At 45.0% G+C, this 57671-nt stretch carries 44 protein-coding genes and 1 tRNA gene (1 of these 45 running past the window's edge); 21 read left to right on the plus strand and 24 right to left on the minus strand.

Annotated features, from left to right (window positions below):
• Window positions 1-168 precede the first annotated feature (168 nt).
• Both glnE and A142_RS03380 read right to left on the minus strand, forming a co-directional pair.
• Window positions 169-3018, minus strand: a complete 2850-nt coding sequence (glnE, locus tag A142_RS03375) for a bifunctional [glutamate--ammonia ligase]-adenylyl-L-tyrosine phosphorylase/[glutamate--ammonia-ligase] adenylyltransferase (protein WP_019826851.1) — start codon at window positions 3016-3018, stop codon at window positions 169-171.
• A 243-nt stretch (window positions 3019-3261) separates the two neighbouring features.
• Window positions 3262-4518: a methyl-accepting chemotaxis protein gene (locus A142_RS03380; RefSeq protein ID WP_019826853.1), complete on the minus strand. Its 1257-nt coding sequence runs from the start codon at window positions 4516-4518 to the stop codon at window positions 3262-3264.
• 97 nt (window positions 4519-4615) lie between these two features.
• Between A142_RS03380 and A142_RS03385 the strand changes: the two genes are divergently transcribed.
• A complete protein-coding gene (locus A142_RS03385; protein WP_019826855.1) occupies window positions 4616-5365 on the plus strand; it encodes a potassium channel family protein in 750 nt (249 codons plus the stop codon).
• A 51-nt stretch (window positions 5366-5416) separates the two neighbouring features.
• Here A142_RS03385 and A142_RS03390 read toward each other — a convergent pair whose 3' ends face one another.
• Complete coding sequence (locus tag A142_RS03390) at window positions 5417-6934, minus strand: inorganic triphosphatase (protein ID WP_017102953.1); 1518 nt, start codon at window positions 6932-6934, stop codon at window positions 5417-5419.
• A gap of 207 nt (window positions 6935-7141) precedes the next feature.
• On the opposite strand from A142_RS03390, the gene A142_RS03395 reads away from it, so the two are divergent.
• The 3 genes from A142_RS03395 (at window position 7142) to A142_RS03405 (ending at window position 10030) form a co-directional block, all read left to right on the plus strand.
• Window positions 7142-7822, plus strand: coding sequence for a TIGR00153 family protein (locus A142_RS03395; RefSeq protein WP_010434644.1), 681 nt, complete (start codon window positions 7142-7144; stop codon window positions 7820-7822).
• 128 nt (window positions 7823-7950) lie between these two features.
• Complete coding sequence (locus A142_RS03400; RefSeq protein ID WP_017061418.1) at window positions 7951-9213, plus strand: inorganic phosphate transporter; 1263 nt, start codon at window positions 7951-7953, stop codon at window positions 9211-9213.
• Between the two features lie 205 nt (window positions 9214-9418).
• Window positions 9419-10030, plus strand: coding sequence for a TIGR04211 family SH3 domain-containing protein (locus tag A142_RS03405; RefSeq protein WP_019826861.1), 612 nt, complete (start codon window positions 9419-9421; stop codon window positions 10028-10030).
• 105 nt (window positions 10031-10135) lie between these two features.
• On the opposite strand, the gene A142_RS03410 is transcribed toward A142_RS03405, so the two are convergent.
• Window positions 10136-11083 carry a general secretion pathway protein GspB gene (locus A142_RS03410; RefSeq protein ID WP_019826863.1) on the minus strand — a complete coding sequence of 316 codons (948 nt, stop codon included), beginning with the start codon at window positions 11081-11083 and terminating at the stop codon, window positions 10136-10138.
• Window positions 11083-12753, minus strand: a complete 1671-nt coding sequence (locus A142_RS03415) for an ExeA family protein (RefSeq protein WP_019826865.1) — start codon at window positions 12751-12753, stop codon at window positions 11083-11085. Before A142_RS03415 ends, A142_RS03410 begins: the two co-directional genes overlap by 1 nt.
• Before the next feature lie 36 nt (window positions 12754-12789).
• Here A142_RS03415 and A142_RS03420 point away from each other — a divergent pair, with 36 nt between their 5' ends.
• On the plus strand, window positions 12790-14106 hold the full coding sequence (locus A142_RS03420) for a multifunctional CCA addition/repair protein (protein ID WP_019826867.1): 1317 nt from the start codon (window positions 12790-12792) through the stop codon (window positions 14104-14106).
• Window positions 14107-14206: 100 nt separating this feature from the next.
• Here the strand turns inward: A142_RS03420 and A142_RS03425 are convergent, their stop codons facing one another.
• The 3 genes from A142_RS03425 to folB are packed head-to-tail and all read right to left on the minus strand — an operon-like array spanning window position 14207 to window position 15864.
• Window positions 14207-15010: an undecaprenyl-diphosphate phosphatase gene (locus A142_RS03425; protein ID WP_019826869.1), complete on the minus strand. Its 804-nt coding sequence runs from the start codon at window positions 15008-15010 to the stop codon at window positions 14207-14209.
• A 15-nt stretch (window positions 15011-15025) separates the two neighbouring features.
• Window positions 15026-15508 carry a 2-amino-4-hydroxy-6-hydroxymethyldihydropteridine diphosphokinase gene (folK, locus tag A142_RS03430; protein ID WP_019826871.1) on the minus strand — a complete coding sequence of 161 codons (483 nt, stop codon included), beginning with the start codon at window positions 15506-15508 and terminating at the stop codon, window positions 15026-15028.
• Window positions 15505-15864, minus strand: a complete 360-nt coding sequence (gene folB / locus A142_RS03435) for a dihydroneopterin aldolase (protein ID WP_004735969.1) — start codon at window positions 15862-15864, stop codon at window positions 15505-15507. Before folB ends, folK begins: the two co-directional genes overlap by 4 nt.
• Window positions 15865-16002: 138 nt before the next feature.
• Between folB and plsY the strand changes: the two genes are divergently transcribed.
• Window positions 16003-16599 (plus strand): glycerol-3-phosphate 1-O-acyltransferase PlsY, encoded by a 597-nt coding sequence (plsY, locus tag A142_RS03440; RefSeq protein WP_009847793.1) that lies wholly within the window; start codon window positions 16003-16005, stop codon window positions 16597-16599.
• Between the two features lie 60 nt (window positions 16600-16659).
• Here plsY and A142_RS03445 read toward each other — a convergent pair whose 3' ends face one another.
• Together A142_RS03445 and tsaD are read right to left on the minus strand one after the other, a co-directional pair.
• On the minus strand, window positions 16660-17475 hold the full coding sequence (locus A142_RS03445) for an alpha/beta fold hydrolase (RefSeq protein WP_019826874.1): 816 nt from the start codon (window positions 17473-17475) through the stop codon (window positions 16660-16662).
• Window positions 17476-17581: 106 nt separating this feature from the next.
• Complete coding sequence (gene tsaD, locus A142_RS03450) at window positions 17582-18598, minus strand: tRNA (adenosine(37)-N6)-threonylcarbamoyltransferase complex transferase subunit TsaD (RefSeq protein ID WP_019826876.1); 1017 nt, start codon at window positions 18596-18598, stop codon at window positions 17582-17584.
• A 258-nt stretch (window positions 18599-18856) separates the two neighbouring features.
• Between tsaD and rpsU the strand changes: the two genes are divergently transcribed.
• The 6 genes from rpsU (at window position 18857) to A142_RS03480 (ending at window position 25068) form a co-directional block, all read left to right on the plus strand.
• Window positions 18857-19072 carry a 30S ribosomal protein S21 gene (gene rpsU, locus A142_RS03455; RefSeq protein ID WP_004396009.1) on the plus strand — a complete coding sequence of 72 codons (216 nt, stop codon included), beginning with the start codon at window positions 18857-18859 and terminating at the stop codon, window positions 19070-19072.
• A 25-nt stretch (window positions 19073-19097) separates the two neighbouring features.
• Complete coding sequence (locus A142_RS03460; protein WP_017069475.1) at window positions 19098-19541, plus strand: GatB/YqeY domain-containing protein; 444 nt, start codon at window positions 19098-19100, stop codon at window positions 19539-19541.
• A 119-nt stretch (window positions 19542-19660) separates the two neighbouring features.
• Window positions 19661-21412 carry a DNA primase gene (gene dnaG / locus A142_RS03465; RefSeq protein ID WP_019826880.1) on the plus strand — a complete coding sequence of 584 codons (1752 nt, stop codon included), beginning with the start codon at window positions 19661-19663 and terminating at the stop codon, window positions 21410-21412.
• A gap of 99 nt (window positions 21413-21511) precedes the next feature.
• Window positions 21512-23356, plus strand: coding sequence for an RNA polymerase sigma factor RpoD (rpoD, locus tag A142_RS03470; protein ID WP_017061407.1), 1845 nt, complete (start codon window positions 21512-21514; stop codon window positions 23354-23356).
• A gap of 163 nt (window positions 23357-23519) precedes the next feature.
• Window positions 23520-23595: transfer RNA gene (locus tag A142_RS03475), tRNA-Ile, on the plus strand.
• A 204-nt stretch (window positions 23596-23799) separates the two neighbouring features.
• A complete protein-coding gene (locus A142_RS03480) occupies window positions 23800-25068 on the plus strand; it encodes an O-acetylhomoserine aminocarboxypropyltransferase/cysteine synthase family protein (RefSeq protein WP_019826881.1) in 1269 nt (422 codons plus the stop codon).
• Between the two features lie 85 nt (window positions 25069-25153).
• On the opposite strand, the gene glmS is transcribed toward A142_RS03480, so the two are convergent.
• Both glmS and A142_RS03490 read right to left on the minus strand, forming a co-directional pair.
• A complete protein-coding gene (gene glmS / locus A142_RS03485) occupies window positions 25154-26986 on the minus strand; it encodes a glutamine--fructose-6-phosphate transaminase (isomerizing) (protein WP_019826882.1) in 1833 nt (610 codons plus the stop codon).
• A 105-nt stretch (window positions 26987-27091) separates the two neighbouring features.
• Window positions 27092-27862, minus strand: coding sequence for a DeoR/GlpR family DNA-binding transcription regulator (locus tag A142_RS03490; protein ID WP_019826883.1), 771 nt, complete (start codon window positions 27860-27862; stop codon window positions 27092-27094).
• 429 nt (window positions 27863-28291) lie between these two features.
• Between A142_RS03490 and pykF the strand changes: the two genes are divergently transcribed.
• A complete protein-coding gene (pykF, locus tag A142_RS03495; RefSeq protein WP_019826884.1) occupies window positions 28292-29704 on the plus strand; it encodes a pyruvate kinase PykF in 1413 nt (470 codons plus the stop codon).
• A gap of 176 nt (window positions 29705-29880) precedes the next feature.
• Window positions 29881-30552, plus strand: coding sequence for a GntR family transcriptional regulator (locus tag A142_RS03500; RefSeq protein ID WP_019826885.1), 672 nt, complete (start codon window positions 29881-29883; stop codon window positions 30550-30552).
• A gap of 583 nt (window positions 30553-31135) precedes the next feature.
• Here the strand turns inward: A142_RS03500 and A142_RS03505 are convergent.
• The 10 genes from A142_RS03505 to A142_RS03550 form a co-directional block, all read right to left on the minus strand.
• A complete protein-coding gene (locus A142_RS03505) occupies window positions 31136-33019 on the minus strand; it encodes a sensor domain-containing diguanylate cyclase (RefSeq protein ID WP_019826886.1) in 1884 nt (627 codons plus the stop codon).
• Window positions 33020-33132: 113 nt separating this feature from the next.
• On the minus strand, window positions 33133-33627 hold the full coding sequence (gene ilvN, locus A142_RS03510; protein WP_008219984.1) for an acetolactate synthase small subunit: 495 nt from the start codon (window positions 33625-33627) through the stop codon (window positions 33133-33135).
• 1 nt (window position 33628) lies between these two features.
• Window positions 33629-35386 carry an acetolactate synthase 3 large subunit gene (locus tag A142_RS03515; protein ID WP_019826887.1) on the minus strand — a complete coding sequence of 586 codons (1758 nt, stop codon included), beginning with the start codon at window positions 35384-35386 and terminating at the stop codon, window positions 33629-33631.
• Window positions 35387-35846: 460 nt separating this feature from the next.
• Window positions 35847-37655 (minus strand): AMP-dependent synthetase/ligase, encoded by a 1809-nt coding sequence (locus A142_RS03520; protein WP_019826888.1) that lies wholly within the window; start codon window positions 37653-37655, stop codon window positions 35847-35849.
• A gap of 201 nt (window positions 37656-37856) precedes the next feature.
• Window positions 37857-38816, minus strand: coding sequence for a transcriptional regulator LeuO (gene leuO, locus A142_RS03525; protein WP_019826889.1), 960 nt, complete (start codon window positions 38814-38816; stop codon window positions 37857-37859).
• A gap of 346 nt (window positions 38817-39162) precedes the next feature.
• Entirely contained in the window at window positions 39163-40218 is a 1056-nt protein-coding gene (locus A142_RS03530) for an MJ1255/VC2487 family glycosyltransferase (protein ID WP_019826890.1), read from the minus strand.
• 54 nt (window positions 40219-40272) lie between these two features.
• Window positions 40273-40797 (minus strand): phosphatase PAP2 family protein, encoded by a 525-nt coding sequence (locus A142_RS03535; RefSeq protein WP_017068816.1) that lies wholly within the window; start codon window positions 40795-40797, stop codon window positions 40273-40275.
• Window positions 40798-41090: 293 nt separating this feature from the next.
• Window positions 41091-44198, minus strand: coding sequence for an efflux RND transporter permease subunit (locus A142_RS03540; protein ID WP_019826896.1), 3108 nt, complete (start codon window positions 44196-44198; stop codon window positions 41091-41093).
• The gene (locus tag A142_RS03545; RefSeq protein WP_019826898.1) at window positions 44195-45532 is read right to left on the minus strand and encodes an efflux RND transporter periplasmic adaptor subunit; all 1338 of its coding nucleotides are present in this window, start codon (window positions 45530-45532) and stop codon (window positions 44195-44197) included. The genes A142_RS03540 and A142_RS03545 overlap by 4 nt, the downstream gene beginning before the upstream one ends.
• Entirely contained in the window at window positions 45532-46191 is a 660-nt protein-coding gene (locus tag A142_RS03550; RefSeq protein ID WP_019826900.1) for a TetR/AcrR family transcriptional regulator, read from the minus strand. Before A142_RS03550 ends, A142_RS03545 begins: the two co-directional genes overlap by 1 nt.
• 568 nt (window positions 46192-46759) lie before the next feature.
• Here A142_RS03550 and leuA point away from each other — a divergent pair.
• The 5 genes from leuA (at window position 46760) to A142_RS03575 (ending at window position 52582) form a co-directional block, all read left to right on the plus strand.
• The gene (gene leuA / locus A142_RS03555) at window positions 46760-48307 is read left to right on the plus strand and encodes a 2-isopropylmalate synthase (protein ID WP_019826902.1); all 1548 of its coding nucleotides are present in this window, start codon (window positions 46760-46762) and stop codon (window positions 48305-48307) included.
• Between the two features lie 97 nt (window positions 48308-48404).
• Window positions 48405-49496, plus strand: coding sequence for a 3-isopropylmalate dehydrogenase (gene leuB, locus A142_RS03560; RefSeq protein WP_019826903.1), 1092 nt, complete (start codon window positions 48405-48407; stop codon window positions 49494-49496).
• Between the two features lie 117 nt (window positions 49497-49613).
• Entirely contained in the window at window positions 49614-51026 is a 1413-nt protein-coding gene (leuC, locus tag A142_RS03565) for a 3-isopropylmalate dehydratase large subunit (protein ID WP_019826905.1), read from the plus strand.
• Window positions 51027-51040: 14 nt separating this feature from the next.
• Entirely contained in the window at window positions 51041-51643 is a 603-nt protein-coding gene (gene leuD / locus A142_RS03570) for a 3-isopropylmalate dehydratase small subunit (RefSeq protein ID WP_017061388.1), read from the plus strand.
• A 156-nt stretch (window positions 51644-51799) separates the two neighbouring features.
• Complete coding sequence (locus A142_RS03575; RefSeq protein WP_029405750.1) at window positions 51800-52582, plus strand: DUF547 domain-containing protein; 783 nt, start codon at window positions 51800-51802, stop codon at window positions 52580-52582.
• Between the two features lie 97 nt (window positions 52583-52679).
• Here A142_RS03575 and A142_RS03580 read toward each other — a convergent pair whose 3' ends face one another.
• Together A142_RS03580 and djlA are read right to left on the minus strand one after the other, a co-directional pair.
• Window positions 52680-53225 carry a DUF924 family protein gene (locus tag A142_RS03580; RefSeq protein WP_019826910.1) on the minus strand — a complete coding sequence of 182 codons (546 nt, stop codon included), beginning with the start codon at window positions 53223-53225 and terminating at the stop codon, window positions 52680-52682.
• A gap of 58 nt (window positions 53226-53283) precedes the next feature.
• The gene (gene djlA / locus A142_RS03585; protein WP_019826912.1) at window positions 53284-54138 is read right to left on the minus strand and encodes a co-chaperone DjlA; all 855 of its coding nucleotides are present in this window, start codon (window positions 54136-54138) and stop codon (window positions 53284-53286) included.
• Window positions 54139-54287: 149 nt separating this feature from the next.
• Between djlA and lptD the strand changes: the two genes are divergently transcribed.
• Together lptD and surA are read left to right on the plus strand one after the other, a co-directional pair.
• Entirely contained in the window at window positions 54288-56636 is a 2349-nt protein-coding gene (gene lptD, locus A142_RS03590; protein WP_019826914.1) for an LPS assembly protein LptD, read from the plus strand.
• Between the two features lie 43 nt (window positions 56637-56679).
• On the plus strand, window positions 56680-57671 hold the 5' portion of the coding sequence (gene surA / locus A142_RS03595; RefSeq protein WP_019826916.1) for a peptidylprolyl isomerase SurA. It continues 307 nt past the right edge of the window; only the first 992 of its 1299 coding nucleotides appear in the window; the start codon lies at window positions 56680-56682; its stop codon lies beyond the right edge, outside the window.

Here is a 57671-nt window from a genome sequence, read left to right on the forward strand (position 1 = left end):
ACAATAAGAACACCTGATTGGCTGTAGTCAGGTAGAATTGGTTTCATTGTTGAGCTCCAAAAATCGAATCTGGCTAGAGTCTAGCACACTGATTACAGTGGCTAAACTACAGATAAATGAGTAAAAGCCTATCAAGATAAACATAGCACTCGCTACGCTATGACTGAATTATGCTTCCATCCACTGCTTCCATGCCTGAACAACATGTTCTCTTTCCATTTCAAACTTTTCAATCGCCACATCCGCATCAAGGTTAAGTAGATTACGGTGGTGGATTTCATCCCTTAATGTGGTGTACGCATTGGTCAATGCCATACCTTGTTGCTCGTCCATTATCCCTTGCGACAACAAGCTTTCAAAGATTCTCACATTGTCACACCAACGAGTAAGCTTAGGTTTCTCGTTGCTGTATCTAAGTACTAAATATTGCGCCAAAAACTCAATATCAGTGATACCACCGGCATCTTGTTTCAGCATGAACCGGTCGACTTTTTTGCCACCTAAATGGTCGCGCATTTTTTCACGCATATCCACAACGGACTTTTTGAGTGTTGTCTCATCACGCGCTAGGCACAAAACCTCATGACGTGTTTTGTTAAATGCCGAAGCCAATAACTCATCACCATAAATCATACGAGCGCGAGTCAAGGCTTGGTGCTCCCATGTCCACGCGTCATTATGCTGATACTCGTCAAAGGCATCGGTTGGACTCACTAACAGGCCAGATGCACCAGAAGGGCGTAGACGAGTGTCGACTTCGTACAGAATGCCAGAAGCGGTTCTGGTCGAGAAAATATGAATAATACGCTGCGCTAATCTTAAGTAGAATTGGCGCCCATCGATCTCTTTCTTTCCATCAGTATAGATGTGTACCGGGCAGTCGTGCATGAACACGATATCGAGGTCGGAGTTATAACCAAGCTCCCAGCCGCCAACTTTGCCATAACCAACGACAGCAAAACCGCGGCCTTCACGGTCTTTAACATGAGTGGGCTCACCAAACTTAGCCGACACTTGTAACCAAGCTTGGTTAACACCGGCTTCAACAACCGCTTCTGCTAAGTAAGTCAGGTGATCACTCACCTTCATCACCGGCAGCACACCCGCTATATCCGCCGCAGCAATCCTTAGGATACAAGTCTGCTTAAACTGACGCAGACCTTCCATCTGCTGCTCCATGTCGTCTTCAGGAATACGGGCAAGGTAATCACGCAGCTCGGTCTTGTAAGACTCTAAAGGCACTGGATTGTAGAGTTGCTGAGGGTCGATAAGTTCATCTAACAGAATTGGATAACGACCCAACTGCTCCGAAATCATCGGGCTTGCCGTACATAAACGAACTAACTGAGTCAACGCTGCAGGGTGTTCATCTAGCAGCTCAAGGTAAGTGGTACGCGTAACGATTTTATGCAGTAGATGCAGTACTCGCGACAAACCAAACTCGGCATCCTTAGCTGTGTACAGTGCTTGAAAGACTTTTGGCATCAGTCGATTGAGGACTTCACGCCCACGTGGGCCAAGGGTCTTCTTAGCTAGATCAGCTTTAAATTGGATGATGGTTTTTGCCGCTTCTGGTGGGCTAGCGACCGCAATATCATGCTCCAGTACATGTTCAATCACGTCTGGTTTATGGGCCATATCCCACAGTTCGCTAAAATGACTCGCGATCGGATTAGCGTCATCTTCATCAACGCCAATTAGGTCTTCGAACACGGTATGTACATTCGCCATATGGGCGCGAGTTGCCACAATCAAGCTATCCCAATCGGAAAATTGCATGGCAACCGCAAGCTGCAGTTGTTCGAATTCGCCGTCAGGTAACGTTTGAGTTTGCTTGTCAGCCATTGCTTGTAACAGGTTCTCAAGGCGACGCAAAAACAGATAAGCCTCACGTAGGTGCCCTACCTCTTCTGATTCAAGCAAGTGCAATGACTCGATAGCCGTTAGGGTTTCCAGTAACCCTCGACCGCGTAAGCTAGGCTCGCGTCCACCACGAATCAATTGGAATACTTGCGCGATAAACTCAACCTCACGAATACCACCAGAGCCAAGCTTGATGTTGTTCGAGAGACCACGACGACGCACTTCGCTGCTGATCATCGATTTCATTCGGCGCAGAGATTGAATCGCACTAAAATCAATATAACGGCGGAACACAAACGGACGTAGCATTTGGCGAAGCTCTTGATACTCCGGATACATCTCGCTGCCCATCACGCGCGCTTTAACCATAGCGTAGCGTTCCCAATCGCGCCCTTGCTCTTGGTAATAGTCTTCAAGTGCGGCATAGCTCATCACAAGTGGACCACTCTCACCAAACGGGCGCAGACGCATGTCGACTCGATAACAGAACCCATCAAAGGTTTGCTGATCAAGCGCCTTGATAACACGTTGCCCTAGACGGGTAAAGAACTGCGCATTGGCAATGCTTCGTCTCGCACCTTGGGTTTCGCCATTCTCTGGGTAGGTGAAGATCAGATCGATATCGGAAGAGAAGTTAAGCTCACCGCCCCCTAGCTTGCCCATACCAATGATCAACATCGGCTGTGCTTCGCCTTGTTCATTACAAGGTGTGCCCCACTCTTTACAACAAATATCGTACTGCCATTGGTAGGTTTCGAAGATCATCGCCTCAGCCAACATCGATAGATGATTTAGGCTCTGCTCTAGCTCCCACGAACCCATGAAATCACGCCAAGCAATGTAGGTCATTTCTCGATTACGGAATTGACGCAGTACGCGCTGACCGCTCATTTCATCGGCGCAACCAGAAAGTAATTCAGCCAATCGTTCTCGGTACGCTTCAGCGCGTTCTTCGCATGCCAACATATCAGGTAAGTCAGCACATAAAACCGTATCACGCTGCAGGCAATCTCCAATAAAACAACTTAAACCGAGTACACGTTTAAGATCTTCAGTCAGTGGCTCAGACCAAGTACTGATGGCTTCACTTTGATGCTCTAATAATTGCTCAAAAGCAGACTGTGAGTGAGTGACGATTTGAGAAGGCAATGGCATGTTTCTTCCTTGTATAAGCTGCGCGCTGAACAATCGGTTCTGTTCTTTAGTAAATAGTTTTAACAGACGAGTTTAACAACGAGCTTTGATAACCCGTTTTAATATCTAGGGATAAGTTATACCAAAGTTCTGCCAATAAAAAACGCCCACATTAGCAATGTGGGCGTTTTATCAGTGAACTTATAGAGTTAGGCCTTTCTCTCTAGAAAACAGCCTCTATCAATAAGGGTTTAGAGAACAACACTAAACCTTAAATTGCTTAATCTTACCGTCGAGTTCTTGTGCGTTGCTTTCCATAAGCTGAGAGGTCTCCAACAGCTCACCAACGACCACTACAGAGGCTTCAACAAGCTCACGAACATTGGTTAGGTTAACACTCATCTCTTCAGCAACACTGCTCTGTTGGCCTGCAGCGGTCGCGATCTGGAAGTTCATATCATTGATTTGGTTGACTTGGCTTACGATGCCATCTAGCTCTGAACCAGCATTGGTTACCAGATCAACGCCTTCAGCCGCTTCTACAACACTCTTCTCCATCAACTCTACGGCTGAGTTAGCGCTGCTTTGTAGGTGACTGATCATATCTTGAATCTCGACTGTCGCTTGTTGAGTACGCTGCGCAAGGTTACGAACCTCATCGGCAACAACCGCAAAACCACGTCCCGCTTCACCTGCACGCGCGGCTTCAATCGCTGCGTTCAGTGCTAACAGGTTCGTTTGTTCTGAAATACCTTGGATAGTACCCACAACGCTACCAATTGAGTCAACGCGTTCTTCTACTTGGTTTACCGCAGCTGCAGATGCTGCGATATCTGAGGATAGCTCACTCATCTTAGACACTGACCCTTGAACGAACTTCTGACCAGTAAGAGCTTGGCCTGATGCTTGTTCAGTCAATGACGAAGCGCTTTGCGCATGCTCAGCGACAGTTTGTACCGTAGAGGTCATCTCACTCATTGCTGTTGCTAGCTGATCGATCTCGTTGAACTCTTCTTGCGCTGAATCTTTGGTTTCAGACATGCTGATGGTCATCACTTCCGTCAGAGCAAACAGCTCATCAGAAGAGGCTACCTGAGTTTTGATCATGTCGTTCAGTTGGACGCGAGTTTTTTCAAGTTCGCGTGCCACATCGCCGTATTCATCTTTACAGTCCATTTGAATCGGCACTGATAAGTTCTTGTCGGCCATGGTTTTAATGGCGTCATTAAGGTATTGAGTCTGACGCAGCATAACGCGCGCCGCTGCTAATAGAAGAACCACAAACACAATGATCATTAAGGCTGTTTGCCAAGCTACTTGAACAAGATAAGTCTCGTAATGCTGCTGTGCGACTTGTGCGTTATTGGTTACAGCAAGCAATGAATCGTAAAACGTACTTGCGTCCCAAAGCTGCTTCGAAATGATCAAGATAGTGCTGAATATCATCAGCATGACCATTTTTGGAACGAGACGAACGTCAGAGATTACCCTTTCCCACGGCTTGAATGACAGTTTAGTCATTGTCAGTTCTCCATTAACTCTTATATATTGATGGCTTCTATATCCGCGAGATGGCTATGTCAGTCAAAGTTCGCGATTTATTTTGAGCCTCGTATGAATGTTAAATAGTATCAAAGACACCACTAAGCCGATGAGCTTATTATCACTGATTCTCTCTTTCTTAGCGTTATTTGTGATCTCAGGCTTATTGTTTGCACCGATTGATAAAGAATCGAAACAAGTTCTTATCGGCCTGGACTTTATAATCTGTAGCGTTTTTCTTTTTCAGCTCACTATTGATCTATTCAGGTCACAAAACAAAAAAGAATATCTAAAAGTACACTGGATCGATTTCTTAGCAAGCATCCCAATGATCGAGCCACTTCGTTTCGCTCGCATTTTTCAGATCTTGCGCGTGATTCTGGTTTTGCGCTCGGGTAAACGCGTTTTCAGAGAGCTGTTTCGCAATAGAAAAGAGACCACTCTCGCTTCGATCATTCTGCTTCTGGTTATTCTCTTAACCATAGGTGCAGGAACAATACTTCTGTTAGAGCACAAAGACCCTAATGCCAACATTACCACTGGCCAAGATGCTTTATGGTGGGCTTTCGTTACCATCAGTACTGTGGGGTATGGCGACCACTACCCAGTGACGAGTTCAGGGAAATTAGTGGCTTCTTTGGTTATTATTTGTGGCGTGGGCGTTTTTGGTATGATTTCAGGCTTGATTACCTCTTTAATCACCTCTCCCACTCATCATGAGAATCAACGGGCGGAAAACAAAGAGAAGCACCTTGAGAAGATCATCGAGCAACAACAGAAGATCTTAGAACGACTCGAAAAGCTTGAGCAACAAACAAAAAAATAGGGCCGGAGCCCTATTTTCAAATTCATACTAATATTGATATAGATATTGAATCTAGTCTTGCCAGTATGGCTCAACCTCAACACTGATTTGGCGTGTCTGTTCCATCGCATGCAGAATGGACACTTCTTGACGAGCCAGCCAACGCTCTAGCTGAACCTTCTCATCGCCTTCCAACTTCTCAGTCAAAGGCTCTAATGTTTTAAGTGCCAGCAAGTCATCAATGCCTTGCACCATATCGGCCCAAGGTAAACGGAAACTGTTTCGCTCAGCGTCATCATACAAACTCGCGAAACCAACACCAGAATATAGGTTTCGCATCAAACGGTATTGCTGCTCAATATACGCTTGGCTAGTCATCACTCGCTCTGGTGGGAAAGCTTCCATCAAGTCTGCCCATGTGCGATCGAGTTGCTGCACGGAAAACCATTCAATACCACGACCCATTTGCTCACGCGCTTTCTCATCTAAGAAAGGCTGCCAGCCACGAGACAAGATCCAACGGCTCAGATCCAACAATAAACCGGTGTAACGAGCAGAGCTCAGCAAGGTAAGCAGATCTTCACGATCTGGCAGTTGCTCTTGCATCTCTTTAAGCTCAGCGACTAAGAACTTACGCGCATCGAGTTTACGTAGTACGTGTCCTTTATCTTCCAGCAAGTCTTCGAAGTGATCATAGCTTTTCAGCCAATCGAGCTCTTGCTCAAGCCACTTGAGCTCTTGGCGTAAAATAGCACTTGCACGTCTTGGGACAATACCACCATAGATAGTGAAGGTTTGACGAATAAAGCTAAGCGAGTGGCTGATCTCATGCAGTGCTTCAATAGATTGGCGCTCGGTGAAGATCTGCTCATGATAGTGCCAATGAGCGAGAGCGTGCTCTAAAGATTGAATGAAACACGATTCAACGGTATCACTTTTATCAGTATCAACTAAAGTCAAAGGAGTAACTTCATCTCCTTGATAACCTTGAGCAAGGCGGTAACCCTTAGCCGCTTTACTTAGGTTACCCAAACGCATGCCACCTTGCTCGCAGAATTGACGAGACAATGTAAATAGCGCATCCGTTTGACCGGATTTAAGCTCCAATTCGACTTCGCAAATCGGTTCTTGCAGGTCGCCTGATTCAACAAAGCCCTGGTCGAATGCGACCTCGACTTGGCTACCATCAGGCATACCAATCAACCACTGCTCACGCGTGAAGTTGGTAGAGAATAGAGGAGTCAGCTCAGCTTGCAGCGTTTCGATGTCTTTACCTGCTGGCCAGATATCCTCTGGGTGCAAGGCTAGCTTAGGTTCGTTGCTGTCGTGCTCTGCATTGTATTCAGGCCTTTGGTGCAGGCCAGCAACCACACGACCAGCAGTTTTTACGGTTTGTACAAATACGTCATCAAAGCGTCGAATGCGTAAGCCTGTATCGTGCTTACGTAGCCAGTTGTCAGCGGTGTCAAAGTAGATGTTACCTAGCTCACGACAACTGTGCTGAAGTACTTTAGTTTCAGCAATTTTATTGCGTAAAGTCTCTGAAAATTCAGGAGAAACAAAAAACTTCAGTTCTATCTCGGTTTCCATAGTTATACCTTTCTGTGAAGATAGGGACAGGATATTGCCAATTTGAAAAGTCGGCAAGTCAGAAATATCGCCCTTATGATGATCTAAAACAGTTTTAATGAGAGATTGATTAGGTTAACATGCGCGACTTTGTAGCCATCGCTTAACATTTCACCATGAATATGGTGTATGTTGTTTTAAGGTTATTATTTATTAGGTTGGATGACCATGCCAGTAAATACAATTATGGGGTTATTTGCAAAGTCCCCAATTAAACCTTTGCAGCGTCACGTAGTATGCGTGAACGAATGTTGTTCTCACCTAGTTAATTTCTTTGAAGTTTCTTCAAAAGGTGACTGGGAAAAAGCATCAGAAATTCGAGCTCAAATTTCTCACCTTGAGAAAGAAGCTGACGTACTAAAACGTGAAATTCGTCTTAAACTTCCTCGTGGTTTGTTTATGCCAGTTGATCGCACCGATATGTTGGAGCTATTAACGCAACAAGACAAACTCGCAAACCTAGCGAAAGACATTGCTGGCCGTGTATATGGTCGTCAACTTGTCATTCCTGCTCCAATGCAAGAAAACTTCATCGCTTACGTTAAACGTTGTCTAGATGCAGCGAACCAAGCACAAAACGTAATCAATGAATTAGACGAATTACTTGAAACTGGCTTTAAAGGCCGTGAAGTAACACTCGTTGCCGAAATGATTCATCAATTAGATGTAATTGAAGATGACACGGATGCGATGCAGATCGAACTACGCCAACAACTAATGGCAATTGAAGGCGATCTGAATCCAGTTGATATCATGTTCTTATACAAAATTCTTGAATGGGTTGGTGGTATTGCAGATCAAGCACAGCGTGTAGGCGCTCGTCTTGAAGTAATGCTTTCTCGATCTTAAATCATACGTTAACCATATAACGAAGAGCATTTTTTGAACAAACCACTTATGCGCTGAGTATTTCTCTCGCTGAGCGGTTTTTTGCGTCTAAATTTGTTCCGCTTGTTATCAAACAACTAGGTATTACGATGGATATCCTTGCTAACTACGGCACTGTCCTGATTATTGTTGCAGCAGCTTTCGGTTTCTTGATGGCTATTGGTATTGGTGCAAATGACGTTGCGAACGCAATGGGCACCTCAGTAGGCTCTAAAGCTCTAACCGTTAAACAAGCGATCATTATCGCAATGATCTTTGAATTCGCAGGTGCTTACCTTGCGGGCGGCGAAGTAACAGACACGATCCGTAAAGGTGTTATCGAAACGTCTCTATTCGCTCATCAACCTGATGTACTTGTGTACGGCATGATGTCAGCACTTCTTGCTGCTGGTACATGGCTACTTCTCGCTTCTTACATGGGCTGGCCTGTTTCTACGACTCACTCAATCATCGGTGCAATCATCGGTTTTGCGTGTATTTCTGTAGGTACTGAAGCGGTAGACTGGAACAGTGTTCAAGGTATTGTGGGCAGTTGGATTATCACACCCGTTATTTCCGGCTTCTTCGCTTACGTGATATTTGTAAGTGCTCAACGACTGATTTTTGATACAGAGAACCCGCTATTCAATGCGAAGCGCTTTGTACCGGTATACATGTTCATCACAACGATGGTGATTGCACTTGTAACCATCAAGAAAGGTCTTAAGCACGTTGGTCTTCACCTAAGCAACACTGAAGCATGGGTTTGGGCTGCTGGCGTTTCTGCGCTTGTTATGATCGGCGGTTACCTATACATCCAGAAGAAATTTGCTAACCGCGAAGAAGACCACGGCTTTGCCGGTGTTGAAGGCATCTTCTCGGTACTAATGGTTATCACAGCTTGTGCGATGGCATTTGCACACGGTTCAAACGACGTTGCGAACGCGATTGGTCCACTGTCTGCTGTTGTATCAACCGTTGAGCACATGGGTGAAATCACAGGTAAGAGTACTATCGCATGGTGGATTCTTCCTCTAGGTGGTTTCGGTATCGTTGTTGGTCTTGCAACAATGGGTCATAAAGTAATGGCAACCGTTGGTACTGGTATTACAGAATTAACACCAAGCCGTGGCTTTGCTGCACAACTTGCAACTGCATGTACGGTTGTACTAGCTTCAGGTACTGGCCTTCCAATCTCTACTACACAGACACTAGTTGGTGCAGTATTAGGTGTTGGTTTTGCTCGTGGTATCGCAGCACTAAACTTAGGCGTTGTACGTAATATCGTGGCTTCTTGGATTGTGACACTGCCTGCAGGTGCTCTACTTGCTGTTGTGTTCTTCTACGGAATTCAAGCTGCGTTTACTATGTAATCGCGACTGCGTTAGTGAATACTAGCGTCAGAATAGTGTGAGCTTCAGTAACGATATGTAAATGCCATGTCATTATTGACTCAAACGCACAGAAAGGGAGGCTTTGCCTCCCTTCTTTGTTGCACCGCATAAAGAAACTAAATATTATTTGCTGATTGAGGCTGACTCATACGCCTACCCAATTTGAATCGTTAAGGGATTTACTGTGAAAAAACTGATTAGCTTAGTTTTGTTCGCAATGCTTGCGGCTCCAGCTGCCTTTGCACAAGACCGTTATATTGCTGATAAACTATTTACTTATATGCATTCTGGCCCAAACAACACCTTCCGTATCATAGGTAGTGTTGATGCTGGTGAAAAGATTACATACCTACAAACTAACAAGAGTACAGGTTACACCCAAATTCAAGACAACCGTGGCCGTAAAGGTTGGGTTGAAAGCAAGTTTGTAAGCACAAAAGAAAGCATGGCACTGCGCATGCCTAAGCTAGAGAAAGAGCTGACAGAAGTTAAAGGCAAGCTAGCGAACGCTCGTCAGAGTGCTGACAGCGAAAAAGCTGGCCTAGCAAGCTCTCTAGATTCTCGTAACAAGCAGATTGCTGAACTAGAACAGAACTACAGTGAAATTAGCCAGCAGCTGACGAGCTCTCAAACAGAGAACCGTGAACTACGCGCTAAGCTAGACACTCAAAAAGACGACCTACTATTAAAGTACTTCATGTACGGTGGTGGTGTTGCGGGTATTGGTCTACTTCTTGGCCTTGTTCTGCCACACATCATGCCTCGTCGCAGAAAGTCACCAAACGGTTGGGCGTAGACTTAACGCTTGTATCAGGTACAGTAAATTCAGTATCGAATATCAAAAAGGAGCACCTAGGTGCTCCTTTTTATTTGTCTGTTATCTACATACTTATAGAACTCGCTAGCCTTTCCATTCGTACAGAGCTGGGATTTCTATCTTCTGCTGATTGAACTCTATGATTACCGATTGTGGCTTAATCTCCAGTAATTGAATGTCTTGTCCAATCCAATCTCCTTGCGCCACTTCTTGGCCGTTCACTTTTACCCAACGCTTGGTTTCGCTACTCGAGTACATATGGGTTTGTAGGTCTAACTTAGGAAGGACTCCTGATAAGCTATTGGTGTGCGTTTCCAACTCAATGACCTGAGAACCTCTTTGCCCTGCTGGTCTAGAGTCCATTGGTTCAGGAGCGCTTTGTTGCTCACCCATAATGGATTCAAGCTTCAATGCCAAATCAGGTGGCAACTCACTGAGGTCTAGCCCTTGCAGCAGATCGCTGTCTGATTGCTGATAATTGCCTTTATCGCTTACACCAGGTCCAACTTCAGGCTCAGCTAATAACAGCTCTGAATCATCTATCGTTCGCGTACTGCTCTCGGCTATGACTACCGGCACAGTAACTCCACTAGAGAGGTTAGTGCTGTCAAAATAAACCTGAGCATAAACCTCTTGCCGAGGTAACGACTTTAACGCCTTACTTGTCGGTGCTGAACGCACCACAAACAGAGGCCCATCTTCCATTTCTTCTTCCGCATTCAAGTCAGCCGTTTCGACATCCTTGAATTGAGCTAGCTGTGGTTCTGTGTTCGAAGTGGTGACAGCTTGGCTAGCCGTTTGCTGTTGATGGTAAGATTGATAAGCCAGAACGCCACCTACCAACAAAGAAGGAACCAAGATTAAAAGTAGCCCCATCGCTAACGATGAACCTCGCTTGTTGCTCATCCCTTTGGCAGAATTAGGAACATGATGATTCTGGTAGCCTTTGAAGCTTGGCTTGCTAAGAGAGTGCTGATTAATAGAAGACGCCTTGTGAGACGACTGTTTAAGTTCGTGCATAATACGTGACATTAGCTTTCGCCCCCTTCTAGTGACATCAGCTTAGGCGAATCGAGTTGAGCTAATCTCTGCAACCTTGCCAAGGTGCGCTTACCTGCAATGCCATCAACCGACATACCCTGCCAAGTTTGAAACGCTTCAACCTTCATTTTTAATTCGTAATCAAATACATCACTACCAGACACAACCTCTCCCAACACCTCAGAAAGCAACAAATCAAGCAAAGCCACAGCTTCACCTTGGTAACCCTCTTTCAGCGTCTCTCGCAACGGCTGTTTCCAAATCGCGACATAATCACCCTGCCAGATCTGCTCTAGAGATTGCTTCGGCATGACTAAGAGTTTTTCGTTAACCAGTAGTTCGACAGAATCTTGTGATACGCCATAAAGCACCGCAAACACAGATTCTTGTTCTATGTCTAAGTTCAACACCACAGGAACGCCTAACTCAAGTAAGTCATCCAAGCTAGATTGTTGCTGTTCACATACGAAAACACTTTGCGGCTCGCTTAGACATAAACCGTCTCGCAATGAAGACTGGTATCCCCAAAGGGTGTATAAATCCTTGATAGCCAGCGAGCGGTTAGTCCCTTGCCTCAAGTGTTGTTGAATATGTGGCGGCAGTGCAAACTTGTCTGTCTCAGGCTCAGCAACAACCTTAGGCGTATCTGCTACTAAGGAGCGCTGCATCTTAGCTGAGCTTACTGCTTGGACTTCATTTGAAGATTTGGATGTTAGCCATGAATCTATGTAGGTAGGGGCAAAATGAAAGGTTGCCATCGCAAGCGCGACGCTCAAGGTAGCCGCACCAGCGTATTTAGCTAGCTTTGGTAGCGCGCTCGCGGCGCGAGGTTTATCGACATGGTAAACCTCGGCTTGAAACGCCATGATCTGCTGGCACGCTTTGCTGACCGTATCATTACTTGGTGTTTGCTCTCCCTCATGAAAAGCTAACTGCAGCGCCTTATCACACACCAAGTTAATGAGCCTTGGAATGCCATGAGTATATTGAGCAATCAGCTTGACGGAACGATTCGAAAACAGCATCTGCTCGCCACCAGCCGTCTCTAGACGAAACGCGATGTACTTACCGGTTTCTTGAATATTGAGAGGCAACAAATGGTAACGCCCCGTAATACGCTGCGCTAGCTGGCGCAGTTGCGTGGTCTGCAAGTGTTGTTGTAATTCAGGTTGGCCAACCAACAGTACTTTTAACAGCTTGCGGCTGTCGGTTTCCAAGTTCGTCAGAAGGCGTAGCTGCTCCAACACATCGGCAGCTAAGTGTTGGGCTTCGTCTATCACCAATAAGGTTTGAATACCTTCCGCATGACTATCCAGTAAGAAGTAGTGAATCGCCTGACTCAGCTGCTTCAAGGATGCCTGTTCTGGGTACTCGACCTCAAACTCATCGCAGATAGCTTCAAGTAAATCCGTATTGGAAAACGTAGGGTTAAGTATAAGGCCAGCTTGAGTTTGGCTATCAAGAGAAGACAACATCGCCTTAGCGACCGTTGTTTTACCTGTTCCCACCTCACCAGTAAGCATTGCAAAGCCCCCACCCTCACCTAAACCGGCTTGTAGGTTCTGCATCGCCTCTTGGTGGCGCTGACTCAAAAACAAGTAGCGAGAATTTGGTACAATCGAAAATGGCATCTCAACGAAGCCAAAATATTCCTTATACATGTGCTGCCCTATAATTACGATTAATGGAAAGTACCATTGCTTGCCGTAAAGTCCAGCAGTGATAAAACATTTCGAGGTGATAAGTTGCAAATATACGATAGCCTACCAAAAGAGAATGGGCTACAGCGCTATCTAGTCGGTGGGGCGGTGCGCGATAAGCTACTCAATATTGATAGCTATGATAAAGATTGGGTCGTGGTCGGCAGTACCCCTCAACAGATGGAAAGCCTTGGCTTCACTGCTGTGGGTAAAGATTTCCCGGTATTCCTGCATCCAAAAACCAAGGAAGAGCACGCACTGGCTCGCACTGAGAGAAAATCAGGCTCTGGTTACACAGGCTTCGAATGTTACTTCGCGCCGGATGTTAGCCTGGAAGAAGATCTGATGCGCCGCGATCTAACGATCAACGCCATCGCACAAGATGATGAAGGCAATCTTCACGATCCTTACCATGGCCAGAGAGATCTCTCAGATCGTATCTTAAGACATGTTTCGGACGCTTTTGTTGAAGATCCATTGCGTGTGCTGCGTGTTGCTCGCTTCGCTGCCAAGCTTCACCACCTCGGTTTTAGCGTCGCACCTGAAACCATGACCATGATGGCGACAATCGTTCAATCAGGAGAACTTACTCACCTTACTGCTGAGCGAGTGTGGCAAGAGTGGCACAAATCACTCAGCACGCCACACCCAGAAGTGTTCCTTTCGGTGTTGAGAGAGTGCGGAGCATTAGGGGTTGTTTTGCCAGAGATTGACATTCTATTTGGTGTTCCTCAACCGGAAAAGTGGCACCCTGAGATCGACACGGGTATTCATACTCTGATGGTTGCTCAGCAAGCAGCGCTATTAAGCCCATCGCTACCCGTACGCTTTGCTGCTCAAGTGCATGACTTAGGTAAAGGAGTTACACCTGAAAGTGAGTGGCCAAGCCACAAAATGCACTGCCACACAGGTGTTAAGATCATCAAAAAGCTATGTGAGCGAGTCAGAGTACCTAATGAGTTCAGAGATCTTGCGCTGTTAGTGTGTGAGCAGCACTCAAACATTCATCGTGCCGGCGAGCTCAAGCCGACAACCTTCCTTAAGGTTCTCAACAAGTTCGATGTTTGGCGCAAACCAGATCGACTTAACGATATCTTGCTTTGCTGCCAAGCTGACCACGCTGGCCGTAAAGGGTTAGAAGCTCAGCCTTACCCTCAAAAAGCACGTTTTGAAGTCGCTTACCAAGCGGCGCTTCAAGTAGAAGTCAAAGCGATAATTGCTGATGGTTTTCAAGGCAAAGATATTAGAGAAGAACAAGAAAAGCGTAGAGCCATCGCAATTGAAAATGCCCTATCAGAAATCGCTGATAATTAATCGCCATAACGCTGATTACCATGCATAAAAAAACCCGCGACTAGGCGGGTTTTTCCGTTTCAATCTGTAGGACGAAACATTTGTCTACGTAAGTCGAGTGCTACTGCATCATCAAGAAAGCAAATAGACCAAAACCTAGAATCAGGCGGTAGATAACAAACGGTGTCATACCCATACGAGAGATAAGCTTCAAGAAGAAGTGAATACAGATATAAGCACTGATGAAAGAAACCACGATACCCGTTAGCAAGGTGCCAACATGGATTGGGTCACCGCTTGTCACCAACTTAAGACCTAAATAACCACCAGCCAGAGTGATGATTGGGATAGACATCAAGAAAGAGAATCGAGCCGCTGCTTCACGTGTGAAACCAAGGTAAAGCGCCGCGGTAATGGTTGCGCCAGAACGAGACGTACCCGGAATGATCGCCATTGCTTGAGCAAGACCAATAAACAGCGCCTTTTTCCAACCCGCTTGGTATTCGTCATCGCGCAGGCTTGAGTTCTTGTCCACCCACCATAGCAATAGACCAAAGATAATCGTTGTCGTCGCGATCACCCACGCACTGCGTAAGTAAAGCTCAACAATATCTTTCATCAGCAAGCCAAAGATACATGCAGGAATCGTCGCGAGAATGATCATCCACGCTAACTTCGCTTCTTTACTGCGATCGCCTTTAAACACTGAACCAAAGAATGCGCTCAACAGAGAGACCACTTCTTTACGGAAATAGATCACTACCGCGGCCAAAGTACCAACGTGGACAGCCACATCAAAAGCCAAGCCTTGATCTTCCCAACCTAAAACAGCAGAAGGAAGGATTAAGTGTGCAGAACTGGAAATAGGTAAAAACTCAGTAAAGCCTTGCACCAACGCCAATATAAACGCTTCAAAATAACTCATTACTTACCTTAAAAATTATAGTTTTATATCTACGACAGAGAGCGAGTCTAATTGCTGCATCTTCTGCCATATTTCACTGACGGTTCTTCCGTCTTGCGGGATCACTCTCGCAGGACAAAGATCATAAAGCGGTTGTGTTACAAAAGGATATTTGTAGATATCACTGCGTGGTAATTCTGGTTCACGCTCAGAAACCTCCTCTCCAAACAACACAATATCAAGATCGAGTTTTCGATCTTGTAGTTTGTGCGCATCTTGAGAGCGACCCCATTTAAACTCAATTTTACGCAGCTGCTGTGAAAATTCAGTCAATGAGAGTGACGTGTCAAGCTCTATCACAAAGTTATAAAACGGATGGCTATTAAAACCCACGGGCTCACAGTGATAGACTTTAGAGCATTTAAGGTTAGTCCCTAACGATTGAAGCTCTGTCCATGCCACCCTTGCATGCTTGTCGCGGTCTATGTTCGTGCCAACACCAACATAGGCTACTGTCATGCTTGGCCTCGCTCGATGATCACGCCAACAGCTTTTGCTTGTGGTACCGCGCCCGGTTTAGCCAATCGGATTTTGATCCAAGGCACAGAGAATTGAGTCATGATCAATTCAGCGACTTCTTCAGCCACACGCTCCACCAACAGAAATCGGCCATTCGCAATGTGGTCAAGCACGGCAGTACTCACTGTCGAGTAATCCAAAGCATCAACCACATCATCACTCTTACCTGCAGGGCGGTTGTCATGAGCCATTTCAATATCAAGCACAAGTTTTTGTTTAATCTCTTGTTCCCAATCGTAAACACCGATCGTTGTAATTACTTCTAGCTGTTCAATGAAAACTTTATCCAGTGCCATGACTTGTCCTTTTAGAGGTCGGATACCCATATTGGGGAAAAAAACGTATTATTTGCGTAATTCGAGATATGATATCAATTACTCTTGGATTGAGCATTATTTTCCCATCGTTAGGCTTATAACCGTTTAAGGAAAGACATGACCCCATTGGCACTAATCATGATCATTGCAGCCTATTTGCTAGGTTCAATCTCTAGTGCGGTCTTGATATGCCGAGTCTTAAGGCTTCCTGATCCAAGAACGGTGGGATCCAATAACCCTGGAGCCACTAATGTACTGCGCGTTGGCGGCAAAGGCGCAGCTGCTGCTGTCCTCCTATGTGACATGCTGAAAGGCACCATCCCGGTCTGGCTTGGTTACTACCTTAAGATCGACCCAATCATTTTAGGGGTTGTCGCAATTGCGGCGTGCCTTGGCCATATGTATCCGATCTTCTTCCACTTTAAAGGTGGTAAAGGTGTCGCAACGGCACTTGGCGCTATCGCCCCAATAGGATTCGATCTAACGGGAATGATCATGGCGACGTGGTTAGTGGTCGCGTTTTTATTTCGTTATTCTTCTTTAGCGGCGCTGGTTACCGTACTACTTGCACCTTTCTACGCTTGGTTAGTCAAACCGCAATACACACTGCCCGTGGCTATGTTGTGTTGTTTGATCGTGTTGCGTCACCATCAGAATATCCGCCGATTACTTGATGGCAGTGAACCAAAACTCGGACAAAAAAAATCGGCTTAACCTTATATATCCGTTTGAATATAAAGATTTAAGCCGATAAGTTTTAGCTGTCGAGAGTGCTTATAGCAGATGTTTATCTAAAAACGTCTTCAACATTGTGTTCACAAACTCTGGCTGCTCTAACGAGCTAATATGACCTGCGCCAGGAATCACCACTAATTCACTGCCTGTAATACAATCGTGCATAAGATATGACTCAAGTACCGGACGTGGTTTGTCTTCTTGTCCAACAGCAATCAAAACAGGCAGAGCGAAGTTCTCTACCGATTCAATCATATCTCGACGTCCAAAGACTATTCGACCAATTCGTGCTACTTCTTCCGCGTTTTCGCCTTCAAGAGCTGATAACTGCTGAGTAAAACCTTCCACCAAATCTGGCGTGTTGGTTTGAGCATCGTTTGCGAAGAACAATGGAACCACAGCTTCAACAATCGGTTGAGGAACCATCTTAGTTTGAGTGATGGTGTCTAACATGTTGAAGTATTTAGCATGAGCAACTTCTGGCTCTAAACCAACAAAGGTATCCATAAGTACCAAAGACTTGATTCGAGCAGGTGCTAATTCGGCAAGCTCCGTTCCCCACATACCGCCAACCGATAGGCCGACAACGGAAAACTCTTCGATTTCTAAATGATCAAGGAGATCCAAAATGTGTTGAGCATAATCTTTCAGGTTACGCATTGAGTTCGGCGCAGCTTGTGACTCACCATGAGACCAAAGCTCTGGAACAATACAACGATACTGAGTTTTTAACGCTTCGATCTGCGGCTTCCACATTGCACTATCCCAAAGGTAACTGTGGCCGAGTACAACAACAGGGCCTTGACCTTCATCTAGGTACGCCATCGATTGATTGTCTACTGTGAACTTGTTCATTTTCTTCCCTAATCTCTATCAGCAATTATTTATCGACATACAGTCGGTAAGCTAGGATATAAAAACGGCCGCACAAGGCGACCGTTTATCGAAACACTATAGTCAATTACGCAATTGGCTCTAGCTGGTCAATAGGCCAACGCGGTGTGGCATGAACAGACAAATCAGCCGTTTCGCCATTCTTCAGGCGCTGCATGCCCGCATAAGCGATCATCGCACCGTTATCTGTACAGAACTCAGTGCGTGGGTAGTACACCTCACCACCGATTTTCTTAGCCAATGCCTCAAGCTCAACACGCAGTTGTTTGTTGGCACTTACACCGCCAGCAATCACTATACGTTTCATGCCCGTTTCAACCAAGGCACGCTTACACTTGATTACTAAGGTTGCACAAACGGCTTCTTGGAACGCGTAAGCGATATCAGCGCGAGTTTGGTCATCATTATCGTTATCACGAATGGTATTCGCTGCGAACGTCTTCAGACCAGAAAAGCTCATATCTAAACCCGGACGATCGGTCATTGGGCGCGGGAACTTAAAACGGCCCGGAGTGCCTTTTTCCGCCAAACGAGATAGCAGTGGACCACCAGGGTAATCTAAGCCCATCAGTTTCGCGGTTTTATCAAACGCTTCACCCGCTGCATCATCAATCGATTCACCAAGGATTCGGTATTCACCAATACCTTTCACTTCTACCATCATGGTATGCCCGCCAGAAACCAGCAGAGCCACAAATGGGAATGGAGGAGGGTTGTCTTCTAACATTGGCGCAAGAAGGTGACCTTCCATATGGTGAACAGGCACAGCAGGCACGCCCCACGCATAAGCAATACTGCGACCAATCGTTGCACCTACAAGCAAAGCACCCACTAAACCAGGGCCAGCTGTGTAAGCCACACCATCAATGTCTTTCGACGTTAGGTTAGCTTCAGCCAATGCCGCTTTAATAAGAGGAATTGTTTTTTTCACGTGGTCACGCGAAGCTAGCTCAGGCACCACACCACCGTAATCGGCGTGCAGCTTTACTTGGCTATATAATTGATGAGAAAGCAGCCCTTGCTCATCATCATAAATCGCGATTCCTGTTTCATCACAAGAGGTTTCAATACCAATAATGCGCATAATTTTCTCGGCACGCTTTCGTCTAAAATGGGAAATTAGCGCAATATTACCCTGCCTAAGCTCTTCAAACAAATATTGTACAGACTATAATCGACAAAGTGCTTTACAAAGCCACTGTGATCGGATTAAAATTCCGCACCATTTTTGATCAAGCTGGTTAATGGCCAAACGCAAATAGAGAGTTAGCTCGATGGGTAACTTCTCTGATTTGGTACTGAGTGGCCAGCGATAATGAATAACCCCTGAGGTGAAAGGCATATGCCAATAGTTAAAGTACGTGAAAACGAACCGTTCGACGTTGCACTACGTCGTTTCAAGCGCTCTTGTGAAAAAGCAGGTATCCTTTCTGAAGTTCGCCGTCGCGAGCACTACGAAAAGCCAACTACAGTTCGCAAACGCGCTAAAGCAGCAGCTCAAAAGCGTCACGCTAAGAAGCTAGCTCGCGAAAACGCACGTCGCGTTCGCCTGTACTAATAACTTAATCCATAAGGACTGAGTTATGGCTCTTATTGAACAACTCAAAGAAGAGCAAAAATTAGCGATGAAAGCCAAGGACAAACCGCGCCTTGGCACTATCCGCTTAGCTCTTTCAGCAATTAAGCAACGTGAAGTTGACGAACGGATCACTCTGAACGACGACGACATTCTTGCTGTATTAGTTAAAATGGTTAAGCAACGTCGCGATTCTGTTGCTCAATATGAATCGGCAAATCGTCAAGATCTTGCTGACGTGGAAAAAGCAGAAATTACGGTACTTGAAGGCTTTATGCCTCAACCGCTAACTGATGAAGAAGTTATTGCACTACTTGATAGCGCAATCGCCGAAGCTCAACCAGCGGGCATGCAAGACATGGGTAAAGTAATGGCTATCTTGAAACCACAAATTCAAGGGCGTGCAGATATGGGTAAAGTTAGTGGTTTAGTTCGTTCTAAACTCGCTTAATCCCAAATCAAATTGCAACAAGCCGTGCAATCCTTCGGAACGCACGGCTTGTTTGTATCTGTAACCTATTCAAACTATTATTATCCACACTCTCAGTTAGTGCATTTTTCTAAGGTTTTATGGCAGGACACATCCCGCGTAGTTTCATCGATGATCTCCTAGCGCGTCTCGACATTGTCGACATTGTGGACGCACGCGTGAAACTTAAGAAAAAAGGCAAAAACTATGGTGCTTGTTGCCCATTCCACAACGAAAAGACCCCTTCTTTTAGCGTAAGCCAAGAAAAACAGTTTTATCACTGCTTTGGTTGTGGCGTACACGGTAATGCTATCGACTTCATTATGGAGTTCGAACGTCTCGATTTTGTTGAAGCTATTGAAGAGCTAGCCTCTTTCTTAGGCCTCGATGTTCCTAGAGAACAGCGCAGCGGCGAGATATCAACAGCACCAAGAGCCAACAGCGAACAAAAACGTAACCTCTACGATTTGATGGGTGGCATCAGTAATTTTTACCGCTCTCAACTGAAAATATCAGCCAACAAACCTGCGATTGATTACCTAAAGAATCGTGGCCTTTCGGGCGAGATCGTCCAGAAGTTTGGTATTGGTTATGTGGCCGATGAGTGGGACTTAATTCGTAAGAACTTTGGCCAACAGAAAGAAGCCCAAGACATGCTCGTGACTGGCGGCATGTTAATTGAGAACGATAAAGGTAACCGATACGACCGATTCCGTGGACGCGTAATGTTCCCGATTCGCGATCGTCGTGGCCGTGTGATTGGTTTTGGTGGTCGTGTATTAGAAGACGGCACTCCAAAATATCTCAACTCACCAGAAACGCCTATCTTCCATAAAGGTAAAGAGCTTTACGGCCTTTATGAAGTGCTGCAAGCCTACCGTGAACCGCCGCAAATTCTTGTGGTTGAAGGTTACATGGATGTCGTGGCTCTCGCGCAATATGGTGTCGATTACTCAGTAGCATCACTGGGCACCTCGACAACTGGCGACCACGTTCAAATGTTGTTCCGTCAGACCAGCACTGTGGTTTGTTGTTACGATGGTGACCGAGCAGGTAAAGAGGCCGCATGGCGCGCACTAGAAAACGCACTTGAGTATCTGAAAACCGGTAACACGCTTAAGTTTCTGTTCTTGCCCGACGGTGAAGACCCAGACAGCTATATTAGAGAGCATGGTAAAGCCGCTTTTGAACAGCTAGTCCACAATGCGACGCCGCTTTCGACCTATTTGTTCGATAACCTGATTGAAATACACAAGTTAAACTTGGGAACAACCGAAGGTAAATCAGCACTGCGTGCACACGCCAGCGCCTTGATTAACAAAATTCCTGACAGTTACTTCCAAGAATTGCTCGAAAAACTGCTCGATGAGCGAACTGGATTTGATAACCAATTGCGACGTGCGCGTGTTCATACACAGAACCCGACACCTCAACCGCATAAAGAGCTCAAGCGCACTCCAATGCGTGAAGTTATCGCTTTGCTTATCCAAAATCCGAGCTATGCTGATATGGTACCGGATTTATCAAGTGTCAAAGGCTTACAGTTGCCTGGACTAAGTTTATTCGTCGAAGTACTTGATAAATGCCACGCGCATCCCCATATCAACACAGGCCAATTATTAGAGCATTGGCGACACAATAAACATGAGGCTCTTCTGTCTCGTCTCGCGAGCTGGGAAATCCCCCTCGACGAAGACAATCAAGAAGACATATTTTTAGACTCATTGGACAACATACTTGCCCAGTGCGTTGAAAAACAAATTGAAAACCTGCAGGCCAAAGCAAGAAGCGTCGGTTTATCAGCCGAAGAAAAAAGGGAGCTACTAGCTTTAATGCTAGATCTAAAAGCGTAACCCTGTTTGATTAGTCAGCATTTAATAAATTTGTTAACATAATTGGTTTGCATTTGAGAATGCAACGTCCTTCACCAGACCTGAAGTTGGATATCATCTATGGATCAAAATCCGCAGTCACAGCTTAAATTACTTGTTATTAAAGGCAAGGAACAAGGCTATCTGACCTACGCCGAAGTAAACGACCACCTACCTGCAGAAATCGTGGATTCTGAACAGGTAGAAGACATCATTCAAATGATCAACGACATGGGTATCAAGGTAGTTGAAACTGCACCTGATGCTGATGATCTAGCACTTAATGATGACGATGCCAATATAGATGAAGATGCAGCCGAAGCTGCAGCTGCTGCGCTTTCAAGCGTAGAAAGCGAGATTGGCCGTACTACTGACCCAGTTCGCATGTACATGCGTGAAATGGGTACGGTTGAACTACTGACTCGTGAAGGCGAAATCGACATTGCGAAACGTATTGAAGATGGTATCAATACAGTTCAACTATCGGTTGCTGAGTACCCAGGCACTATTCCATACATCTTGGAACAGTTTGACCGCGTACAAGCAGAAGAGATTCGCTTAACAGACCTAATCAATGGCTTTGTTGACCCTGACGACGATGGCACAGCTGCGCCAACGGCGACTCACATCGGTTCAGAACTTGCTGAAACTGATCTGGAAGACGAAGACAAAGAAGACGCTGAAGACGACGAGGAAGAGGAAGAAGAAGATACAGGTATCGATCCTGAGCTTGCTCTTGAGAAGTTCACAGCGCTTCGTACTAGCTACCAGAACCGTCAGCTAGCGATCAACGAGTACGGCCATGAAAGCCCGAAAGCAACGCTTGCAACGACAATGATGCAAGACGTATTCAAAGAGTTCCGTCTAACACCAAAACAGTTTGATTACCTAGTAAACGAACTGCGTAACTCTATGGATCGCGTACGTACTCAAGAGCGCCTAATCATGCGTCAAACGGTTGAGTACGGCAAAATGCCGAAGAAATCTTTCATTGCTCTATTTACTGGCAACGAATCTAGCGAAGCATGGTTGGATGAAGTTCTTGCTTCAGACAAGCCATACGCAGAAAAGATCAAACGTAACGAGCACGACATCCGTCGCTCTATCCAAAAACTGGATATGATCGAACGTGAAACGTCTCTTACTGTTCAAAGTATCAAAGATATCAGCCGTCGTATGTCTATCGGTGAAGCGAAAGCTCGTCGTGCGAAGAAAGAGATGGTTGAAGCGAACTTACGTCTAGTAATCTCGATTGCTAAGAAGTACACAAACCGTGGTCTACAATTCCTGGATCTAATCCAAGAAGGTAACATCGGTCTGATGAAAGCCGTAGATAAGTTTGAATACCGTCGTGGTTACAAGTTCTCTACTTACGCTACTTGGTGGATCCGTCAAGCAATCACTCGTTCGATTGCCGACCAAGCTCGTACTATCCGTATTCCGGTTCACATGATCGAAACGATCAACAAACTAAACCGTATCTCTCGTCAAATGCTACAAGAGATGGGTCGTGAACCACTTCCGGAAGAGCTAGCTGAACGCATGCAAATGCCTGAAGACAAGATCCGTAAAGTACTGAAAATCGCTAAAGAGCCAATCTCAATGGAGACACCAATCGGTGACGACGAAGATTCGCACCTAGGTGATTTCATCGAGGATACAACGCTAGAACTACCTTTAGACTCTGCAACGGCAACAAGCCTACGCGGCGCAACTAAAGACGTTCTTGCAGGCCTAACACCTCGTGAAGCTAAAGTACTGCGTATGCGTTTCGGTATCGACATGAACACTGACCACACTCTTGAAGAGGTTGGTAAACAGTTCGACGTAACTCGTGAACGTATCCGTCAGATCGAAGCAAAAGCACTGCGTAAACTTCGTCACCCAAGCCGCTCAGAAACTCTGCGTAGCTTCCTAGACGAGTAATCGCACACTCAAGTGTGGTTAGCTTTTAAGCATAAATAAGAAAAGGTGAGCGTTGGCTCACCTTTTTTTTATCTGTGTGATTTAAGTGGCTAAGATGTAAGCGGAATTGCCCCTTATAGTGTCTAGACACCATTGAACGCTTCCCCTATAATCTATGCCCTACGGCCCCTTAGCTCAGTGGTTAGAGCGCACGACTCATAATCGTTCGGTCCCCAGTTCAAATCTGGGAGGGGCCACCAAATTAGAAAAGCCAGAACAGTTCATGCTGCTCTGGCTTTTTGCTTTTCTATATCTGTACAACTTACGCCCTGCACTTCCTAACCAATAACGAATCGTCCCGCACACAATTCCAATTGCCTCTCTGTGACTAAGCATACTTTTCTTTTATAAAAAAATCGGCAATATGAGTGTACACAAATCATTCAATAGTTCAGGGAAGAAACATGAAAGACGAAACACTCTCGATTCACTTCGGCTACGAAACTGATCCAACAACCAAATCGGTTGCCACACCTATTTACCAAACCGTCGCTTACGAATTCGATGACGCACAACATGGCGCCGACCTGTTTAACCTTGCGGTGCCGGGTAATATCTACACACGGATAATGAATCCAACCAATGATGTGTTAGAAAAACGCATGGCAGCCTTAGAAGGGGGGATTGCAGGCTTAGTGGTAAGTGCGGGCAGTGCTGCGATCAACTACGCGATTCAAACCTTGGCACAAATCGGTGACAACATTGTTTCAACGCCTCAGCTTTACGGTGGTACTTACACCCTATTTGCTCACATGCTGCCAAACCAAGGAATTGAAGTTCGTTTTGCTAAAGACGACAAACCAGAAAGCTTAGCGGCACTGATCGATGAAAAAACTAAGGCGGTTTACTGTGAAAGTATTGGTAACCCAGCAGGTAATATTATCGACTTAGAGCGTGTTACAGAACTTGCTCACGCACAAGGTGTGCCTGTGATTGTTGATAATACGGTGGCGACGCCTGTGCTGTGTAAACCTATCGATTTTGGTGCTGACATCGTGGTGCACTCGCTCACCAAATACGTGGGTGGTCACGGTACAACCTTAGGTGGCGTGATTGTTGACTCAGGTAAATTCCCATGGACAGAACACAAAGATCGCTTCCCTGTGTTTAATCAGCCAGAGCCTTCTTACCATGGTGTGGTTTATACCGAAGCCTTTGGTGAGGCTGCATTTATTGGTCGAGCTAGAACGGTTCCCCTACGTAATACAGGTGCAGCACTGTCGCCAATGAATGCTTTCATGTTGATGCAAGGCTTGGAGACATTGTCGTTACGTATGGAGCGACACACAGAGAATGCATTGAAAGTGGCAGAATACCTCAGCCAACACGAAAAAGTCAGTTGGGTAAGCTACGCTGGTCTGCCTAGCTCGGAATTCTACCCGCTTGCTGAAAAATACATGCAGGGTAAGCCATCGGCTATTCTATCTTTTGGCTTGAAGGACGGTTATGAAGCTGGTGTCCGCTTCTACGACGCGCTACAAATCTTCAAGCGCCTAGTGAACATTGGTGATGCCAAGTCTCTGGCTTGCCACCCTGCTTCTACAACACACCGTCAGCTAAGCGAAGCAGAACAAAAGCAAGCCGGTGTATCACCAGAGATGATTCGCCTCTCAGTAGGTATCGAGCACATTGACGATATCTTGGCTGACCTAGAGCAAGCACTTAGCGCTTAATGACGCTACAGCTTTAAGTAACAGACATAAAAAAGCCCATCACAGGATGGGCTTCTTATTATCTATTTCTTAGATAAGCTGTCGATTACTCAACCGTTACCGCTTTCGCTAGGTTACGAGGTTGGTCAACGTCGGTACCTTTGATTAGCGCGACATGGTAAGACAGCAGCTGCATTGGTACTGTGTAGTAGATAGGTGCTGTTACTTCACTTACGTGAGGCATCTTGATGATCTTCATGTTCTCATCGCTTTCGAAACCAGCAGCTTCATCTGCAAATACATACAACAGACCGCCACGAGCACGTACTTCTTCAACATTTGATTTCAGCTTTTCTAGCAAGTCATTACTTGGCGCAATAACGACAACAGGCATATCTGCATCGATAAGCGCCAAAGGACCGTGCTTAAGCTCACCAGCAGCGTATGCTTCTGCGTGGATGTAAGAGATCTCTTTCAGCTTAAGAGATGCTTCCATCGCGATTGGGTAGAACTCACCACGACCTAAAAACAGAGTATGGTGCTTATCAGCAAAGTCAGGTGCTAACGCTTCGATCTCTTTATCAAACGCGAGTGCTTTCTCGATATCAGCAGGCAGTTGGTGAAGTGCTTGAACGATTTCCGCTTCTTTCTCTTCATTGATACGACCTTGTAGACGACCAATTGACGTTACCATCATCAGCATCGCGGCTAGTTGAGTTGTGAACGCTTTCGTAGAAGCAACACCGATCTCCGTTCCTGCGCGAGTCATAAAGGCAAAATCAGACTCACGAACAAGCGAAGAACCTGCTACGTTACAGATGGTCATTGCTGACATGTAACCCTTCTCTTTTGCAAGACGAAGTGCAGCAAGCGTATCAGCCGTTTCACCAGACTGAGACAGAGTCACTAAAAGGCTGTTCGGGCGAACAACGAAATCACGGTAACGGAACTCAGAAGCGATCTCTACATCACAGCTTACGCCTGCTAGAGACTCAAACCAGTAACGAGCTGCCATGCCTGAGTTGTAAGACGTACCACATGCGATGATCTGCACGTGTTCTACCTTGCTTAAGATCTCTTCAGCTTTAACACCGATTGCATTAGTGATTACAGAGGTGTCAGAGATACGACCTTCCATCGTGTTGATTAACGCTGTTGGCTGTTCAAAGATCTCTTTCTGCATGAAGTGACGGTATTGACCTTTATCACCCGCATCGTGTTCTGCATTTGACTCAACGATGTCACGTTCAACACGCTCACCCGCTACATCAAATACCGTAACATCACGACGAGTTACCTCAGCAACATCACCTTCTTCAAGGTACATGAAGCGACGAGTTACACTTAGTAGTGCCAATTGATCAGATGCTAGGAAGTTCTCACCAACACCGAAACCGATAACAATCGGGCTACCAGAACGAGCCACAACAATACGGCTAGGATCTTTACGATCAACCGCCACCGTGCCGTATGCACCGTCTAATTGTTTCGCTGTCTTTTGAAGCGCTTCAACCAATGAATCAGAAGTGCGAAGTTCCCATTCAACTAAGTGAGCGATAACTTCAGTATCCGTTTGTGAAGTAAACACATAACCACGCTCTTGAAGAAGAGCACGCAGTGCTTCGTGATTTTCGATAATGCCGTTGTGTACAACTGCAATATCACCAGACATATGTGGGTGTGCATTCGCTTCAGATGGTTCACCGTGCGTCGCCCAACGTGTATGAGCGATACCAGTACCGCCAATCACATGTTGCTGATCGACTGCGTCTGCTAGCTCTTGTACTTTACCAAGGCGGCGCACACGAGTTAGGTTAGATTCAGTATCGACTACAGCGACACCTGCTGAATCGTAGCCACGGTATTCTAGGCGACGAAGGCCTTCTACTAAAATTTCAGCTACATCACGCTGTGCTACTGCACCAACAATTCCACACATAGTTTCACTCCATCAATTTTTTTATTCCTATTGGCAGCAAGCAAAGGCCATATCTTTATTAAGATCAATTATAGGAAGGTAAATGCATAATATTTTAATTTGTTTTTACGCTGGATCAGTCAGGATCACGCGAACATCATGTGATTCGATACTTGCTTTAGATTCTTCGCCCAAGTCTGTATCGGTAATTAAGATGTCAATGTGTTCCCATGCCAGCTCTAAGTTCGGGATCTTTCGTCCCACTTTTTCCGACTCAACCATCACGATCACTTCTCGTGACACTTCAGCCATTACTTTGCTCAGGCCAACCAGTTCGTTAAACGTAGTTGTGCCTCTATCAAGGTCGATACCATCTGCCCCGATAAATAGTTGGTCAAAATCGTAAGCGCGGAGCACCGACTCTGCGACTTTGCCTTGGAAAGAGTCCGAATGGGTATCCCAAGTGCCGCCAGTCATTAATAACGTCGGCTCGCTTTCAAGCTCATTAAGCGCATTAGCGACGTGCAATGAGTTGGTCATCACAACCAAGCCACGCTTAGCATTAAGCTGCTGAATTAGGGCACCGGTAGTACTGCCACTATCGATCACGATACGGTTATGGTCGCGAATTAAATTTGCAGCGGCTTTTGCCAATGAAACCTTTCGAGTCGAAACTTTTTGACCCAGTTCTTCGTTGACAACCTCTTTCGGTAACGAAATCGCACCACCATAACGGCGTAAAAGCTGACCGTTTTTCTCTAAAGACGCCAAGTCCTTTCTAATAGTGACCTCTGAGGTTTCGAACTTAGCGGATAATTCATCAACACTAACCTCCCCCTTTTCATTCACTAGGTTAGAAATTGCATGTCTTCTGAGCTGGGTGTTTCGTTTCGACATTTAAAAAAGGCCATTAAGTTTCGATATGAAACATATTATAGTTACAACGAAACTATTTAGTCCATTTATTTCGATCCAAAAAATTAATAAATAGCGATAAAACCTTGTCCTAAGACAATTGTTAAGCAGTGATATTGAACTCATTAGGTGGTAGAATCCGCACCCGAAAAGAAAAAAAATTACAAAACTGACTGTTATTTTTTTGCAACTTACCCCCTATATAGTGGGGTAAGTCACATAAAACCGATATTGAATCAAAATCTTTTAGTCATAAAATGACTAAAATTGATGAAAGACTTACAACTCTGAAGGACATATTGGAAGTCCCGCGCTTTTACACAACAGGCACAAAATGTTGATGTAGCGGACCAATCTTCAGAACTTAAATAAATTTCAAATTGTAACAATACTTACCGGAGAGTACCTTCCATGAAAAAGACCAAAATCGTATGTACGATTGGCCCTAAAACTGAATCTGTAGAGAAGCTAACTGAACTAGTAGATGCTGGCATGAACGTTATGCGTCTTAACTTCTCTCACGGTGATTTCGCAGAGCACGGCACTCGTATCGCGAACTTCCGTAAAGTAATGGAAAACAAAGGTGAGCAACTTGCTATCCTTCTAGATACTAAAGGTCCAGAAATCCGTACTATCAAACTTGAAGATGGTAACGACGTAGATCTAGTAGCTGGTCAAGAGTTCACTTTCACAACTGACGCAACAGTTGTTGGTAACAAAGACGTAGTAGCAGTAACTTACCTAGGTTTCGCTAAAGACCTAACAGCGGGTAACACTATCCTTGTTGATGACGGCCTAATCGAAATGGAAGTTATCGCAACAACAGAAACTGAAGTTAAGTGTAAAGTTCTTAACAACGGTGCTCTAGGCGAAAACAAAGGTGTTAACCTTCCTGGCGTTTCTGTTCAACTTCCAGCTCTTTCTGAGAAAGACAAAGCTGACCTTAAGTTTGGTTGTGAGCAAGGCGTAGATTTCGTTGCTGCTTCTTTCATCCGTAAAGAAGAAGACGTTAAAGAAATCCGTGAGCTTCTAAACGCTAACGGCGGCGAGACCATCCACATCATTTCTAAGATTGAAAACCAAGAAGGTGTAGATAACTTCGATTCAATCCTTGAAGCTTCTGACGGCATCATGGTTGCTCGTGGTGACCTAGGTGTTGAAATCCCAGCTGAAGAAGTAATCTTCGCTCAGAAGATGATGATCGAGAAGTGTAACCGTGCACGTAAGATGGTTATCACTGCAACTCAAATGCTTGACTCTATGATCAGCAACCCACGTCCAACTCGTGCTGAAGCGGGTGACGTTGCGAACGCAATCATGGATGGTACTGATGCAGTAATGCTTTCTGGTGAAACTGCTAAAGGTAAGTACCCAGTTGAAGCTGTTACTATCATGGCTCAAATCGCGAACCGTACTGATTCAGCTCTTAAAGCTGAGCTAGGTTCTCGTCTAGACAGCCCACGTCTACGCATCACTGAAGCAGTATGTAAAGGCGCTGTAGACACAGCTGAGAAGCTAGCTGCTCCTCTAATCGTTGTTGCAACTGAAGGCGGTAAGTCTGCACGTTCAGTACGTAAGTACTTCCCAACTGCAAACATCCTAGCTCTAACAACTAACGAAAAGACAGCTGCACAGCTAGTTCTTACTAAAGGTGTTAAGCCAGTTCTTGTTGACTCTATCGAGAACACAGACGCGTTCTACATCAACGGTAAAGAAATCGCTCTACAATCTGGCCTAGGTAACAAAGGTGATATCGTAGTTATGGTTTCTGGTGCTCTAGTAGCTTCTGGTACTACAAACACGGCATCTGTTCACGTTCTATAAGAATGAACCGATTCGCATAAAATATAAAAGAGGGCTTCGGCCCTCTTTTTTTATGAAACAAAATCTTGCCTAACTTTTCAGTACGCTGTATTATCAATCACAATAGAACTACGTACTGTTAACTTCCAATTGGCTCTTTCTAAGAGACGGATTAGCAGACTAGAAATCATATATAGATGAGGTTTGTAATGTCTAGTCCTACGCTCACTGACAAAGTATCAAAGATGATTCGCCAAGATATTCTTAATGGTGAGTTAACCCCAGGCCAAAAGCTCGTTGTTGCAGATCTAAAAGCACGCTACAACGTCGGCGCATCACCTATTCGCGAAGCCTTGGTACAGTTATCTTGGAGCAAATACGTAAAGCTAGAGCCACAAAAAGGCTGTTGGGTATCTCCTGTATCAAAGAAAGAACTGAATGACCTATACGAAAGCCTTCGTGTTGTATCATCGGTTCTGCTTAAAAAAGCGATTTCAGCGGGTGATGAGAGCTGGGAACTGGATGTATTAACGTCTTACCATAAACTGTCGCGAGTACAGTACGTATCTGAAGAGTTTGACTGTGTTGAATGGGAAGAGCGCCACCAGCAATTCCATGTCGCACTGCTTGAAGGTGCAGACTCAGAGAACATGTTTAAGTTCTTTGATGACCTAATTAACCAAGTGAAACGTTACCGCTTCCTCGCTATGTCTGCAGAAAGCGCATCTGATGATCTGTTCAATATTGATGAGCATGAAATGATCATGAAACTAGTACTCTCTAAGAATGTAGAACAAGCAACAGAACTACTTGATCAACACTTACTAGGTTCAATGAAACGAATTGAAGAAGTTATCGAAGCGGCATGATGCCAAGATAGATTCTAACCAAATAAAAACGGAGCCCAACGGCTCCGTTTTTTTGTCTCCAGTACCACGACTGAACTACCACCCAAAAAACTCTTTGTGGTGAGTATTGAGTAGCACAACCATAGGTAAAAAATACAATGCACTAAGCTGAAAGCCAAGAATGGCTAATGTGCCTATGGTTAACCTCACTAAAAAATCGACAAACATACCACGCCTCTTTTAACCAGACTGTATGATCCCCAAACTCTTGCTCCAGCTAACCTAATTCTACTGCTGCCTTTCAAGTTATTAATAAGGCTAGCTAACCAGCTGAATTAAGTTAACGGTGTCATCCTTTTACATCTGGTAAACACTCTATTTATTACATCGTTTTACACGATGTAATCTGAAGCAAAGTAGTTTACTTACCGTTCATTTTAGCTCAAATTTCCACCAACATTAGACTTTAGTCTAACTGTATAGATTTTGTGACACAGGTCGCTCAAAAGTGAGATTCCTAATAAAAAGAGGGAAAGGAAAAAGGAGTCGGGGCGCGACTTGAAGAGGTGAAGCAAATAGAAGGCAGGACTAGATAGAAGCGAACCTAAGCGACATCATCGTAGCTAGGACACATAGAGACCGTATTACGGCCAGAGGATTTAGATTCGTAAAGCGCAACATCCGCACACTTGTATGAGCGAGTGCTGTTACTGGTTAAATCCGTAAAGCCAACACTCACTGTTACCTTAGTTCCGGCCGCTAGTTCAATCTCGATTCGTAAGCGATCCAATACGCGTTTTGCTTCCGGCAATGAGGTGTGTGGCATCAAGAGTGCAAACTCTTCTCCTCCGACACGTGCAACAAAGTCCGTCCCACGAAGGCTATCTTGCAGAAGCTTAGCAACACCAGCGATCACACGGTCACCTTCGTCGTGGCCAAGTTCATCATTGATTCGCTTGAAGTTATCGATGTCGACTAAGGCTAAGCAAGTGGTCGCTTCGTTCGGGTAACGCTCAACTAAGCGAGAATAATAAGCCAGCTGCTCTTCGAATTTTCGTCGGTTCCAGAGGTTACTCAAAGAGTCACGTTCACTTAAGATCCTCAAACGCACCTCTAGCTCCTTCCTTACGGAAATATCAACCAACGAGGTGATGTAGTAACTGACTTTGCCCGAATTGTTTTTGACCGCATGCACTCGCATGATCGCAGTAAAAGGAATACGCAGCTTGTTCTTACACTGAACTTCCCCTTCCCATACTTCTTCTTGCTCTAAATGACTCCAAATAGCCGAACTTGAGAGCACTTGGTCGGTATTCTCAAGCAACAGTTGCAATGCATTCTGACCGATCACCTGTTTTTTGCAGTACCCAGTCATGTTCTCAAATTCGTTGTTGATCATCATTGTGCGGTGCTGCTTATCAGAGATCATCACTGCCGACATACCATTCAATGCGGCGCGTGCCAATTTACTCTCTAGGCTTCGGCGTCGGTAGTGCGTCACCAGGTAAGCAAACGGGAAAGCTAATATCAGCACCGTAATCAGAACAATGATCTCTTCATGGGCCAAATCACCTAGATCACGCTCAGCCCGATCCATCAGTTGCTTTTGATTAAGTTGAATCAGTAAATGGACCTTTTGACTGTTCGCGAGCATAACCGTGTTAAAGGCAAACAAATTACCATCTTCAAAAACGTATCCCACCTGATCATTGGAGATCGCATCCCACGTCTTCGGCGCGATACTTTTCAGGTTGTAGCCTTTTCTTTCAGGAATAGAGTCTCCGAACAACTTACCGCTGTTGTTACTCGCGATGAAGTAGCCCGCTTCATTGAGAACTTCTGCTCTAAGATCGTTATCTGGTGAAAAACTAAGACGCGACGATAGGCCCCATACATCGAGATTGATAACAAGATAGCCTACTCTTTTGTCAGGGGTTTCTACAGGGGTAAAAACACGAATTACCGGCGAATAAGGGAAGGTGACTTCACCATACTCCGTTTCAAGCTCAATACCCCAACCGCCAATCTGTTCGGCTTCTAGTTTTTGAGCGTATTGGAAGTAGTTAGAATCCGACCTATCTTGCAGTTGCTTGGGTAACGTCACCCTACCGGTATCAGAGGAATAGTTAACACGCACCAATTCTTTGCCAGTGACATCTAACAGATGAATTTGTGTATACCACTTCTGGTTCACGAGAACAGATTGCCAGACCTCTTCAAGTAAATGTTTAGTTTGGTCTGAGGGAGAAGAAGCAAAGTTAACCAAGCTCTGGCTATGACTGAGTAGCTCCATTACCGAGACTAACTGAGTCTTGAGAAGATCATAATCTCGCTTGGCATACACCAACTGATGAACAGCTTGCTTAGCTGAGTAGTCAAAACTCTGCTGTTTTACTTCTTTGTAACGCTGCAAATAATACAGACATACTGCAGAAGACAATATGATAGAGATAATCAGCAATGTAATTATTGATTTTTTATTTCGCATTGCTAACTCAAATGAATGGAAGTGCAGCGCGGGATTATAGCACTCTAAAAAATTAACAAAATAAAAGCCGCTTAAAAAAGCGGCTTTAAAGTTATTTTTTAAAGACTTATCGTCTAGGCTTTCAACGCACGTTCGCCTCGTGCGATGCCAACAACACCACTTCGAGCTACTTCAAGCACTTCCGTCACTTCAGACAGTGCCTGAATGAAGGCATCCAGTTTCTCGCTCGTACCCGCCATTTGAACCGTATATTGAGAAGCCGTGACATCAACGATCTGACCACGGAAGATATCTGCTGTGCGCTTCACTTCTGCACGAGCAAAGCCGCTCGCACGTACTTTAACCATCAACAGCTCACGCTCAATGTGCTCAAGTTCAGACACTTCTTGTACTTTAAGTACGTCGATTAGCTTATGTAGCTGTTTCTGGATCTGCTCAAGCTGCATTTCGCTCGAGTTAGTGGTTACGTTCAAACGAGACAGCGTCGGATCATCGGTTGGAGATACGTTCAAAGACTCGATGTTGTAGCCACGCTGAGAAAACAAGCCAACCACACGAGAAAGCGCACCAGGTTGGTTTTCCATTAGTAGTGAAATAATGTGTCTCATATTATGTTCTCTCCGTTTTGCTTAGCCACATGTTATCCATACCCTCGCCTTTGATCTGCATTGGGTATACGTGCTCGGTGTCATCCACACTAATATCGACAAATACCAAACGGTCTTTCATCGCTAGTGCTTTTTCCAAACCTGATTCCAGTTCATCCGGAGATGAAATGCGCATACCAACGTGGCCATAAGCCTCAGCGATAGCAGCAAAATCAGGAACAGAGTCCATATATGAGTTAGAGTAACGGCCTTGATAAACAATGTCTTGCCACTGTTTTACCATGCCGAGGAAACGGTTATTAAGGTTAATAATCTTAACCGGGATATTGTATTGCAGCGCAGTCGACAGCTCTTGGATATTCATTTGAATACTGCCGTCACCGGTTACCACAACCACTTCTTCGTCTGGCTTAGCAAACTTAACGCCCATACCAGCTGGCAGACCAAAGCCCATCGTGCCTAGACCACCAGAGTTAATCCAACGACGTGGCTTGTTAAACGGGTAGTACAAAGCAGCAAACATTTGGTGTTGACCTACATCAGAAGCAACATAGGCATCGCCATTGGTTACTTTATGCAGTGTTTCAATAACTTGTTGAGGTTTAATGCGCTCAGACGATTTCTCATAAGCTAGGCAATCACGCTCTTGCCACTGCTTGATTTCACTCCACCAGCTTTCAATCGCTTCTGCATCGTTAGTGCCGCCTTGCTCAACGAGCAAGTTCACCATGCTCTCTAGAACCTTTTCAGCAGAACCTACAATCGGCAGATCCACTTTTACGTTCTTAGAGATCGAAGATGGGTCGATATCAATGTGCATGATCTTCGCATCAGGGCAGTACTTATCTAGGTTATTGGTCGTTCGATCATCGAAACGTACGCCAATACCAAAGATCAAGTCCGCATTGTGCATCGCCATATTAGCTTCATACAAACCATGCATGCCCAACATACCCAAAGAGTTCTTATGGGTGCCAGGGAAAGCGCCAAGCCCCATTAGGGTGCTTACCACAGGTAAATTCAGTGCCTCTGCTAATTTTAACAGCGGCTTATCTGCCTCAGAAATAACCGCACCACCACCGACATAAAGTACCGGCTTCTTCGCTTCAAGAAGGGCTTTTAGTGCCTTTTTGATCTGACCTTTATGACCCGTAACCGTTGGGTTATACGAACGCATTTTGATCGTTTCTGGGTATTCATAAGGAAGCTTGATTTGTGGGTTTAAGATGTCTTTCGGAAGATCAATAACCACAGGACCGGGACGTCCTGTCGTTGAAATATAGAATGCTTTTTTAACGACTTCAGGAATATCTTCCGCTTTCTTAACTAAGAAGCTGTGTTTAACGATCGGGCGTGATACACCCACGATGTCACACTCTTGGAAGGCGTCATTACCAATAAGGTTATTTGGTACGTTACCAGAAATAACAATCATTGGGATTGAGTCCATGTAGGCGGTTGCAATACCAGTAACGGTATTGGTCGCACCTGGACCAGAACACACAAGTACTACACCCGGTTTACCGGTAGAGCGAGTATAGCCATCTGCCATGTGGGTAGCGGCTTGTTCGTGTCGTACTAATACATGTTTAATTTCAGCAGTTTTAGCATGCAGCGCATCATAGATATCAAGTACAGAACCACCTGGGTAACCAAAGATTTGTTCTACACCCTCTTCAATTAGAGACTGCACCACCATCTCAGCGCCGGATAACATTTCAGCGCCGGATGACATGGCTGTTTCAGGTTTTGTTGTCATATTGCTCTCCTCACCAGTTTCCAATCATATTTGGTGAACATGTTGGGCTGGTTTTTCATAGTCTAGGGCTTATTCGTAGCCTAATTCGAAATACTTCCACTTTTTCGGCTATGGCTGTCTGTCGTGATAACAACAAACAGTAATACGAAACAACTTTAACGCTTTATTATCATCTGGTCTAACACCTGTTATTCGGCAACTATGCCAAAAAACCAACTATTAGCTCAAAGCATCAAATAAAACCCAAACCAACCTTAACAACTAGTTTTAAACACTGGATGACAGATAAAAAAAAGCACTTAATATTTCAATAGATCGCTATTTATCGATAAACCACGAGCTTACTGGTGTGCGCTTTCGCACATTATGCTGTGTCATTAGATACAAAAAATCCCCCTAAAAATGCAATCACATTCGTAGGGGGATTTTTAAACAACTGAAAATTTATCTAAGCAGAAAACTACTTATCTTTAGGCTTTTCGTTGTACATTTCTTCGATTTCGTCTTGATACTTATCGTTGATAACTTTACGACGCAATTTCTGAGTTGGTGTCAGTTCACCATCATCCATAGAAAATGCTTTTGGTAGCAGTTTGAATTTCTTCACTTGCTCAAACTTAGCCAGTTCTTGCTGTAGGTCATTCACACGCTTTTCTAGCATCTCGACGATTTGGTGATGCTTAACAAGTTCAACGCGATCGTGATACTTGATATTAAGCTCTTTGGCATACTCTTCTAGCGAGTCATAACAAGGAACAATCAGCGCAGAAACGAATTTGCGCGTATCAGCGATAACAGCAATCTGTTCGATAAAGTGATCTTTACCAATCGCGCCTTCAACCACTTGCGGTGCAATATACTTACCACCAGAGGTTTTCATCAGCTCTTTGATACGATCAGTAATGAACAGGTTACCATTTTCATCAAAATGACCCGCATCACCGGTTTTCAAGAAACCGTGCTCATCGAATGTCTTAGCCGTCTCTTCTGGCATCTTGTAGTAGCCACGCATCACCATTGGACCACGAACAAGAATCTCGTCCTTCGCACCAATTTTCACTTCTGCGCCCGGCATCGACATACCAATCGAATCTGGGTTAAAACAGCGGTCATCCCAACAAGATACGGTTGCTGTAGTTTCTGTCATACCGTAGCCAAGTTTTACGTTGATGCCGATAGCATGGAAGAAGCGACCAATCGTCTCATCAAGCTTCGCGCCACCACATGGCATGAAGTTGATGTTACCGCCGAGTAGAGCACGCAGTTTAGATAGCACCAGCTTATCAGCTAGCGCATGGCTCTTCTTCAGCATCAACGATGGAGTACGACCTTCTTGGTGACAAACTGAAAGCTTTGCTCCCATGTTCACCGCCCAAGTAAATAGCACTTTACGAATAAATGGTGCTTTAGATACCTTCTCGTGAATCGCAGAGAAAATCTTCTCATAGAAGCGTGGAACCGCACACATTACGGTAGGTTTCACATCACTTAGCGCATCACGTACTTGCATCGTGTCTTGCAGATAGCAGTTGGTTGCGCCTTTATAAAGGACATAGAACGTCCAAGCACGCTCAAATACGTGTGATAACGGTAGGAAACACAATGAGACATCGTCTTTGCTTAAGCTAAGGCGCTCATCGTGGCCTTCTAACTGGTAGCCAATGTTGGTGTAATCAAGCATTACGCCTTTTGGCTGACCTGTAGTACCAGAGGTATAGATAAGAGTTAGTAGGTCGTCCATGCTTGCATCAGCAAGACGCACGTCAAGTTCAGCTTGTTGTGCTTCAACGCCACGCGTCATGAAGTCATTCCAAGAGACGGCAAAGCTGTGTCCTTGTAGGTCGATGTCATCAGACATAGCCACAACAACTTCTAGCTGTTCGCACTCTTCAAACAGGCTAACCGCCGCATCGAATTGAACTTGCTCACCAACGAATAAGATCTTCACATCTGCATTTTGGATGATGTAAGAAGACTGTGCTGCTGTGTTCGTTGGATAAATCGGCACAGTCACAAGGCGTGCTTGTAACGATGCAAAATCTGCCACGGTCCATTGAGGCATATTGTTCGAATAGATACCGATCTTATCCTGAACTCTCAGTCCTTGAGCCAACAGTGCTAATGAAAGCGTATCGATTTGTTGTCCAAACTGTTCCCAGCTAATGCCTTGCCATACATTGTCTACTTTGTGCTTCAAAGCTGTACGGTTGCCGCCTTGGGCAATTTGGTCACGAAGTCTTTTTACGATATGAAAATCTAAATTGGCCATCTCTTTACCTTTGGCTTACACCTGTAAGCTTTTTTGAGCGCACAAGTGTACCTCTGATCATGGAAAAGGCAACTGATGAAGCTCAAAGTTATCAGTAATAGTACGTCTAACGCTAAGTTTTCTACCTACTAAAATAGCGCGCATAAAAAAGCCCCAAGCCAGACTCCTAGCTTAGGGCTTATAAATCATAGGGATTAGTGTCTAGTTAAGTGCCACTACTTCGCCACAGATCATCATTAACTGATCTCGTAACCAAATGTGTCCTTTATCCTTTTCACTTGATTCGTGCCAGCTTAGGAAGCCAGAAATCGCCGCATTATCGAATGGGAAATCTAGAATCTGAAGCTGCTCTTTGTTTGCTGCATGTTCTACCATCCAACGAGGAGCAATTGTTACTAGTTCAGATTGGCCTACAACGTAAAGAACGTTGCTCAAGCTCGTACCTTCGTAGAAAGGCGTGCAATCTAGGTCACGGTAAGCTTGCTCAGAGAAGCTACGTTGACCGTGGATGCGAGACAGTTTCGCGTGCTTTTCATTAAGCAGCTCTGCCGCAGAAACTTCACCGTTGATACGTGGGTGAGAAGCAGAAGCAACCACAACTAATTCGTCTTGGAAGATTTCAGTGCTTGAGAAGCCTTGCTCATCAAAACGAGCGTAATCAATAACGAAGTCGATTTCTTGGTAGCGCATACGCTCAGAAAGTTGACGATCGAATTCAGCATCCATGTGCAGTTTAACGCTCGGTGCTTGGTCGTTGATTGTCGACATAATCTTAGGAGCAAAACGCATGTCACAAGGGCTGCAAATCGCTAGTTTGAACAGGCGAGAAGACGACTCTGGAGAGAACACAGAACTTGGTAGTTCGTTGCGTACTAATTGTAGCGCTTGGCGGATTGGACCAAACAACTGACGAGCACGTTGAGTCGGTTGAATACCACGACCTTGACGCATGAATAGTTCGTCGTTAAACATCACTTTTAGACGAGCAACAGCGTTACTTACAGCAGGCTGAGACATACCCAGATTGTGAGCTGCACGTGTAATGTTTTGCTCTTGCATAACTGCATCAAATACAGTTAAAAGATTTAAGTCGACTCCACGAAGTGTGCTTTCCATTCTGTAGCTTGCAATAGCACTCATTGCGTCTTTTTTATCTAACATTCAAGTTGCCTCTTGTCGGTTCGACAGCGTTAAATTGGTAATGGTATGAGAATAGATAACCACTAATTCTTATATTTATCAGACCGATGTTTTTCGGATTGACATTACTATTAACCACTACATCTCGAGCTACCAACAAGATTGATAAAGAATAATTTTATTTTACCTTAATGATTAAATAACACATAAAAATCAATTGTTTATATAGTTATAAAAAAACATAAAACGCGTCACTTATGAGTTTCCTTTCGACTTATTTAGCTGTTCTATCGTTTGGTTACATTTGTTACAATTTATTGAACTCGTGAATTATTCAACCAGTCAATTCAGAAATAGTACTTATGAGTTAGGTGAGCGATGCATAACTTGGAAAGTCGACCTTGTCCCAAAGTTGCTTTCTTAAATCATCTTGATTAGACCAATTCCCTGCTAATACCCACTCAACGAGTGCACTTGCCACGTCTGGATAGGTGACCACTTCGGCCTGTTTTTCACTGAGCCAAGCACGCAAGATTGCCGCATCTAAAAAGGTCATGGTTTGAGCTAATCCAAGAGCCTCTAGCGTCGCCACATTGCTCTGTTGTTCGAACTGCCCTTCGAGTGGTTTGAGAAGCAATTTCTTCCCCAAAGTGAGGGCTTCAGATGGCAATTCAAAGCCGCCATTTGCGACTACACCAGAGCACTGATTGAGGTCGAATTGAAAGCCCGCATGACTGAGTGGTTTGAACTCAATATTTTCAACTCGGCTATGCTCAATCACATCCGGGTGGTAACAGACAAAGTTGTGAGAAATAAACTTCATCAGCAGCTCTGAGATCGACTCAAGATCCTCAAATGGCAAATAGACCAACGTAAAATCTTGTGTTGTTTTTGTTTGTTGATCACCAACCAGCGTGTGAACGATAGGCGGCAAAATCGGCTGTTCAAAGTGATACCAGTGTAAGCCAATAGAGTGCTCGGTTGGGGCGAAATGTTGAATCACTGAATGTTCAATCCAGTTCCCTCCTTCTTTGGGTACATCATAACGAAATGCATTCTGATGGCTTATCCCAATGCATGGCACACCTTGCCTCTTAGCCGCCCATGCCGTCACAGGCTCAAAATCATTAATCACTAAGTCATAAGGCGTAAGATCGATCTGGTTAATCTCACGGAGAAATCGCCAGATGTTGTTCTTCATGAATGTTTTGCCGTATTTAACCTGCCCCTGCTCGCTGTAAAAAGTTAAGCCGCTGCGAGTCTGATAGTTGCCAAACGCTTCCATCGAGAAGTATTTGCTCTCGTCTCGCCCTGAGAACAGAAAGTCGACATCAATATTTTGCTGACGAAAAGCGACGGCCATTGCTCTCGCTCGAGCGATGTGCCCATTCCCTGTGCCTTGTACGCCATATAAAATTTTCATGCATGTTCCTTTAAGTTTGCCACTTAAACTCGGCAGTGGTTGCCATCAAAATAATTACAGAATGAAGCTGATAGCGAGGCTAGTACAAGCGATGCCCAAGGCTGCGCCAATCAATACATCCGTTAAAAAGTGCACTCCGAGCAGGATTCGAGAGCCTGCAATCGCAGTTGCCCACACCAAGCTAAAGAGGTACAAGCTCGGATAGAAATGTCCAATTAAGGTCGCCATAACAAAAGCAGCAGCGGAATGCCCTGAAGGCAGGCTGTATTTATCGGATGGCACAATATGAGAGTGAAGCAGTGAAGAGAATTCAGCTGGTCTGCGTCGCTTGAGGGTGTTTTTGGCAAACCAGTAAATAGGCAACTCGATTGCGAAGGCGGTTAAGCCCACCAATAGAAAGTCTCGACCGGTGTTGCTATCGGCCAGCAGTGCAATCAAGGCAATCAAAACATAAAGGTGTCCATCTCCAGTATGAGACACGGCTTTACTGAGCGTTGCATGTTGCCCGCCATAGCGGTTGTTTAAACAGAAAACAGAAAATGCCACATCCCAGCGGACAATAGGTTCGATAGTACGCATACGATCTCCTTAACAATCCTTATTCAGTTAAGGCTCAAGTTATGCTCAACAAATGACAGTTAAGTGACGTTTTGAATGAACTAAAATGAAATTTCCCATGCTTGATAGGCAGGTCAATGGACCAAGTCAGGATAGCAATTGAAGCGACCGATAAAAATAAAGCGGCCCAAGGCCGCTTTATTCATCTATGTTTTTACTTCTTTATATAAGCAAGCAAACACTACTTCTATCGTGTTAATGGTTATAGCGTTCGCTAATGATAATAGAGCTAGCAAATAATTAAGTGTTAAAGGCTATAGCGCTAATGGCTCATGCTTTTTCACCAAACCGAAATCCGCCAATATCGCGTAGGCCGCTGGGATCATAAACAGCACCAGTAAGGTCGAGGCAAATATGCCAAACACGATCGAAATAACCAATGGCTGGATAACCTGAGCCTGTAAGCTGATTTCCGTCAACAGCGGTAGCAAACCTGCCGCTGTCGTCATTGAGGTCAAGAATACCGCTCGGAAACGCTCACGACTGGCTTTCACCACCGAGTCATGCACACTATCTCCCTCATCGACATGGTGACGAATGTACTGCACCAACAAGATGGAATCATTAACCACAATACCGGCAAGCGACACAAAGCCCATCATACTTGGCATACTCAAAGAATGGCCAAGTATCCAGTGACCAACTACCACTCCAATAAAGGCGAGTGGAATCGCTAACATCACGACCACAGGTTCTAAGTAGCTTCTGAACTGATAGCTAAGAATCGCAAACACGCCGAATAAGCCGAGCAAGAACCCTTTGCCCATCGAAGCGCCCGTCTTGGCTGCATCCTTGGCCTCCCCTTCGAAATCAAAGCGTAAACCCGGGTACTTCTGAATAAGTTTGGCGGCTTCATCTTTTTGGAACTGAGCCAAAATCGCGGATGAACTCGCTTTCTTATTATCAATATCACCAAAGATACTGATGGTTCTCAGCCCATCAATACGCTGAATTCGCACGTAGTTACGCTGGAAATCTAATGTCGCCAACGTTGCTAGCGGGATCTGACTGCCATCTGCGGTAATGATTGGGAAGTTAGCCAGCTGCTGTATGTCGCCCGCTTGCTCCTTATCAAGACGCACTTCAATCGAGATATTTTCAACGCCGATTTGAATCTCATCCGCCGTTTGCCCAAAGAAAGCCGCTCGTAACTGAGATGCAATCATCTGCCCATTCACATTGTAGGTTTCGGCTCCAGGGCGCAGCTTGACTAAAATCTCTTCTTTACCCATGCGCATGTCATCAAGCACACCATGCACGCCATCAAATTGATTAAGGTACTCCTGAATATCCAAAGAAGCAGATTTCAACGCGCTCAGGTCATCATGTTTAGCACGGATTTCAATAGCACGACCGCCTGGCCCCATGGTAGGTTGCTTGAACACTAATGAAATAGGATCCGCTAAGTCGCCAATATCTTCACGCCACGCATCAATGAAGTCATCGATAACTGTGTTACGGCTCTCTGCTCCGCGTAAATCTAAGCGCACTGTGGCTAAGTGCGGGCCAGATTCATTGGCATCGGCGTTGGCATTGAATTGGCTAGTTATGTGTTCGACCAGTGTATTGCCTTCTTCAACCTCTTCGCTCCATTGCTTGTTCAAGCGCTCAGCAGACGCGACAATTTTGTCGACCACTTTCTCGGTTTGAGACAGTGATGCGCCCGGCGGAAGAATAATACGCGCTTCGGCAATATCACCATCCAGCTCAGGGAAAGGTTGAAACTTAACAACGCCACCAGCAATCAAGGCGACCGAAAGCAACAACAACGTAATCACTCCGCCCATAAAGGCATAACGGAACGTCACGACTTTCTCAACCATGTTCATCAAAGTGGTATTACGAAAGCTCTCGAACTTCTCAAGTAACACAACTTTAAAACGCAGCGCTGGCTTGTCATTCTTTTCTTTGTGTAATGAATGAGATAGGTGATTAGGTAGGATCAAGAAGGCTTCAATCAAGCTCAACGACAGCACCAAAATCAAGACTTGAGGAACAGCCTTAAGCACCGCGCCCATCTCACCATCAAGAAACAGCAAGCTACCGAAAATACACACCGTAGTTAAAAAAGAAGATAAGACTCCGGGCAGCACTTTCTTAACGCCGTTGTACACCGCATCATCAACGTTTTGTCCCCTATCTAAATGGGACGCTATCGATTCGGCGATCACAATGGCGTCATCCATCATAATACCGATTGCCATCAATAGTCCGACCAACGACATAATGTTGATCGACAAACCCAGGTTGGCCATTAAGAACAAGCCACCAAGGAAGGCAACAGGTAAGCCAGCTGCAACCCAGAATGAATAGCGTAAGCTGAAGAACAGCCACATGGTGGCAAATACCAACACAATACCTTGCCAGCCATTGCGAACCATCATGGTAAGGCGATCCCACAGCACAGAGGAGAGATCGTTGGTCATTTGTAGCGTCACGCCATCAGGGGCAATCGCGCTCTGATCTTCAACGAAACGCGTCACGTTCTCTTTGATTCGTAGCGCATCATCTTCTTTGTTTTTACTGATTTTCAACAGAGCCGATGGCTTGCCATCAAACAACACCTTCTGTTCATCAAGCTCAAAGCGGTCGGTTATTTTTGCAATGTCCCTCAGACGGATCACTGATCCATTAGGCGCAGAACCAACCACGATACTTTCCAGTTCAACCGGTGTAATACGTCTCTCGTCGAAACGAATCAGAAAGTTCTTGTCTGGTGTTTCAACGTTACCGCTCGGCAGTTTTACATTTTGACGGCCAATCTGATCCGCAATATCACCGACGCTCAAACCCAGCTGACGAATGGCTTGGGTATCCAGTTCAACACGGTATTGATGATCAGAGAAACCGCTAACATCGACCAGTGAAACATCATAATCAAGCTTCATGATACGTTTGAGGTCTTCAGCGTAGGCCTTAAGCTCTGGCCACGACGTTTCTGCTGTGATGGCGATATCAACAACCGGTTCATTCCAATCCAATTCTTGAACAACAGGCGATTCAATCTCAGTCGGGAAATCATTGATCGAGTTGATTTGAGTTTGTACATCCACCAGCATTCGGCCGATATCCGCTTTCTCATTCAACTTCAGGATTAGACGTGCGCTACCTTCGATCGCTTCACACTGAGTCTCTTCAATGTTAGCTAAGCCGTCTACTGCATCTTCCATTCGTACACACAAGCTTTCTTCCACTTCTTGTGGTGATGCTCCGGGATACACGATGGCAGCCATAATGTAAGGCGGATCATAAGCGGGGAAGGTTTCACGCTTGATGGTTGATAATGAGCTGATACCCATGATCAATAACCCAAGCATCAACAAGTTTGCAGCTGTTGGGTGCCTAGAAAAGAACTTGATCATGACGCACTCTCCTGAGTATCAGATTCAAGCTTAACCTCTGTAGAGTTCGACTCTTTCAGTAACATGCCTTCGATAGCTGGCAGGACGTCATTAAGAACCAATTTATCTCCCGTTTGTAGCTCGCCACTCACAACCACTTGGTTATCTCTGCGATAAAGCACTTCAACACTCACCACTTGCAAGCGCTGATTGTCATCCATCAGGTAAACCTTATCACCGTGCAGTGCTCGCTCTGGAACCACCCAACTTAGATTCGCGACACCTTCAATCTCAGCTTTTACAAACATACCGTTGACCAAAGGGGTCGCATTGCTTGGCTGCAGTTGTGAATAGTCTTGAGCGATCTCAAGAATAATTCCGGCTGTCGCTTGGTTTTCATCAACCGTCTCACTGATTCTTGCCACCTTCGCAGGCCAACTCAGCTTCAGGTTGCCGCTGTTAAGTTGAATCGTCGCTTTGATTGGCGCTTCATAAGGATTAGGGATCCCTGCAGCATCGCGAGGGAACTGGTTGAAACTGGAGGCTAAAGTTTGCATATCGTGAATAGAAAGTTGCGCCTCCACTTCCATGACATTAATTCCGTGAGCAATAAACATCTCTTGTTGAAGATTAACCACTTGATTTTGTTCGATATCAACCTGAGCAATTCGCATTGCCCTTGGCAAAGTGATAGTGGTCTTATCGAGAGAGCGCTGCGCCTCTTTTACCTTAGACACGTTGACCTTAATCACCGCCTCCGCGACACGCTTTTCATCTGGCATTAACGCAATTTGGTTCGCAATATCTAATACCAATTTCTGCTGAGACAATGCACTTTGTTGTTGCAGGTCGACATCAGACTGAGAAGTGAGACCTTTCTTACGCAGATCTTGTTTACGCTGTAGCTCTTTATTGCTGATCACCAAACGATTCTTTTCGATCTTAAGAGTCTGATTGAGGTTATCTTCTTCTTGATTCAATTTCGCTAATGAGGTTTGGCTTGATTTTAGATCCGCCTCTGCTTGTATCAGTTTTAATTCATAATCCAATGGATCAACCTTGAGCACGACCGTTCCCGCGGGGATCACCTGGCCTTTTTCAAGATCTGGATGTCGATACACTATTTGGCCTGTCACCTCTGCAATCGCTTTCCATTCAACTTTCGGCACCACTTTGCCAAAGCCGACCGCTAACGGTGCTATCAGTTGTTGTTCTAGGCTCACTGTATCAACTAAGCGAGCTCTATTCCCCGCAGGTTTGGTTGGAAGATCCGGCTTCAAGTTAATCGCAGCGACAAGGCCAATCACACCAACCGCAAGTGCTGGAAAGAAGAGTAGTTTTTTATTTATTTTCATTATCTTTGGTCCTGCACGGAAGAAGGGCTCGGTGCGTTGATAAAGCCTTCAGTCATCAGTTGAATGTTGTGTTCGATTAAACGATTAAGAAATTCTTCATTCATCTCAATCCCATGGATTGCTAATAAAGGCGGCGGAGCGATGAAAGGAAACACCATCAAGCTTACATACGAAACACGGCACAATTTTGGATCCATGTTCTGTTTTAAGATGCCTTGTTCAACCAACTTTTCAAAAATGACATCTTGGGCTGGCTTTGCAACATCGAGGAAAACCTTTTCGAGCAACTCTCTTTGCACTTCAGAGGGAGGCATATTCATCACTTGGGCTATCAAGCGAGGAAACTTCGGCACCTTGACCATCTCTTTGTAGTAAGTCCGCATTAAATCAAGAAAGTTCTCATGACTGCTTTCTTCAACCAACCTTTGTATTTGCAATTGCATCGGTCGTAACGTTTCACGCAGCATTGCTTCAAACAGCCCGGCCTTACTGCCAAAGTAATAACGGATCATCGCAATGTTCACACCCGCGCGCTCAGCAATCAGGCGCGTCGATACCTTGTCGTATGGTTGAACGACAAACAGATCACGAGCATGCTCAATCAATAACTGTCGAACATCTAAGTTTTTTTGAGGTCGCCCCGCTTTTCGTGCCGTCATGGCAAAAATCCATCTCTATAATTAATCATCTGATTAATTATAGAGATAAACAGGTGTAACAGTAGAAGATTAATTACTCACTATTTAATCAAGTGATTAATTAATTTGGTCACGCTTGTGATTTTTTTGGTGAATCGTTCCATCAAAAAGATTTACTACAAAGTTTTAACCTACACATAAGCCAAACGATAAACTAACCCCCCAATACAAAACCACCAATCAGATGATTTAGCCAATAACACAACACAAAACAGCACAAACCAAACAAAAACGTCGACAATGCACGCTGATATTGGATTTTCTTGTTTGACGCTCAGAATAAATTGCGGTAAATATGGTGTTAACAGTTTATTTACGGATATTTGTGTAATGATTTTTTCTTCTTCTCGACTGCTGAAACTTCTCCTTATCGTGAACCAATCGCGCGGGTAAGTTGTGGGTCAAGAACTACACAAATATTAAAACCCGCGCTGAGCGGGTTTTTTTGTAACTGGCACTTTTAAAAGAACATCATTCTTAATAATAATTTGGATAGCAATCGATTCATTATCGATATAAGGAAGCACCCATGAACGATCAAGTGATAATTTTTGACACGACCTTACGTGATGGCGAGCAAGCGTTGGCAGCAAGCCTTACGGTAAAAGAGAAATTACAGATCGCTTATGCACTTGAACGACTGGGTGTAGATGTTATTGAAGCGGGTTTCCCTGTGTCATCGCCAGGCGATTTCGAATCAGTACAAACCATCGCAAAGAATATTAAAGATAGCCGCATCTGTGCGCTTTCTCGTGCAGTTGCAAAAGATATCGATGCCGCTGCCGAAGCACTAAAAGTAGCTGACCAGTTCCGTATTCATACCTTTATTTCTACATCGACGGTTCACGTACAAGACAAATTACGACGCAGCTACGACGATGTTGTCGAGATGGCAGTGAAAGCGGTCAAGCATGCGCGTAACTATACCGATGATGTAGAGTTCTCTTGTGAAGATGCCGGTCGTACCCCTATCGACAACCTATGTCGTATGGTTGAAGCCGCTATCAACGCTGGCGCAAAAACCATCAACATTCCAGACACCGTAGGCTACACAGTACCAAATGAGTTTGGTGGCATTATCCAAACGCTATTTGATCGCGTACCAAACATCGATCAAGCGATCATCTCTGTTCACTGTCACGATGACTTAGGCATGTCGGTTGCTAACTCAATTGCTGCCGTCCAAGCAGGTGCTCGACAAATTGAAGGCACAATCAATGGTATTGGTGAGCGTGCGGGTAACTGTTCTTTAGAAGAAATCGCAATGATCATCAAAACTCGTCAGGAGCTATTAGGTGTTCATACTGGCTTGGACCACAAAGAGATTCACCGTACCAGTAAGTTGGTTAGCCAGCTTTGCCACATGCCAATTCAAGACAACAAAGCAATCGTTGGTGCTAACGCATTCAGCCACTCTTCAGGTATCCACCAAGACGGCATGCTTAAGAACAAGAACACTTACGAGATCATGACGCCTGAGTCTATTGGCTTGAAAAACAAAGCATTGAACCTAACCAGCCGCAGTGGTCGTGCAGCCGTTAAGAGCCACATGGACGCAATGGGCTACAAAGACAATGAGTACAACCTAGATTCATTGTACGAAGACTTTTTGAAACTGGCTGACCGTAAAGGCCAAGTATTCGATTACGACCTAGAAGCACTAATGCACTTCGCAAATCTACGTGACGAAGATGACTTCTATAAACTTAACTACCTAAGCGTACAATCTGGTAGTGTTATGTCTACCACCAGCATCAAGCTGCAATGTGGTGATGAAGAGAAATGCGAAGCGGCTGTCGGTAACGGCCCGGTTGATGCTTTATACCAGTGTATCTACCGCTTAACGGGTTACGAAATTGCATTGGATAAATTCGACCTTACCGCGAAAGGTGAAGGCGAAGATGGCCTAGGCCAAGCTGATATTATTGCGAACTATAAAGGCCGTAAGTACCACGGTACGGGCGTTTCAACCGATATCGTTGAGGCCTCTGGTCAGGCGCTACTGCACGTTATTAATAGCATTCAACGCGCAGACACCATTGCTGAAATGAAACAGCAAAGAATCGCAACAGTTTAAACACCCAATAACAGAGCCCTAGAGCCGATGTTGTTGGCTTTAGGGACAAAATTTAAAACGAGCGAAAGAGCTCAGTAACAAAAATTAAAGGATTAACATGACTGATAAATCATACAAGATTGCCGTACTACCTGGTGATGGCATTGGCCCAGAAGTAATGCAGCAAGCACACAAAGTGCTAGACGCGATTGAAAAGAAGCACGCGATTAGCTTCTCTCGTGAAGAGTATGATGTTGGTGGTATCGCAATTGATAACCACGGCTGTCCACTTCCAGAAGCGACAGTAACAGGCTGTGAAGAATCTGACGCAGTACTATTTGGCTCGGTTGGCGGCCCTAAGTGGGAACACCTTCCACCAAACGATCAACCAGAGCGTGGTGCCCTACTTCCTCTACGTAAACACTTCCAATTGTTCTGTAACCTACGTCCTGCACAAATCCACAAAGGTCTAGAGTCTTTCTCTCCTTTGCGTGCTGACATCTCAGGTAACGGCTTCGATATCGTTGTCGTTCGTGAACTAACAGGCGGCATCTACTTCGGCCAACCTAAAGGTCGTGAAGGCGAAGGCACAACAGAGAAAGCCTTTGATACTGAGGTTTACCACCGCTACGAAATCGAACGTATTGCAAAGATTGCGTTTGAATCGGCACGTTTACGTAACAAAAACGTTTACTCAATCGACAAAGCGAACGTTCTGCAGAGCTCTATCTTATGGCGTGAAGTGGTTGAAGAAATCGCAAAAGATTACCCAGATGTCACGCTAAACCACATGTACATCGACAACGCGACCATGCAGCTAATCAAAGACCCATCTCAGTTTGACGTAATGCTATGTTCAAACATCTTTGGTGACATCATCTCTGATGAGTGTGCAATGATCACAGGCTCTATGGGTATGCTTCCTTCTGCAAGCTTAAATGAAAGCAACTTCGGCCTATACGAACCAGCAGGTGGCAGCGCACCAGATATCGCAGGTAAGAACATTGCGAACCCAGTCGCGCAAATTCTTTCTGCAGCGCTAATGCTTCGTTACAGCCTAGGCGAAGAAGCGGCAGCACAAGACATCGAATCAGCGGTATCTAAAGCACTTTCTGCAGGCGAGCTAACGGCAGACCTTGCAGGTAAGAACCAAGCACTAACTACCTCTGAAATGGGTGACAAGATCGCTGAGTACATCTTAGCTTCATAAGCTAAATGCTCCGATTAGAAGCAAGTACATAAGAATAATATCAAGCCAAGTCAGCGTAAACCGCATGACTTGGCTCGAAACAAACACTGGGACTGATGCTCCCAAGGAAGAAAAGCTATGTCGACAAACCAGCAAGCAAAAACCTTATACGAAAAAGTTTATGACGCTCACGTTGCGGTTGCAGCGAAGGGCGAAACGCCAATTCTTTATATCGATCGTCACTTAGTCCACGAAGTAACGTCGCCACAAGCCTTTGACGGTCTGCGTGAAAAAGGCCGTAACGTTCGCCAAGTAGGCAAAACTTTTGCGACTATGGACCATAACGTATCGACACAAACTAAAGACATCAACGCTTCTGGCGAGATGGCTCGTATCCAAATGGAAACGCTATCGAAAAACTGTGAAGAGTTTGGTGTCACGCTTTACGACCTAAACCACAAATACCAAGGTATTGTGCACGTAATGGGCCCTGAGCTAGGTATTACGCTACCGGGAATGACCATCGTATGTGGTGACTCACACACGGCTACACACGGTGCATTTGGCTCACTAGCATTCGGTATCGGTACTTCAGAAGTTGAGCACGTTCTAGCTACGCAAACACTAAAACAAGCTCGTGCTAAAACGATGAAGATCGAAGTAAAAGGCAAGGTTGCTCCAGGCATCACTGCAAAAGATATCGTGTTAGCGATCATCGGTAAAACTACAGCTGCAGGCGGTACTGGCTACGTTGTGGAATTCTGTGGTGAGGCAATTACAGACCTTACGATGGAAGGTCGTATGACGGTATGTAACATGGCTATCGAGCTTGGCGCTAAAGCAGGTCTAATTGCCCCTGATGCAACGACATACGAGTACATCAAAGGTCGTAAGTTCTCTCCACAAGGCCAAGACTTAGAAGCGGCAATCGAATACTGGGACACATTGAAAACCGATGCTGACGCTGAATTCGATGCAGTTGTTACATTAGAAGCCGCAGACATTAAACCACAAGTTACTTGGGGTACTAACCCAGGTCAGGTTATCTCGGTAGACACACCAATCCCTGCACCAGAAAGCTTCGCTGACCCTGTTGAAAAAGCATCTGCAGAAAAAGCTCTGGCTTACATGGGCCTTGAAGCCGGTAAATCTCTATCTGATTACAACGTAGATAAAGTGTTCGTGGGTTCTTGTACTAACTCGCGTATCGAAGACATGCGTGCAGCAGCAGCGGTAGCGAAAGGCCGTCAAGTAGCGAAACATGTTCAAGCGCTTATCGTTCCGGGTTCAGAGCAAGTTAAAGCACAAGCTGAAGCTGAAGGCCTAGATAAGATCTTCATCGAAGCAGGCTTTGAATGGCGTTTACCAGGCTGTTCTATGTGTCTTGCTATGAACAACGACCGTCTAGGTCCACAAGAGCGCTGTGCTTCTACATCAAACCGTAACTTTGAAGGTCGCCAAGGCCGTGATGGTCGTACGCACCTAGTTAGCCCAGCAATGGCAGCCGCAGCGGCAATCGCTGGTCACTTTGTCGATATTCGTGAACTTTAATTAGAGGATTTAACATGTCAGGTTTTCAACAACACACCGGATTAGTCGTTCCTCTAGATACGGCCAACATCGATACTGATGCGATCATTCCAAAGCAGTTTCTACAGAAAGTAAACCGCATCGGTTTTGGTAAACACTTGTTCCACGATTGGCGCTTCCTAGATGACGCAGGCCAACAACCAAACCCTGAGTTTGTAATGAACGAAGCTCGCTACCAAGGCGCTTCAATTCTTCTAGCTCGTGAAAACTTCGGTTGTGGCTCATCTCGTGAACACGCACCTTGGGCGCTTGCCGATTATGGTATCCAAGTAATGATCGCACCAAGCTTTGCCGACATTTTCTACGGTAACTCGATCAACAACCAAATGGTGCCAGTTCGATTGACTGAGCAAGAAGTGGATGAGCTATTCCAATTCGTTGAAGCGAATGAAGGTGCAGAAATTACGGTTGATCTAGAAGCAATGAAAGTCAGCGCGAACGGCAAAGAGTACTCGTTTGAAATTGATGAGTTCCGTCGTCACTGCTTACTGAATGGTTTAGATAATATCGGCCTTACACTTCAACACGCCGATAAGATTTCAGAGTTTGAAGCTAAGATTCCTAGCTTCCTAAAATAATGAGACGTTTCTGAATAAATCTAAAGGTTGGCCAAGTGCCAACCTTTTTTATTTGTCTAAGCTTTTAACTTAACTTCATATGTTTATTTAAATGAAGAGCAATGAAAGAAAATGGTAAGCCATAAGGTCTTAGTAGTCAGTCATCAGGAGAATGCCATGAAACAACTACTTTTTATTGTCAGCCTACTTTTCTCAACCTTAGCTTGGTCTGCGCCTAAATCCGATCTTTGGCCATACTGGAACCAAAGCGACGAAACCAACCTAGAACAGGTATCTCATCAAGATTGGCAGCAACTCCTCGATAGCTACTTGGTTAAACAGGGGCAAAATACGTTAATTCGCTATAAAGCGGTGAACACTGCCGATAAGACAAAACTTAAGCAATACATCAAGCAACTCGAACAGGTGAATCCGCTCAACTATTCAAAAGCGGAGCAGTATGCCTACTGGGTTAATCTATATAACGCCGTGACTGTCGATTTGATTCTTGATGCCTACCCGATCAAATCCATCACTAAACTTGGCGGACTATTTAGTTTCGGGCCGTGGGGAGATGATGTAGTAGTCGTTAACGGGAAATCACTGACACTCAATGACATTGAACATCGAATCCTCAGACCGATTTGGCAAGACCCTCGTACGCATTATGCAGTGAACTGTGCCAGCCTAGGTTGCCCTAACTTACAACCTGACGCTTTTACCTCTGACAATACTGAAGCCTTGCTAGAGCAAGCTGCAACTGAGTTTGTAAGCAGTGACAAAGGCGTGATGGTTACAAACAATAAGCTTCAACTATCATCGATTTACGAGTGGTTTGCTGTGGATTTTGGTACGAAGAAACAACTTATTCAGCACTTAGAACAATATCGAATTGAAGCAGTAACCGATACTCAAAACATCAGTTATGAATACGATTGGTCGCTCAACCAAGCAAACTAGCTCTAAGGCTAAAATTCATTACTAAAGTAAAAAAAAGAGGCGAGAGGTTTTTATTTACCTCTAACCTCTTCTCAATTCTTTGACCGTATTTCTACGATTAAAAGCTTGAGCCCGGTTGCTGCAAGAATTCCACTTCTTCAGACGTTGAAGTTCGCCCTAGCACTTCATTACGATGAGGGTAACGACCAAAACGCTCAATGATAACCTTGTGCTTAAACTCAAAATCCAAATTATGTTCTAATCCCGTTTGAGAAAAGAGCTCCACGGCTTGTTCATGGACTAACAAAGACTCACTATGCATATAAGGCATATACAGGAAGCTTTTTTGTTGCTCGTTAAGTTGGTGATCAAAACCACCCGCTACCGCCTCTTGGGCTAGAGCCAACGCCATCGGATCAACCGAAAAAGCTGCCGGACTGTTTCTACCAATATTGCGAGAAAACTGATCAAGCACGATAATCTCTGCCAATCGTCCTTGTGCGTTTTGTCGCCATTCAAATAGCTCACCTTGAGCTGCTGATCGGTGTAAGTCAGAAAAGCGAGCCTCAATCAAAGCATCAATTTCTTCGCCGCCAGTAAACCAGTCTTTTGGCGTCAATTCATCGAACCAAAACTCTAGAACATCCTGATACGTTACCGTCATATAATTCCCTTTAATAAAAAACCGAGTCATTTAATGTCATGGCTCGGCTTATGTTCTGTTACTTAAAACCTTTAACTTTTTTTATCAAGTCATAAGCATTTTGAATTTCTTGCGATTTCTCTTTCGCAACATTCATCATCTCTGGCGGTAAACCTTTCGCCATCAGTTTATCTGGGTGGTGCTCATTCATCAGTTTGCGGTAGGCTTTCTTCACCTCTTTACCGTCAGCACTTTCACTCACACCAAGAACCTTATATGCGTCGCCTAGCTGGTTCTGTTGTGAAGCCTGTTGCCAACCTGATGATTGCCCATGGCCTTGATGGCCACCAAAGCTTCCACCTTGCTGTTGGAAACGGAACGCTGCTTCCTGCATCTGCAAGCGGCGCTCTAGTTGCTCTGCCGAAAACCCTAGGCCTTGCGCTATTTTATGCAGAACTTGGCGCTCACTCGGGTGCAGGCTTCCATCAGCGAATGCAGCTGATACTTGAAGCTCCAAGAAGAACTGAAGAAGATCAAAACGACCACCCGATGAGATTTTCACTCGCTCAAGTACTTCGCTCAGAGGGAAGTCGCTCTCTTTGCCGTCACGGAATGCATCTTGCGCCGCTTTGCGTTGTTCGCCATGCAGGTTCATGCGTTCCATCATGGTGGAAGCGAGTTGAATCTCTTCTGGCGTTACCTGTCCTTTCGCTTTAGCAACGTGCCCCATAACCGCAAAAGCGGATTTAAAAAACTCGTTCTGTCTTTCTGCTTGGCTTGGACCTCGACCAAAACCAGAGCTATTGAAGCCTGATTGGTTCAATCGGCGAGCTTTATCGAATTGGTGTCCTAAAAACAGACCAAAAACTAAACCGAGTGGCCCTCCAAATAAAAAGCCAAAAAACGCGCCCAAAATTTTGCCAAATATTTGCATTATGTGTTCTCTATCTATGAATTTTATCTGAGTAATGCTGTCTGATGATGCTGAATGCTATTATTTCCTTTATCATAAGGAGAATGCTTTATTAATTGGATTGATACTAGATCAACCCTTCATCTAGTGACACAGGATAGTTCAACTTCATGCAATCTTTTTCCCGCACCTTGTTAGCCGCGTCTATAAGTACGGCGTTATACGTGTCGACAACTCAAGCTGAAACAATCACCGATAGTAGTGTGCAGGAAATGCCCTCTATAGATCAATGCTTGATCGAGCCCGCTGCAGAAAACGAGACACAGCTACCCGCTCATGTTGAGTCAGATCGCTTAGAAGCTATCAATGGTGACAAGGCAATATATTCAGGTGACGTAGTCGTTACGCAAGGGAACAAGACCATCCTTGCCGATAACGTAACCCTGCACCAACAAGAAAATATCGTTGTAGCTGAAGGCAACGTAAACTTTAGTGACGGTCAAATCAAATCTATCTCAGACAGAGCGACCAATAATCTGACTACAGATGAAATGACGCTTGAGAACACCGATTATGAATTCCTTTGCGAGCCCGGTCGAGGCGATGCTGTTTATATCGCAAAAACAGGTAAAGCGGTTTATGAGATTGAAGATGGTTCGATTACGTCTTGCCCAATTGGCGACAATGCTTGGCGTCTAAGAGCATCAAGTATCAGTGTCGACCAAGACGAAGAACAAGCCACCTTTTATAATCCACGTTTTGAAATCCAAAGTGTTCCCGTCTTTTACTTACCTTACTTAACGGTACCGGTGGGTGATACACGTAAAACCGGTTTCTTGTATCCAACAGTTTCGTATGGTTCAAGCGATGGTTTTGAAGCTGAAATCCCAGTTTATTGGAACTTAGCGCCAAACTACGACTTGGAAACCACTTTTAAGTACATGCAGGAGCGTGGTACACAACTTAACAGTAAATTCCGTTACTTAAGCGATTTTGGCTCAGGTAGTATCGAGTCTGAATATTTACCGGATGATAAAAAGTATTCCGAAAAAGGCGACCGTTGGGGGGCTCAACTCCAGCACTCAGGGATATTCCAGCAATCGTGGTTATTTGAAATCGATTACTCAAAAGTCAGTGATATCGACTACTTCACTGACGTTAGCGGAAGCAGCATTGGTAACCGTGAAGACGGCCAACTATTACAGGAAGGCCAGGCAACTTACCGTTCTCAAAACTGGGATGCTTCTGTGCTTGTTCGAGATTTCCAAGTTCTTACTACAAGCAACAATCTACCTTATCGTCTGATGCCACAGTTAGAGTACAATTACTATGCTCCTGAGGTGATGGAGTACTTAGACTTCGACATGATCAGCCATGTATCTCTGTTTGATACAGATGCTTCAGGTAAACCTTCTGCGACTCGTGTTCACGTTGAGCCAGGGATCACGATCCCTGTAGGAAATACCTGGGGCACATGGACAACAGAAGCTCGACTACTTGGTACTTACTATCAACAAGACCTTGATGGCGTTGATACCGGCGCAGGCTCTGATTATGAAGGCTTGGAAGAATCGGTAAGCCGAATTGTTCCAGAGTTTAGAAGCCACGCAGGTATCGTTCTGGAGCGAGATACCACTATTGTGGGCAATTACACTCAAACACTAGAACCTCAAGTTCAGTATCTTTACGTACCAGAAGAAGATCAAAGCGACATTGGCCTTTACGATACAACGCTCCTGCAGACAGACTACTATGGTCTGTTTAGAAGTCGCAAATACAGTGGTGTAGACCGCATAGCTGCTGCAAATCAAGTCAGCTACGGTGCGTCATCTCGCTTCTTTGATGACGAATACAAAGAACGTCTCAACATATCTTTCGGCCAAATTTTTTATATCGACAAAGAGACCAAACAAAACTTAAACACCAATGAGGCAGATAAGAACTCTAACTACTCATCTTGGGCAGTAGAAGTCGACTTCAACTACGACGATTATCTGTTTTATCACGGCGGTGTGCAGTACGATATCGACACATCAGCGATGCAGCTTGCAAACAGTACGATTGAATACCGTTTTGCAGGCGGTTACGTACAAACTAACTACCGTTACGTTACCAAAGAGTATATTGAAGATACCGTCGATTTTAATGTTGGCTCAATCACGAAAGAAGGTATATCTCAAGCAGGCTTACTCGGCGCTTACCAAATTTCGCCAAAGTGGAATGCAAGCGCTCAATACTTCTATGATCTAACAACAGAAGAAGAGCTCGAATGGTTAGCTCGACTCAATTATAAATCGGATTGCTGGTACATCGGCTTTACTTACAGTAACCAGCTTCGTAGTTGGGAAGGCGATTACATCAACACATCAAACGCGACGCCAGTTTACGAAAATAACTTCAGTGTGAATTTCGGTATTGTCGGCTTCGGTACCAATATCGGTTCTGACTCAGGAGCCGTTGGGGATAGCAGCTCTGACAACTCTCTAAGCTATGGTCGCCCATTCTTCTTAAACAACTAATTTTCTTTATTGATAAAACATCAGTAAATTTAAAGGATTACACATGACATTGTGGAAACGCACATTAATTGCTATCGCAGCGACTTGTACTTTATCAACAAGCTTTGCAGCGCCAGTCGAGCTAGACAGCGTAAAAGTTATCGTTAACGAAGGCGTTATCTTACAAAGCGACATCGATGCTTCGATGAAGACGCTGCGTGCAAACGCTAAGAAAAGCGGGCAAACATTGCCATCGCAAGATGTGCTCAATGAGCAAGTACTAGAAAAACTGATCATCGATACTATTCAAACTCAAGAAGCGGAACGTATTGGTGTACGTATCGATGATGCTCGACTTGATCAAGCAATCGAAGGCATCGCGAAAGACAACAATCAAACAGTTGAACAACTTACCGCATCGGTTGCTGAAGAAGGCCTTAGCTACAATGCATTTCGTGAGCAAGTAAGAAAAGAGATTGCAGCAAGTGAAGCTCGTAACGCCTTAGTTCGTCGTCGTATCAACATTCTTCCTGCGGAAGTCGATAACTTAGCGGATATCTTAGCGCAAGAGACTAATGCGACCGTTCAATACAAAATTGGCCACATTCAACTGCGCTTTGATGATGACCAAACCAAAGAAGAGCTAGAAGCGCAAGCTACTGAACTAGTCGAGGAACTGAACTCAGGCAAAGATTTCAGCACCATGGCATATACTTACTCTAAGGGTCCTAAAGCACTGCAAGGTGGCGATTGGGGCTGGATGCGTAAAGAAGAGATGCCAACCATTTTTGCTGACCAGATCAAAATGCAAAATAAAGGCAGTATCATTGGCCCTTTCCGTAGCGGTGTAGGTTTCCACATCCTGAAAATTGAAGATGTGAAAGGCCTAGAAACTGTTGCGGTAACTGAGGTGAATGCACGTCATATTTTGATTAAGCCTACAGTGATCCTAAGTGATGATGGCGCGAAGGAGCAACTTGAAGAGATCACGCGCCGCGTAAACGCAGGTGAAGCGAGCTTTGGTGACCTTGCGCAGCAATACAGCCAAGATCCAGG

Origin of the sequence: Vibrio splendidus 12E03 (assembly GCF_000272105.2) — a bacterium.
Classification (GTDB): domain Bacteria; phylum Pseudomonadota; class Gammaproteobacteria; order Enterobacterales; family Vibrionaceae; genus Vibrio; species Vibrio splendidus_I.

Bases quoted from the DNA above. Each gene is read 5' to 3' on its own strand.
- A142_RS03575 (WP_029405750.1), top strand. From the start codon at position 51,800: ATGAAACAACTACTTTTTATTGTCAGCCTACTTTTCTCAACCTTAGCT.
- ilvN (WP_008219984.1), bottom strand. From the start codon at position 33,627: ATGAGACACATTATTTCACTACTAATGGAAAACCAACCTGGTGCGCTT.
- leuB (WP_019826903.1), top strand. From the start codon at position 48,405: ATGACTGATAAATCATACAAGATTGCCGTACTACCTGGTGATGGCATT.
- A142_RS03545 (WP_019826898.1), bottom strand. From the start codon at position 45,532: ATGAAAATAAATAAAAAACTACTCTTCTTTCCAGCACTTGCGGTTGGT.
- A142_RS03460 (WP_017069475.1), top strand. From the start codon at position 19,098: ATGGCTCTTATTGAACAACTCAAAGAAGAGCAAAAATTAGCGATGAAA.
- A142_RS03395 (WP_010434644.1), top strand. From the start codon at position 7,142: ATGCCAGTAAATACAATTATGGGGTTATTTGCAAAGTCCCCAATTAAA.
- A142_RS03500 (WP_019826885.1), top strand. From the start codon at position 29,881: ATGAGGTTTGTAATGTCTAGTCCTACGCTCACTGACAAAGTATCAAAG.
- A142_RS03530 (WP_019826890.1), bottom strand. From the start codon at position 40,218: ATGAAAATTTTATATGGCGTACAAGGCACAGGGAATGGGCACATCGCT.
- A142_RS03445 (WP_019826874.1), bottom strand. From the start codon at position 17,475: ATGAACAAGTTCACAGTAGACAATCAATCGATGGCGTACCTAGATGAA.
- glmS (WP_019826882.1), bottom strand. From the start codon at position 26,986: ATGTGTGGAATTGTTGGTGCAGTAGCACAGCGTGATGTAGCTGAAATT.
- djlA (WP_019826912.1), bottom strand. From the start codon at position 54,138: ATGCAAATATTTGGCAAAATTTTGGGCGCGTTTTTTGGCTTTTTATTT.
- lptD (WP_019826914.1), top strand. From the start codon at position 54,288: ATGCAATCTTTTTCCCGCACCTTGTTAGCCGCGTCTATAAGTACGGCG.
- A142_RS03380 (WP_019826853.1), bottom strand. From the start codon at position 4,518: ATGACTAAACTGTCATTCAAGCCGTGGGAAAGGGTAATCTCTGACGTT.
- A142_RS03490 (WP_019826883.1), bottom strand. From the start codon at position 27,862: ATGTCGAAACGAAACACCCAGCTCAGAAGACATGCAATTTCTAACCTA.
- A142_RS03520 (WP_019826888.1), bottom strand. From the start codon at position 37,655: ATGGCCAATTTAGATTTTCATATCGTAAAAAGACTTCGTGACCAAATT.
- A142_RS03480 (WP_019826881.1), top strand. From the start codon at position 23,800: ATGAAAGACGAAACACTCTCGATTCACTTCGGCTACGAAACTGATCCA.
- A142_RS03390 (WP_017102953.1), bottom strand. From the start codon at position 6,934: ATGGAAACCGAGATAGAACTGAAGTTTTTTGTTTCTCCTGAATTTTCA.
- leuC (WP_019826905.1), top strand. From the start codon at position 49,614: ATGTCGACAAACCAGCAAGCAAAAACCTTATACGAAAAAGTTTATGAC.
- A142_RS03400 (WP_017061418.1), top strand. From the start codon at position 7,951: ATGGATATCCTTGCTAACTACGGCACTGTCCTGATTATTGTTGCAGCA.
- leuO (WP_019826889.1), bottom strand. From the start codon at position 38,816: ATGTTAGATAAAAAAGACGCAATGAGTGCTATTGCAAGCTACAGAATG.
- leuD (WP_017061388.1), top strand. From the start codon at position 51,041: ATGTCAGGTTTTCAACAACACACCGGATTAGTCGTTCCTCTAGATACG.
- A142_RS03415 (WP_019826865.1), bottom strand. From the start codon at position 12,753: ATGTATAAGGAATATTTTGGCTTCGTTGAGATGCCATTTTCGATTGTA.
- tsaD (WP_019826876.1), bottom strand. From the start codon at position 18,598: ATGCGCATTATTGGTATTGAAACCTCTTGTGATGAAACAGGAATCGCG.
- A142_RS03425 (WP_019826869.1), bottom strand. From the start codon at position 15,010: ATGAGTTATTTTGAAGCGTTTATATTGGCGTTGGTGCAAGGCTTTACT.
- A142_RS03385 (WP_019826855.1), top strand. From the start codon at position 4,616: ATGTTAAATAGTATCAAAGACACCACTAAGCCGATGAGCTTATTATCA.
- plsY (WP_009847793.1), top strand. From the start codon at position 16,003: ATGACCCCATTGGCACTAATCATGATCATTGCAGCCTATTTGCTAGGT.
- A142_RS03515 (WP_019826887.1), bottom strand. From the start codon at position 35,386: ATGACAACAAAACCTGAAACAGCCATGTCATCCGGCGCTGAAATGTTA.
- rpsU (WP_004396009.1), top strand. From the start codon at position 18,857: ATGCCAATAGTTAAAGTACGTGAAAACGAACCGTTCGACGTTGCACTA.
- A142_RS03410 (WP_019826863.1), bottom strand. From the start codon at position 11,083: ATGTCACGTATTATGCACGAACTTAAACAGTCGTCTCACAAGGCGTCT.
- A142_RS03580 (WP_019826910.1), bottom strand. From the start codon at position 53,225: ATGACGGTAACGTATCAGGATGTTCTAGAGTTTTGGTTCGATGAATTG.
- rpoD (WP_017061407.1), top strand. From the start codon at position 21,512: ATGGATCAAAATCCGCAGTCACAGCTTAAATTACTTGTTATTAAAGGC.
- A142_RS03550 (WP_019826900.1), bottom strand. From the start codon at position 46,191: ATGACGGCACGAAAAGCGGGGCGACCTCAAAAAAACTTAGATGTTCGA.
- leuA (WP_019826902.1), top strand. From the start codon at position 46,760: ATGAACGATCAAGTGATAATTTTTGACACGACCTTACGTGATGGCGAG.
- A142_RS03505 (WP_019826886.1), bottom strand. From the start codon at position 33,019: ATGCGAAATAAAAAATCAATAATTACATTGCTGATTATCTCTATCATA.
- pykF (WP_019826884.1), top strand. From the start codon at position 28,292: ATGAAAAAGACCAAAATCGTATGTACGATTGGCCCTAAAACTGAATCT.
- dnaG (WP_019826880.1), top strand. From the start codon at position 19,661: ATGGCAGGACACATCCCGCGTAGTTTCATCGATGATCTCCTAGCGCGT.
- A142_RS03535 (WP_017068816.1), bottom strand. From the start codon at position 40,797: ATGCGTACTATCGAACCTATTGTCCGCTGGGATGTGGCATTTTCTGTT.
- folB (WP_004735969.1), bottom strand. From the start codon at position 15,864: ATGGCACTGGATAAAGTTTTCATTGAACAGCTAGAAGTAATTACAACG.
- glnE (WP_019826851.1), bottom strand. From the start codon at position 3,018: ATGCCATTGCCTTCTCAAATCGTCACTCACTCACAGTCTGCTTTTGAG.
- folK (WP_019826871.1), bottom strand. From the start codon at position 15,508: ATGACAGTAGCCTATGTTGGTGTTGGCACGAACATAGACCGCGACAAG.
- A142_RS03540 (WP_019826896.1), bottom strand. From the start codon at position 44,198: ATGATCAAGTTCTTTTCTAGGCACCCAACAGCTGCAAACTTGTTGATG.